The organism is Prevotella sp. P3-92 (assembly GCF_002251205.1).
Classification (GTDB): Bacteria; Bacteroidota; Bacteroidia; order Bacteroidales; family Bacteroidaceae; genus Prevotella.
Window position 1 is genome coordinate 1 of sequence record NZ_NPJE01000035.1, and the last position, 57,671, is coordinate 57,671.

Consider the following 57,671-nt stretch of genomic DNA (forward strand, 5'->3'; position numbering starts at 1 on the left):
TGTGATACGGCTGAGAGAATTATCAGGTGGCTATTGCGGTGGGGTTCCACCTCTTCCCATTCCGAACAGAGAAGTTAAGCCCACTTGCGCCGATGGTACTGCAATGCAATGCGGGAGAGTAGGAGGCCGCCATCTTTTACAAAGCACCTTGTTTCAGCAATGAAGCAAGGTGCTTTTTTTCGTTTCCTCCCTTTACGGATCCACGGAACACACAGTACACGGATCCACGGAACACACAGAGTACACGAAATAGTTGAAGATTATGTTCACGATTTCGATACACAAGCAAAGGCGGGCTTAAAGCCCAATGGTTTCCACAGCCCAGGACTACGCCCTGAGGACATTATGCAGCATACCCCAACCACGTCTTGTAAAGACAAAACTAAAATCCGTAGCATCTACAACCGTAACCTTGACCTTACATCTCAACTAAAAGCTCAGAAATCAAAATCGCATAGGAAGCTGTCAATGCAATAAATTCGTGACATTCCTTACCATCCGTGTGCGGTTTTCAAAAACCGTTATACTGTTATCTGTAACGCTTTACTGCAAATTATGGAGTAGATTAAACACTCCGTGTCAATCCGGAGTGGTATCCTAGTGCGGTTATATGTTCTGGTGCATGAGAGTTAGTAAGGCTTTAAAGAAAGACCACCACTATAATAAATATAGTGATGGTCTTTATCTTAATAATTGCTTTTACTATAGATGGAGTAATGGACGTTCTGAAATGATTAAACCTATAAACAATATTTGTTAGAATGCGTATGATAGCTCCTCATCGTCAGTCGTGTCGAATGTGTATCCATTACTGACAGAATTGGTAAAGAAGTACCCTGTTGCTTTGGTCGTACAATTTTGTTTCAGCGTTACCGCATTAAATGTACGCGTGCGAATCAGTTTGCCAGAACTATCCTTCATATTGACCTTTACATTGACAACTTGTTCTGTTGCTGTCAGAAAACATGAAATCATTGGACCGTCTATGAATGAATTGTTTGGCGTATTCTTCTTGTAGAAATTAGTTGTGTATGATTGTTTTGCAAAACTAAATCCAGTAGATGGATTGAAAGTGTATTGGTTTGGAGTACCTACATTCTGATCTGGGTCGATGATGATTTCCACTTCATCTACTTCTTCAGGGTAGGGGTCTGATATATAAAGTGAGAAAGATGCTGTGATGCGTTTGCCAAAGTTCATAGTAACCTCTTTAGGTTCACCTCTGGTAATATCAACAGACATCGTTGTTGCATAGGTACTCTTGTAGAGTATGATATCATTGATGACCGCTTTATCTGGAGATGCGATGTCTGCAGCTCCGTTACTTGGAGTTTTAGCCTTGTGTGCCACAGCTACGAAAGTGTATTTTCCAGCTGGAAGTTCGCAATTAATCTGATCGAAGTTCTCGTTTGTTCCTTTCGTTTTCCTTTCTGCATAAAACTCTTTGTTGTTTTCGTCGAAAACCTTAAATGCGATACAGGTCACTTGTGCTTCTGCAGCACTTGCACGTGACGTTGCGAAATTTTGGTCAGGAACTACTGAAAAATCAAATCCAGAAAAACTGACTTTTACTGAGACAGGTTCTGTCACTACTGTGTTGTTGTCCTCTGATGAACAAGAGAACAGATGTGCTACAAACAAAGGTAGCAATAAAAAAAAGAATTTTTGCATAGACCTTATAAATTTAATGCTGCAAAGTTAAAGTTTATTTTCATACGAAGCACGAAAAAACTCTTAAAAAAGTATAAAGCAGTATGGATATAACGAAAAATGGCTAATTCTGTCCTTTTTATAGCAGTGTCAAATGGGTGTTTATAAGAAATTATTTGCGAAAAAACGGTAAAACTTTCAGTTTTATATTGCCTCTGATGATTGATTTAGTATTAAAGTGTCTTATCATGAGTTTGCTTTTCTATTGAAGAATAATCCAAGTCGGTAGAAGAATAATCGAAGAATAGACGAATTCCTATTGAGTAAGCGATGAGACATATTGAAGATATGGCGGAATCAGACAGAATATAAAAATGTTTTGTATATCATACGTATCACCGAAATCGCCAAAGCGCACCGGCTTCACAGTCTGTGCGCTTACGCTCTTTTTCAAGAGGATGAATTATATTAATTGAGATTTTCCTTTTTCTTTGTTGTTACTACAATTACGTTTTCAGTATTCTCATCACCACTGTACTTCTTTATATTTTCTGCGTCTTTGAAGATTTGCAGGCTTGATATCTGATCTGGTTTAAGTGTGTTGATGTTGTCTATTCGTTTACCATCAACTATGTACAAAGTAGTGTTGGGTTGTTTATTCTCTTCTTTATTTGCAGCAGAATTTGGTTTGGGTGTTATAGTGCCTATGTTGAATGAGACGGGTATTACATATTTCACATCTACTGCTTTACCGTTCTGTTTACCTGGTGTCCATTTTGGCATTTCCTTTATTACTCGTAGCGCTTCCTTATCGAGGGGCTCGCAAACGCTCCTTATAATGGTTGGCTCTATAATATTACCATTTTTATCTACCACAAAGGCTACAATGACTCTGCCGCTCTTATTGGTAGCAGTTGCCTCTGCTGGATATTTCACATTACTCCCGATGTATTCATATAATGCTTTCGGTCCTCCTGGGAATGAAGGCATCTGTTCTACGATGTCATAGACTTTCTTCTTGCTTTCTTTTTTGGGCGCTTTTTTCTTCTTTACTGGTTTGTTATTTTGTTGCACAGGCAAATTGTTTTCTACTGCCACCGCTGCATTATTACTCTCAGTAACAATTTTCTCGGCCATTGATTCTACACTTTCGTTGGCAAAAGCCACAACAGCTATTGCTGTTAAAGGAAGTGCCAAAAGCAGTTTGGCACGTTTCCATCCATTCGATTTCTGCATTTTCATCATTGTGATACGTTTTTTTAGTGAATTATGATTAAAATTGTTAGCTAACGCAAATCTATCTTCTCCCACAGCCTTCATCACCAGCAACAGTTGGTAATTGCGTGCATCTACACCTTCTGCGAGTACAGCTTCGTCTGCTTCGTATTCATGAACCTCCTGTAGCTCGCGTCTTAGTAGCCACGCTGCAGGGTTGTACCATTGAAAAATCAGCATGATGTTGCACAATAATATATCTACACTATGGTGATGAGCTATGTGTGCTCTTTCGTGTGTTAGAATTTCCATAGGGTGATCTTGATAGTCTTTCCGTGCTACAACGATATAGTTGAACCAACTGAAAGGAGCGATATCGCGGTCTATTACTACCAGATGTTCCCCATGTGCATTGTCTGTTTTTGTTCCGCTGCGCAATATGAATCGCAGTTTCCATAGAGACAACAGGAAGACCACGGCAAATATTCCAACACCTATTATATATAATAAGAATAGGAGTTGTATCATGGTAATTGGTTCTTTTGTCGGGTAGTCTAACGGTTGCTGTACCGTAGCAAGCATTTCTGTAAAATCTACCGTCACCGCAGTCATTGGCGTTTCTTTATTCAGTTCCACTTGTATCAATGGTACTATTAAAGCCATAAGCATCATCAACAGGATTGACTTACGGTTGAAGGCATGGAAGGTTTCTCTGCTTAAGCCCATTTTATAGAATAGGTAGAATGCGATTAAGCATATTCCCGATTTGATAGAATAAAGAAATAACATTCCCATATTACATTGGTTTTATATTATTTGTTGAATGGTCTTTTTTCTTTGAAATCAGTCTTTCTCAATCGTATTAATTAATTGCTTGAGTTCTTCTATCGATATTTTTTCCTCTTTAACCAGAGCGGAAACGGCTTTCAGGTATGATTTACCGAAGAATCTATCCACGACATTCATCAGCGTATTACGATGATATTCCTCGCGTGTGATTTTAGCGAAATACTGGAAGCAGCGTGCTGTTAAGGCGCGATGCCCTAGAAATCCTTTCTCCTCAAGGATTCTTACTAATGTTGCTAATGTGTTCACGTGTGGTTTAGGATCTTCGTAACATGCTTGCAATTCGCGAATCTGCATATCCCCATGTGTCCAATAGTGATCCATGATTTCCTCTTCTTTGTTAGTCAATGTCTTCATCATTTTATTCTGTTTTAATGTTTATGGCTGCAAATTAACTAATTCTTTTAGTTTATTACAAGTTTTTTGAGTTAATAAAACTAAAAAGATTAGTTATTTAACTAAAAGTGTTAGTTATGTAACGTATAGTTCTTATTCTTAGGCCATATTTGTTTCTTAGATGTTATATTGAAACATCAATGCATAATAATTATAGTGATAGTTTTGTTGTTAGGTGAAATATGTGTAAATTTGGGCAGAAAAACAGTAAGTGTATCATTATGTTTGTAGTATTACTTGTAGGAATAGTGGCATATCTTATAGTCTATTGGCTTTTTAAACCCAATTGACTAAAGACAGTATAAAGTATTGGTATTGTACTTTTCATAGGTACTTGTGCTCAAAAGACTCAAATATATTTGGCTTTTTATTCGCTTATTCGTACCTTTGACTTTCGGTCTAAGGTAGGCTGCATTTCGGAAAAGAAAATAAAAGTGAACTTTTATTTTGCATTTCGCTCGATTTGCACTACCTTTGTGAACATGAAAATGGGAAAAGGTAGAATGCTGATGATTATGTTTGTGCTTTTAATGCATCATAGTATAATGGCGCAAACAACAGCGGAGCGAAATGGAATGGAGACTATGCGACGTGACTCCATTGAAGTTTCGCACAATGATTCATTGGCAGTTTACCGCACGTTACCAAAGACCATAGGTGCTGTGCGAGCAGAAACTAATGCAGTTTCCCCAGTTCAATATCCTACAGACAATGTGATGATGTTGTCAAGAGTCGTAGTAGGAGAGGGTGCTATTGCCTACGAAAATCCTATGATGCGTCCTTCGCTGACGGTCAATGAACATCTGAAGTTTGATGTAGATATGCAGTTAGCTGACTATATCGGCATGGCCTCTACGCGTTCATTATTTGCTGCAGGATATTATAATGTAGGCCCGTTGACGTTCAGCGCCAATACCAATGTCAACAGATTTCTCTTGCCTACAGGAGTGTATAATCAATATGGTGTTGGTGGAAGTGTCCACTATGTTTTTTCTGAAAACTTATCAGCCACAGTCTTTGGACAATATTACGCTACCAATCCCTATTTCTCCATGGGCGCTTATTCACTGGTTCCAACGTCGCGTTATGGTGGGTATTTTACGGTGGAAAACCACAAGGTCGGTATGCATTTGGGAGTTCAACAGATATACGATCCATTTCAGCATCGGATGTTTATGGAGCCTATTGTGACACCAATCATCAAGATGGGCAAGATCAATGTAGAGATGCCAATGGGTCCATTGATACGAAGAACCTTGGAGCGAATGACACATAGTGGGCGTCGTCACGGCCCAATCATAATGCCAAATACTAATTTCTGAACTATGAAAGGACGTTTAAACATGTTATGGGTTTGGCTCTGCCGTATGGGTTGCAGTAGAGGTTTCGGCATTCAGTCGCCGACCGACTACGCTTTTGTACGTTATGTGATCAACGAACACTGGCCTTACTATGCCTATGACGAATTGGACAATCTTGCTCATAATGCTACAGAGCGCAAGTTAGGACGTCTGTATTTCCGACTTGCCAACTGGCGTCAACCATCGGTGATGTTGCGTGACGAGTATGAGGCATGGTGGCATGCAGGTTGTCGCAAGATGCGTCTGACCGATTATCCACAAGAAGCAATGGGCAATCGTGGTACATTTCAGTTGGCGCGTATTACGATAGAGGACGATGCCGACCTACTGTTACGTCATGCCGATGAAGAGTCGGTGCTTGTTGTGGAAGGCATTCATCGCAATACTGAACGCTGGCGCCATATCAAGGAATGTGAGCAGGTCACTATAACCTACGACCTCTATTATTGTGGCATAGTGCTTTTTGACAGTCATCGCTATAAACATCATTATCGTGTGAATTTCTAATTATAATAAATATAATAACCTTTTAAGTCTATGAAGATAACAAAAGTATATACCCGTAGAGGTGATGGTGGACAGACCTCACTTGTCGGAGGTGAACGTGTAAGTAAGTCATGTGCCCGCTTAGAGTCCTATGGCACCGTCGATGAACTATCGTCCCACTTAGGACTTTTAGCAGCTTTGTTGCCTGAAGGCGATGATAAGGCCATGATACAACGTATCCAGAACAATCTGTTTAACGTATGCACTAACTTAGCCACCAATCAAGATACCACACCGCTTTATCCCTCAGCCCATTTGCCAGAGGGCGAAACCGCATTGCTTGAGCGTCAGGTTGATGAGATTATGGCGATGTTGCCCGAACGTCAAGGCTTTGTATTGCCAGGTGGAACCCGTGAAGCAGCGCAAGCGCATGTTTGTCGCACGGTATGCCGACGTGCCGAACGTCGCATCTGCGAGTTGGCGAAAGAGGCTACTGTATCAGTCGAAGTTTCTGAATATATCAACCGATTGAGCGATTATTTGTTTGTTTTTGCAAAAAAACTCAATCATATTGCCGGTCAGAGTGAAAAAATATGGCAGAATGTTTGTAAATAAGAAAAATTATGTTACTTTTGCGGGCAAAATAAAAAACCTATAAAAAAAAAAGCAATATGTATTGGACACTTGAATTAGCATCTAAACTTGAAGATGCACCATGGCCGGCAACCAAAGATGAATTAATAGATTATGCCATCCGTTCGGGCGCACCGCTCGAAGTGTTGGAGAATCTGCAAGAGATAGAAGACGAGGGTGATGTCTATGAGAGCATCGAAGACATTTGGCCCGACTATCCTACCAAAGAAGATTTCCTTTTCAACGAGGACGAGTATTAAACACTACTGGCACCCCCTGTCAGTTTAAACTGTTACATAGCGGTATGTGAATCTTGAGAAGGTTCCCATACCGCTGTTTTTTGCGCGCGCACGCACACGCGACGTCGCAAAGATTCGGCCACTCGACCACCATTGCTTATAAGCAGTTATATCACAATGCTTTATATGGGTGGTCGAATATTTCTTGCTTACGTTTTCGACCACTCTTCGACCACATTGCCACCACTGTTGCACACATGAAACAGTCCAAGTACAATCATTGCTGTCTCTTCAAGTGCAGTCATTGGCGTTTGCCAGCACATTGTCCCATGTAGGAACAATAGTTTATATCTTGCATTTTCTTGTCGTGAGGTCAATACGCCAATACGTTCCAGAGGTCGCGTATGCGTGCTTCTGGATCCCATTTCTCTTTGAAAGTCCATAGTGCAGTGACTGCATGGAAAAGTGGTTTCTCTTCCGATTCCTCCAGATTATCGTTAAGCCATCCGCTATTTCCTCCTTCGCGCGAGCAGTTATAATAGTATGTGCGTAGTCCCCAAGGACACGGATCGAGCACCTTGTCGCTGTAAGCATAGCAGATGTTGGTGTCGAGAATCTGTTTCGACAGTCTGCAGTTGAGCAGGAAAAACTGTGAATCGTGGTGGTATCTACCGAGTATGGTAGGCGATTTAGCATCGAAATACGAGTCTTTGATAACCAGTTTCTGGTCTTTCGAACCTCGTCCGTCGTGCCAGATGATGGCGCGGCTATCGCCCAAAAAGCGGCAACGGGTGGCGTAGCACCATCCTCTGGGGCATAGGAAATCCACACCGGGACATCTCAGATACAGGTCAGCGTGGTAGTACATGCCGTCAGTCTTTGCCCACAAAGCCAGTGCATCATTACCGTCCGCCCATACATTAGAGTTGATAACGATGGTTCTGGTGGCTCTTCCGAAGATAGCCATTTGGTGTGTAGTGGTGTTTTCTATTGTTGTTCCGTAGTTGTTATATACCGTCAGTCCGCTTATCACGCAGTCGTCAGCTCCCTCTTGAAGTACTATCACACCGTTGCCAGTAGGCTTTCCGTGATATTCCGGCATTTTATTGGTTTTAGCAGTTTCAGCCAAAACGATGATTGTGCTGTCGCGGTCTTCACCTACCAGTACGATGTTGGGTCGGTCGATCACCACCTTTTGGTGGTAAGTACCCTTGCGAATCAGAATCTTATAGGGTTTGGTAGGTTGCTGTGGCGCCTTCTCAATAGCCAGTTGAATGCTGTCTCCGGGATTGACAATGGCATCAAAATCTGCCATGTTCGCCTTTGGCTTTCTAAACCACTGTAGTAGTCCCGTCTCGTTTCCACCTTTGGTTTGCAGACTGATAGCCACCTTATGTTTGGGATCGTAGCGTTCTGCCCATTTGTTGTAATCTTCATAGAGTGACGAAGGACCTTCGGTGTACCAGGCATAACCATTGCGTCGTTCGCTACCAATCTGGTAGAGATGTCTTCTGGGCACACCATCTCTGTCGCAAACAAACGGTTCACCATATTCCAAATCATAGAAGCGAGCCCATATAGGACGTGCATTCTTGTCAGCCACCAGTTGTGTGTCGCGGTAGGGCGATCCCCATTTTCCGATGTGCGCCACCCTCATTCCCGTCAGTTTGTGGTCGTCAAACCATTTCATAGCGCCGTGGATAGCCGTCTTGACCTCGTCACTTGGATGATCCAGGCTCATCAGCAGACGCACCAGTCCGGCACTCTCCGAACTGCAGAACGAAGCCAACTCGAAGGCTCTTGCTTTTGCAGGCTCCAGCGTTTCCCTATCGTGTTGCTGACACCACACCGTAGGTTTACCGTCGCGTCTTATTTGTGTAGCGAGAATACAATCGATACCTTTGTCGAAAGCCACTTTCATTTTCTTGCGCATCTCCTTTGTGATGAGTTTTCCTTGATAGGGCTCCTGCTGTTCCACCATGTCTTTCAGCATCAACATGGTGTGTTCCATGGCATGGTCGTTATAGGTGATATGAATCTGATAGTCGCGCATTACAGGCCAAAACTGCGGCCATCCGCCGTTGGGATACTGCCCGCTGAGCAGATAATTCACCCCTTTGCAGAACGCATCTTTATATCGTTCATCCTTCGTTTGTTGGTAGAGTCGTGCCAAGAAAATCATTTGTGTGGTCGTGGCATCATTGTCGGTAGTAGAGTCGTTGCGTCTTGATTTCTCCGCCATCACCTGTTCGCGTTCCTTGTCTGTCATGCGTTTCACCATGTCAATGTTCTTAGGCCATCCGCCTGTCACACGTTGGTAGAGTAGGAGTTGGTCGCCTATACGTCGTGCCTCCTCAGTGCGGAAGAACTGCGGATCAGTTTCCCTCAATACCTGTTTGTAGCCTTTTTGTGCTGTTGCTGCCATGACAAAAGCAAAACATAGTAGGATCATCATCTCGATGCGCTTATTGCGCAGATTGATTTTAGTAGTAGTTGTTATTCCCATACAATTTAGTAGTTTGTTTTTCTAATATAGTAATTGTGCCTACAAAGGTAGTGCAAACCTCTGAAATACAAAAGAAAAACACTTTTTTCTTTTGTATTTCAGAGGTGCCGCCTACCTGTGTCCTCATGTTCTCTTACGATTTTCTGTATCGTTACACAATATATCGTTAGAAAAGTCGTTATATTCTATGTGAAACGTTTACCGCTGATATGGATATTCTTGTTGGCATCACTGCGAGTGTTGGCACAGCAGGATGTGTCTTTTGCACATTATTGGGCAATGGAACCATCATTCAATCCTGCCGCCGTTGGCAAGGAGTCCAAGATCAATATAACGGGAGCCTATCAGTTGAGCATGGCAGGCTATGAACAGCATCCGCGTACGATGAATCTGGCAGCCGACATGCCTTTCCGACTGCTCAATATGACCCATGGCGTGGGCATACAGTTGTTGAACGATGAGATAGGACTCTTCACCCATAAGCGCATGGCGTTGCAGTATGCGTTGCAGTGCCGCTTGTTTGGAGGTCATCTGCGCTTCGGTTTGCAGGCAGGAGTATTGAGCGAGGGTTTCAAAGGCTCCGAACTTGATGCAGAAAACAGTAGCGATCCCGCGCTACCCACCGCCGATGTCAATGGTACAGCCTTCGATTTCAGTGGCGGACTCTATTATCTTCACCGCAACTGGTATGCCGGTGTCTCTGTTTTACACGCCACAGCCCCAGCGGTAGAGATGGGTAATCGCAGCTTGTTACAGGTCGATCGCATCTATTATCTCACTGCAGGCTACACTTTCCGATTGCGCAATCCCCATCTGGCGATATTGCCCAGCGTGCTTGCCTATACCGATGGCACCTCGCAGCGAGCTGATTTCACCGCCCGTTTGCGTTATACCAACGATGAAAAGATGCTCTATGGGGGAGTGGGCTATAGTCCCACCAACTCGGTAACAGCCATGATTGGCGGAAATTTCCACGGCGTACACATTGGTTACAGCTATGAGATGTACACCACAGGAACAGGCATTGGCAATGGCAGCCACGAACTCTTCGTGGGCTATCAAACCAATATTGACATCGGACCGCGCCGCCGTAACCGCCATCAGAGTGTGCGCATCCTGTAACAGACAATAGACATATAACAACAGACCATAATAGACAAAAAACGATATGAATACACTACGACACATACCACACGTCAGACACACCATCCGCTGGTATCATCCCGCGTTGCTTCTACTCTTCGCAATGCTCGCTGCCAGTTGTCTTGGATCCAAAATCAGTTCGTCTCAAGGTGGCGAAGTGACTGGCCATAGTGGTCGCACCTTTGCCGAACCGACCCCTTACGGCATGACCCTTGTGAAGCGAGGCCATGTCAAAATGGGTATTGAGCAACAAGATTCGCTATGGGGCAGACGCACACCAGTGCGCGACATCTCGGTGGAGAGTTTCTGGATGGACGAGCGCGAGGTGACCAATTCCATGTATCGCCAGTTTGTCAGCTACGTCCGCGACTCTATTATCCGCGAGCGTTTAGCCGATCCAAACTATGGTGGCGATGAGACCTATAAGATAGAAGAAGACCGTTACGGCAATCCCGTCACTCCCCATCTCAATTGGAAAAAACCGTTGCCACGTCGTCCTAACGAGGACGAACAGCGTGCTTTCGAAAGCCTATACACCACCAATCCAGTGACGGGTGAGAAACTTATCGATTGGCGCCAACTCAATTATCGGTATGAAATATACGACTATGCCGAGGCAGCCAAGCGCAAATACCGCACCAATCCGCAAGAACGCGTGTTGAATACCGATTATCGTCCCAATCCCAATGAGCGCATCTGGATATCCAAAGATACGGCATATATCGACGATGAAGGTCGCATCGTGCGAGAAACCATCAACCGCGAATACACCGGTCCGTGGGATTTCCTCAATACCTATATTGTCAATGTCTATCCCGACACCACCTGTTGGGTCAACGATTTCCCCAATGCCGCCAATGAGAACTATATGCGGTTCTACTATTCGAGTGCCGCCTATAATGACTATCCTGTAGTTGGTGTCACTTGGGAACAGGCCAATGCCTTCTGTGCCTGGCGCACTGCCCATCTGTTGCGTGGTCTTGGCGAGGCAGCACGCTATGTGCAGCGCTATCGTCTGCCTACCGAAGCCGAGTGGGAATATGCAGCACGTGGTAAAAACCAGAATGAATTTCCATGGGACAATAAGGAAATGGCATCCGGTAACGGGTGCTATTATGCCAACTTCAAGCCCGACAACGGTAATTACACCAAAGACGGTAACCTCATTACCAGTCGGACAGGCATCTATAATGCCAATTCCAACGGACTTTACGATATGGCAGGCAACGTAGCCGAATGGACCAGCACCATCTATACCGAGGCAGGTGTTGAACAAATGAACGATATCAACCCCGACCTTCGCTACAATGCAGCACCCGAAGATCCCTACCGCATGAAGAAAAAGACCGTGAAAGGTGGATCTTGGAAAGACCCCGAATCGATGGTCCGTTCCGCCTGGCGCACCTTTGAGTATCAGAATCAGCCACGCAGTTACATCGGTTTCCGCTGTGTGCGCAGTATGGCTAATACCAATAGCGGTAAAGTGAAAAACAAAAAATAAGCATATTCACCCTCAAAAACGAAACACCATGACAGAATATAGCAAGTTGAATATCATCTATAAACTACAGAAATGGATGGACAGCGTAGCCGGTCAAACCTTTCTGAACTATGCCTACAGTTGGGGTGCAGCCATAGTCATTTTAGGCACACTCTTTAAGTTGACCCACCTTCCCTATGCCAATATCTTTCTCTATTTAGGTATGGGAACCGAGGTCTTCGTATTTTTCCTGTCGGCTTTCGACCGTCCGTTCGACAAGACAGCCGATGGCATGGAACTGAAAACTCATAGCGATATGGCGGTTAACGAACCATCTTCTGTCTCCGCAACCACTGTGCCTTCATTGTCTGGCACCGCTTCGTCTTCTCCGTCTGGCGTCGCTTCGTCTTCCCCGTCGGGCAGCGTTTCTTCGTCTGGATTTATCTCTGTTTCGGGTGATATCAACATTCCACAATGGCATGCGCCACAGATTCCAGAAGGTCTCGACGAGCAGATAGCCGGTTATACCGCCGAGTTGGAGAATCTCAACCGCACGTTGACCAGCATCAGCCGCGTCTATGAAATGCAGCTCAAGAGTGCCAGTACGCAGATCGGAACAATAGACAGTATCAACGAACAGACGCGCCACATGGCCACTCAGATAGCCGAACTCAACCGCATCTATGCCCGCATGATCGAGGCCATGTCCGTTCAAAACAAGATGCAATAGCCCATTCAAATCCCAATAATTCCGTATTATGGCAATCAAGAAACGTCCATTATCGCCCCGTCAGAAGATGATCAATCTGATGTATGTCATCCTCATGGCGATGCTGGCGCTTAATGTATCGACCGAAGTGCTTGAAGGTTTTTCGGTAGTAGAAGATAGTTTGCGCCGCACAGCGCAGACCGCTACCGATGAAAACCGCACACTTTATGCCGATTTTGAAGCACAGATGAAGCGCAATCCGCAGAAGGTTCGCCAGTGGTTTGAGTGTGCACAGCAGGTACGCCAAATGAGTGATTCGCTCTATCTGTTGGCTGATGAGTTGAAACAAGCCATTGTCTGCGAGGCCGATGGTCCCGACGGCGATGTGCTAAACATCCGCAAGAAGGAAGACCTCGACGCAGCTTCAACGGTGATGCTCACTGTGGGTAGGGGTCGTGGCGAAGCCCTTCGCCAGGCGATAGTGCGCTATCGCGAGTATATACTGACGCTTCTTCCCGACAGTGCCCAGCAGCGCATGGTGGCTCAAAGCCTATCCACCGAACCCTCTGCCGAGGCTCGTGCCGTAGGCAAAAACTGGCAGGAATATATGTTCGACCACATGCCTGTGTCTGCTGCCGTCACTATGCTGACCAAATTGCAAAACGATGTGCGCCATGCCGAAGGTGAGGTTTTACACCGTCTGATGGCCAATGTCGATATGAAAGACCTGCGTGTGAATAGCGTCAGTGCATTGGTCATTCCCGAATCACAAACTGTAGTGCGAGGCGAACGCTTTTCTGCCCGCATCGTGATGGCAGCAGTAGATACCACTCAGAATCCTCAGATTTTCATCGGCGGTCGTCCCGTTCAGTTGCCCGGTGGCCGTTATGAGGCACTCACCACCCGTGCTGGCGACTTCACCCTATCGGGTTTTATCCAGATGCCCAACGGTCGTGGCGATATGGTGCGCCGTGAGTTTAGTCAAAAATACACGGTGGTAGAACCCTCCGCCACCGTTTCCGCCTCGTTGATGAATGTACTTTATGCCGGTTACAACAATCCGTTGAGCATCTCCGTGCCGGGTGTTCCCGTCACCAAGATACAGGCATCGATGACAGGCGGCACCTTGCAGCCCGTCGGTCCGGGTCGCTATATTGCCCGGCCCACTACTCCTGGCAGTGAAGTGGCTATCACCGTCACCTCCACCAACAGTGGTCGTGCGCAACAGATGGGGCGCTTCGCCTTCCGTGTGCGTCGTTTGCCCGACCCCACACCTTATATTAATATAGCTGCCGAAGGTGGTGGCAGAAGTCGTTACCATGGTGGTGCGCTGTCGAAAGCCCAACTCGTAGGCACCGACGGTATAGGCGCAGCCATCGACGATGGTATTCTCGATGTGCCCTTCCGTGTACAGAGTTTCGAAACCGTCTTCTTCGACAATATGGGTAATGCCGTTCCTGTGGCAAGCCAAGGCGCACATTTCTCTGCTCGCCAGAAGGATGTGATACGCCGTTTGCAGCGCAACCGTCGCTTCTATGTATCGCGTGTGACCGCCGTAGGTCCCGATGGAATCGCCCGAAAATTGAATACTTCGATGGAAATCATCGTGAAATAATACATCAATAAACTACCTCCACGACTATGAAGAGAATCCTCCTGATAACCGCTCTCGCCACGGTGTTGACGATTACCGCCACCACTTCAGTGGCACAACCCAAGGCGCGTCGCCAGCAAACCACAGCCACTCCGCAGCAACAAGGCATCAGTCAACGCGCCCGTCTGATGTATCCCACATCGCTCGATATGCCTGAAGATGTGGTGTGGCGTCGTGACCTTTATCGCGAAATCCACCTCGACACCGATGCCAACTCCGGTCTGTATTACCCCGTGGAACCCATCGACCGCCAGTTGAACCTCTTTACCTATATCTTCAAATTGGCACTCAACGGTTATATTCCCATTTACGAATACCGATTAGATGGGCAGGAATCGTTCAGCGACTCCTCGCGTGTGGCTATCAAAACCGTGCTCGACGACCAGCAGATCTATTATGAAAAGAAAAACAATCGCTTGCATGTGGATAATAGCGACATTCCTTCTGCCGATGTCAAACTCTACTATCTGAAGGAAAGTGCCTACTACGACCAGACCAATGCACAGTTTCGTCGCAAGGTCATCGCCCTCTGTCCTGTCATTGTGCTCGACGACGAGTTTGGCGGAATGCCATCCAAGCGTCCTTTGTTCTGGGTGCGTTATGCCGATTTGGAACCCTTCCTCAACCGCCAGACGGTAACAGCATCGTCGGTGAACGATGCTGCCACCATGACGCTCGAAGACTATTTCACCCTCCATTGCTATCAGGGACCCATCTATAAGACTGGTCAGCGACAGGGAAAACGCATGCCGCAGTTTGGCGACACAGCCGATGCCGACCAGCAACAGCAGGCAGCTTTGCGTCAGGCGAAACAGATAGACGAGGAATTGGCAGCCTTCGAACGCCGCGTGTTTGGTCATACGCCACAGCGCGACTCTATAGAAGCAGCCAACAAGAAAGCATTGGAACAGGGTGAAACCGTAAAAAGCAAGAAGTCAAAAACCGTAAGAAGTCGCCGCGTGCGCACGGTGAAAAGCAAGGCAGCACCCCGCAGTTCCTCCTCGTCGGCAGGTTCGCGCCAACCCCGTGTGACGGTACGTCGCCAGCGTCATTGACCCACATGATGCAGCAAAAATGATGAAAAACCGACAAAAATATTGTCTTTCTCAGATATAATGCGTATCTTTGTTGCGCAATTCATAAATTAAAGTAGATATGAAAAAGTTGTTTACCTTGATTGCTCTCGCCTGCATGGCATGGGCAATGCCTGCACAGGCACAGGTTGATTTCGGTGTGAAAGCAGGTCTCAACCTTACCAATTTTTCGATTAACGACAGTAAAGTTCTTGCCGCAGAAAACAAGACTGGCTTCTTTGCCGGTGTTACTGCCAAGGTAACCCTGCCGGTTGTAGGTCTCGGTGTTGATGGATCTGTGCTCTACGACCAGCGTGAAGCTAAGTTGAAAGGAACGGGCACAACCCTGAAACAGCAGTCAATCCAGATTCCTGTCAACCTGCGTTATGGCGTTGGACTTGGTGATATTGCCAATATCTTCGCTTATGCCGGACCTCAGTTTGGTTTCAACATCGGTGGAAAGAACGATTCATTCGATGAAAGACTTGATAACGTCAACAACTGGCGCTTTAAGGACAGCAACCTCAGTGGTAATGTCGGAGTAGGTGTTACCCTGTTGAAACACCTGCAAGCCTCAGTCAACTATAACTTTGCCATCGGTAAAACCGGTGATTTTGATTCTGTAGGTGATGCTATCGACAGTATGGACAAGAAAACTGTCAAAGCCAAAGCCAATGCTTGGCAGGTATCGCTGGCATACTTCTTCTAAGCAAACTGCAACAACCAAAATAGTTCGGGCGGTCCTTCGAGACCGCCTTTTTCTGTTTCTGATCCCATCCATGAACCACTCTACGAGACAGCTTCTTGTGGCCAGCCGACATCGTGGAAGAACTGTCCGAAACAACCACTCGCTTGCTCTGCCTCCAACATTTTTCTCTTTTCTATCTATCATTTCCGGTCGGGGAGTATATGCGTTTGCGTTTTTTTCATTATCTTTGACCCAAGGTCTTAGGTAGGCTGCACCTCGGGAATGAAAAGAAAAACTCGTTTTCCTTTTGCATTTCGCTCGGTTTGCACTACCTTTGCAGAGATGATGACCTATGCCGATATCATTCTGCCCGTGCCTTTGCACGCCACATTCACCTACTCCGTGCCCGAAGGCATGTGTGTAGGCGAGGGAATGCGTGTGCTCGTTTCGTTCGGTCGCAATAAGAAATATGTGGGCATAGTCGATCGTTTACATCACGACAAGCCCGAACACTACGAGGTGAAACCGTTGCTTCAGGTGATGGATCCTATCCCCATCGTCAATCCGTCGCAGTTGAAGCTGTGGCACTGGATAGCCGATTACTATCTGTCGCCCATCGGCGATGTGTATAAGGCAGCCATGCCTGCCGGCTTGAAAGCCGAGGAAGGCTATAAACCCAAGACCGAAACCTATATTCGACTTACGCCAGCCTACCGCAACGAGGCTTCTATCCATGTGGCCATCAATATGCTGACGCGTGCACAGAAGCAGTTGGAGGCCTTCAATACCTATCTATTTCTCTCCCATTGGGATGAGGTAGCCCAGTCAACGCCTATTGCAGAGGTGACGCGCGAAGAACTTATGAACAGCAGTCATGCCACTTCAGCCATCATCAGCCAGTTGGAAAAACGAGGCATGCTTGAGACCTACGAGGTGGAAGTGGGGCGCTTAAACCATGGCGGTGACTATCATCCCGAACTCATCCCGCCGCTATCCGAAGCGCAGACCACTGCCTATAACAGTCTTTTGATGCAGATGATGGGCCATCCCGTCACGTTGCTACATGGTGTGACAGGTAGTGGCAAGACCGAAATCTATATTCACCTCATCCGCCGAGCCCTCGAACACAAGCAACAGGTGTTATATCTCTTGCCCGAAATAGCATTGACGGTGCAGATGATGCAACGCCTGCAACGCGTGTTTGGTGACCGCCTGGGCATCTACCACTCCAAATATTCGGATGCTGAGCGCGTGGAAATCTGGCAGAAGCAACTCTCATCACATCCCTACGACATCATTCTCGGTGCTCGCTCGGCAGTGCTCTTACCCTTTCAGAAACTGGGTTTGGTCATTGTCGATGAGGAACATGAAAACTCTTACAAGCAGCAAGACCCTGCTCCCCGATACCATGCTCGATCGGCAGCCATCGTCTTGGCACACATGACCAGTGCCAAAACCGTGTTGGGCACCGCCACTCCATCCATGGAAACCTACTACAATACGCAGACCGGCAAGTATGGGCTTGTTTCGCTGACTCAACGTTTTCAGGGCATGCAACTGCCGCGTATCGAAGTGGTCGATGTAGCACGGCTGCAACATCGCAAGGAGATGAAAGGGCCGTTCTCGCCACTTTTGCTCACCAGCATGCGTGAAGCGCTGCAACAAGGAGAGCAGGTCATACTCTTTCAAAATCGCCGTGGCTTCGCGCCGATGGTGGAGTGTCATCAGTGCGGATGGGTGCCGAGGTGTCAGCATTGTGATGTTTCGCTCACGTTGCATCGCCAAACCAACCAGCTGACCTGTCACTATTGTGGCTATACGTATCAGATACCTGATAGATGTCCGTGTTGTGAGTCGAAAGATCTGCGTTCGCGTGGTTTCGGAACCGAGAAGATAGAAGAGCAGATACGCGACCTTTTCCCCGAAGCACGCATTGCACGCATGGATCTTGATACCACCCGAACGCGCAATGCCTACGAGCGTATCATCAGCGATTTCGGTGCCGGGCGCACCAACATCCTTATCGGTACGCAGATGGTGACCAAGGGACTCGACTTCGACAAGGTGAGCGTGGTGGGCATATTAAATGCCGATTCCATGCTCAACTATCCCGATTTCCGTGCTTACGAACAAGCCTTTATGATGATGTCGCAAGTGGCTGGACGTGCAGGCAGAAAAGGTCATCAGGGGCTGGTCATACTACAAACGAAGAATACCGAAGTGCCTGTCATCGGACAAGTGGTGGCCCATAACTACACAGCGCTCTACCATGACCTTGTGGAAGAGCGCCAGCTCTTCCGCTATCCGCCGTTCACTCATCTGGTCTATGTATTTCTGAAGCATCGCTACGATGCCACGGTAGAGACTGCCGCTATAGAGATGGGGTCGCGGTTGCGTCAGTTGTTTGGCGCCAGAGTGCTTGGTCCCGATAAACCCGCAGTGGCAAAAGTGAAGTCGCAGAATATCCGCAAACTCGTTTTGAAACTCGAACTGGGTATTGATCTGCCTCGTGTGCGCCAATGTTTGTTGCAGGTGCAACAGCAAATGATGGGCGACAAGCGCTATTCATCGCTTGTCATCTACTACGATGTCGATCCGCAATAGGATGTAAAGATCGTTGTTGCACTTTCCAAACCATGATTTCAACCGTCAGAAACCTATGGCAATGCCGTCCTCAAATTTGGTTTATGCCACGCAAAAACCATTCATTTTGCAATGCTTTCGATGTTACAGTAATTCCCTGATAATAAGCTGTTTGAAGCCTGTGTAACTTACATAGCTCTGCAAATTCATTGAGTTTGCAGACCAAATTCATTGAGTTTGCTCAGCAATTTCATTGAATTTGCTGACCAATTTCAATTGAATTGCTGAGGAAAACAAATTGAATTGCTGAGGAAAACAAATTGAATTGCTGAGGAAAACAAATTGATTTGCTGAGGGAAGTATGTTGGGTAGGGATGTGATGTAACGAAAAAAACAAAGCCGTGGAGAAGATTCTCCGCGGCTTTGTTGCGTAAGTATGACAGTCGCGAACGACTTGCTTGTTATGAATGGTATTAGAAATCGATGTCGAGACCCAGCGCAAACACATTGTTGTTGCGGGTGAAATCGCTGCTGTAGCTGAGGCTCTTGTCAGCGGTGAGCTGCATTTTCTCCTCCACCTTCTTATGCTGATAGAAGGTGTGGAAGTAAGCCACGTTGAGATGCATCTTGTCGGTGAGGTGAACCACAGCACCGCCAGCTACTGAGTTGGAACTAACTACGAATGAACGGTCCTCCATATATTCGTCGGAAATGCCGTAGTTGGTGTTCTGCCATCCAGCACTTACGGTGAGTTTCTTGCATACATCATATTCTGCACCGGCATTCCATTCGAGTGTTCCGCGCTTCAACAGTTTCTGACGGTCGTTGTATGAAGTGGCGTGTTTATCGTCAAACCAGTGGAAACCTACGTTGATGCGGAGTGCATCGATGGGTTTGTAGCCAGCACCGATAGTCAGATAGGCAGGAATATCACCGGCAATTTTCTTGCCATCCTCATATTCTCCGATGGCTGCATCCAGTTTCTGGTCGAACTGTGATTTAAGCTGACCCATGGCAGCGGTAACGTGTTCGTTGCCAAGGATAGCGTCAGCAGCAGCTTCGGGAACACCAGCCTGGATATAAGCAGTTCTCAGATTGTCTGCCAAGTTACCGATACTTGGGGCATAGTTGACAGCCTTGTTCTTCAAGCGCATACGAGTCTTGAACTCATACTTTGCAGCGAAGTTCCACTTGCCGGTTTTGTAATCCACAGCAAGGATAGGGGTGAAGCCCAGTCCGCTCTGGTCACAGCTCAGTTCGATATTGGCTGCGTTGGGCTTTGAAGGGTCGAGCACCTGGTAGAGTGGCATTGCGCCAACCTTGATGTCGCGCACATAGCCATAATAGTTACAGGTGGCATATACGCCGCGCACACCGGCAAAGGCGCTGAAGTTGTCGCTTACACGGTATGCAGCACCTACAGAGAGACCGAAGTAATACTGGCGACCGTGCATATAGCTGTCGTAGCTGTATTTGCCATCGGTTCCGAAAGCAGCGTCAGAACTGAAAAAACGGCTGGGAATGGGCAGACCCATGGCTTGTCCTACAGCAGCACCCACCTGGTCGATACCGCCTGCCAACTGGCAAGCACCCATGGCTGTCTCGGCTACAATCTTCTCAAACGAACCCAGTCCGTTGTCGAAAGTACATTTACCGCCGCCACCAGTCAGTGCAAAGTTGGCTTGCAACGACCAACGGTTCTTGTTGTAAGCATACTGAAATGATGGGATGACTGGAGCTAAAGCCTTACCTTTGAAAGTGCGTGGGGTAATGGCATTGTTCACATTATTAGTGAAAAGCATATAATCGTTCTCAATGTGACGGGTCTGATAAGCCAACTGCCAGTTGATGGCGAGGTGGTGTCCGTCGGCCATGAATGCCACGCCGGCAGGATTGTAATATACTCCGTCGATACCGATGGATGCCTCACGGCTCATCATTCGGTTATAGGCAGCGTGCTGGTTGGTATTGGTCAGCAGACCTCCAGCATACGCACAAATAGTTGTCATCATGAAAACAACATAGGTAATAAAACTCTTTTTCATTCCTTTGAATTAAACAAAATTATCTTAAAATTGGCTGCAAAGGTAGTTGTATTGTTCTGATTTTCCGTAAATGTCACAAGGATATTAAGGTTTGTTAACTAAAATTTGTACTAAACATGCACAAAAAGACGCGTTTGTGCAGTATTTTCTTGCACAAACACGCCCTTGGGTGTGCAATATTTCGGGTGCGTTTATTCCTTTTTCGCCTCTTTCTTTTCCGTAGGATAGTTGATACGGGTATGATATACCGTCTTTAGCTTTTCGATGAGTATGGTTTTAGCATACTGTATATCTCTGAAGGTGATAGGACATTCGCGGAAGTATCCTTCGCTCATTTGCGAGTCGATAATGCGGTTCACCAAGTCGCGAATGTTTTGTTCGGTATAGTCGGAGAGCGACCGTGAAGCCGCCTCTACCGAGTCAGCCATCATCAATATGGCTTGTTCGCGAGTGAAGGGATTGGGACCGGGATAGGTGAAGAGCAGGTCGTCAACATCCTCGTTGGGGTGTTCGTTCTTGTATCTGATGTAGAAGAACTTGGCTTTTCCCTGTCCGTGGTGGGTCGATATGAAGTCGCGAATGGGTTTAGGCAGGTTGTAGCGGTCTGCCATTTTCTGTCCTTCGGTTACGTGGCTGATGATAATCTGTGCGCTCTTGATGTCGTCGATCATGTCGTGGGGATCCACACCCGTCTGGTTTTCGGTAAAATAGATAGGGTTCGACAACTTACCTATGTCATGATATAGCGCGCCCGTGCGCACGAGTGTGGCGTTGGCGCCTATCTTGTTGGCAATCTCTCCAGCAAGGTTTGCCACTTGGATAGAGTGGTTAAAGGTGCCGGGAGCTATCTCACTCATGCGGCGCAAGAGGTCGTTGTTGCTATTGGAGAGTTCGATCAGGGTGATGTCGCTGGTGAATCCGAAGAGTTTCTCTACCAGATAGAGTAGCGGATAAGCGAAGAGCAGGGTCACACCGTTTACCATCAGATAGTTGTACGAACTATAGTCTATCTGTGTCAGCGAACTGTTGCGCATCCAGTCGAATGCCAGATTGGTAATCATGGCGGCAGCGGTGGCAATGATGGCTGTCTTGAAAAGCTGGGAACGCTGTGTCATTTCGCGAAGCGAACAGATGGCAGTAAGACCGGCAACCGACTCTACCACGATAAATTCGAAGGGGTGGGCGAGCATGATGGCACAGATGAGTACCATGGTTATGTGTGCCATAAATGCCGTTCGCGAGTCGAGGAACACACGGATAAAGATGGGCACCATGGCATACGGCAACAGATAGACGTGGATGAACGTGTTGCGTACAAAGATTGCTGTGAGCAGACAGAACACCACCGTCAATACGTAGAGCATGGCTATGCTACGCGGTTTCTCCAGATAGTCGCGCCGGAAAAGAAAGATATAGACCGTAAAGGTGATCATGAAGATAGCCACATACATGATCTGTCCGAGCAGTACCAACTGGTTTTGCGTGCTGTCTTGCTGCAACCGCTCGTTTTCTTTCATATACGATTCAATGATGCGGTAGGTCTTGTCGGTCACGATTTCGCCTCGGCCAATCACCTTCTGTCCCTTCTGCACCACACCGCTTGCCAGTGCAATGCTGGAGAGAATGTCGCTCTTGCTTGCTTCGCTGCGCTCGCGGTCAAAGTAAAGATTGTTGGTGATATAGTCGTTGAGGTCGCATTTCTGTAGGATGGGGCGCTGCAGGGCAAGGGGTTCTTCGCGGAAAAGCTGCTCATAGGCGGTCTTGGTGGAATAGACGCTTGCCACAGGAATACTTCCTGCCACCTTGCCGCTTACCACGCGAATCATGGCGGCAGTATCTGCGCGCAGTTCTGAATAATCGGCTGAAGGCATGATGCCCTGCTGGTATAGCTCGTGAAGGCACTTGACTATCATGTTGACATACTCAGGACCAAGGCCTGGAATACCGTCGGCAAAATCGGTGCGGAACTTGCGTATCATGCGATTCTCCGTCTCCTTGTCGTATTTGTAGTAGGGCTCATAGTCCTTCATCAAGCTGTCTTTCTCGGCATTGATGGCGGCTTCCGACTTATAAACGGGGAAATCGAAGGGGGCGGTGAAGTCGGCATATTTCCATGGTTTGCCCTGTTCGGCAAAGAAATAGTTGCGGCTGTCGCGGGGAATGGCCCACACAATCAACAGCACGGAAACGGTGATGAGGGCTGCGCTAATCATTAAGCTGCGCCAATAGTTATTTTCTTTCACGGGCAGAATAATTTTCGTTATTGATAATGAAGCTGTCTTCCGACTTTTTGGCAAAGTTACGATAAAAAACGGAAAGTATGTGGTTTTCAAGCAAAAAAACATGAATATATGAAAAAAAATGTGTACTTTTGCAAAGTATTAATCCGTTTCTAAGATTATTTGTAAGATGACAGAAAGAAAAGTAAGGGTGCGTTTTGCTCCGAGTCCTACTGGCGCGCTTCATATCGGAGGTGTGCGAACTGCATTGTATAATTATCTTTTTGCCCGTCAGCATGGCGGACAATTGGTGTTTCGTATAGAGGATACCGATTCCAACCGCTTCGTGCCTGGTGCCGAAGAGTATATCATAGAATCGTTTAAGTGGCTGGGTATCCAGTTTGACGAGGGTGTTTCCTTCGGTGGCGATAAGGGACCTTACCGTCAGAGCGAGCGTCGCGATATCTACAAGAAATATGTGAAGCAACTGCTCGATGGAGGCTGTGCCTATATTGCCTTCGATACTCCACAGGAGTTGGAAGCCAAGCGCGCAGAGATACAAAACTTCCAGTACGATTGCCACACCCGTCAGCAGATGCGCAACTCGCTGACCATGTCTGCCGAAGAAGTGCAGGCACTGATTGCTGAAGGCAAGCAGTATGTTGTGCGTTTCAAGGTAGAACCCGGTCAGGAGATATTGGTCAACGATATGATTCGTGGCGAAGTACACGTCAAGAGCGATATCGTAGATGATAAAGTGCTCTATAAGAGTGCCGACGAACTGCCCACTTATCACCTCGCCAACATAGTGGATGACCATCTGATGGAAATCTCTCACGTGATTCGTGGTGAGGAATGGTTGCCCAGTGCACCGCTCCACGTCATGCTCTATCGCGCCTTTGGATGGGAAGATACTATGCCACGCTTTGCCCATCTGCCGTTGTTGCTCAAACCAGACGGTAAGGGTAAGCTCTCTAAGCGCGATGGCGACCGCCTCGGTTTCCCTGTGTTCCCCCTCGAATGGCACGATCCTAAGACTGGCGAAGTATCATCGGGATACCGCGAGAGTGGCTATTTTCCAGAGGCTGTTATCAATTTCTTGGCACTGTTGGGATGGAATCCCGGTACCGAACAGGAGATGTTCACACTCGACGAACTCGTCAAACTGTTTGATATCACTAAGTGTTCGAAGGCTGGCGCACGCTTCGCTTACGAGAAAGGAATATGGTTCAACCACGAATATATCCTTAAGAAGAGCAACGAGGAAATTGCCTCACTCTTCGAACCCATTTGTCGTGAACATGGAGTCAGCGATTCATCGGAGCGCATTCTGCAGGTGGTGACGATGATGAAAGACCGCGTCTCGTTTGTTAAGGAACTGTGGCCCCTCTGCTCGTTCTTCTTCGAAGCACCCACAGCCTACGATGAGAAAACAGCTAAGAAACGTTGGAAAGCCGATTCGGCACAGCAGCTTACCGAACTGATTGATGTGCTGGAGGGTATCGACGACTTCTCATTGGAGAATCAGGAAAAGATTGTACACGAGTGGATAGAGCAAAAAGAATATAAACTCGGCAATATCATGAATGCCTGGCGACTCACTCTCGTCGGCGAAGGCAAGGGTCCTGGTATGTTCGACATATCGGCATTCCTCGGCAAGGAAGAGACCATTGCCCGTATGAAAAAGGCAATTGAAGTGTTGGGCTAATCACTTGGCGCGCTATTTATGTATAATATCGTCATTTATATCTATCTCATTGGTGTGGTCATAGCCTCGCTTTTCAGTAAAAAGGTGAGGAATATGTGGCGTGGAGAACGTCGGGCCATTGGCATCATCAAGGAGAAAATGGATCCTAACGCGCAGTATGTATGGTTTCATGCTGCATCGCTGGGTGAGTTTGAACAGGGGCGTCCGCTCATGGAACAGCTGAAGCGTGAACATCCGGAATATAAGATTCTGCTGACGTTCTTCTCGCCTTCGGGCTATGAGGTGCGCAAAAACTATGAAGGCGCAGATATCATTACCTATCTGCCCCTTGACACGATCATGAATGCACGCCGTTTCCTGCGTACCATACGTCCGGTCATGGCATTCTTCATCAAGTATGAGTTTTGGTACAACTACCTGCACATCCTCAAATACAGAAAGGTGCCGGTATATAGTGTGTCGAGCATCTTCAGACCGGAACAGGTGTTCTTCAAGTGGTATGGACGTAGCTACGGACGCGTACTGCACTGCTTTACCCACTTCTTCGTGCAGAACGAGATCAGCCGACAACTGTTGGCAAAGATTGGCATCAACGAGGTGACCGTGGTTGGCGATACCCGTTTTGACCGCGTGCTGCAAATCAAAGAGGCTGCCAAGCAGTTGCCTGTGGTGGAAGCATTTACTGACGGACACCGCACATTTGTGGCTGGTTCGAGCTGGCAACCCGATGAAGATATCTTCATCCCATGGTTTAATGCACATAAAGACTGGAAACTCATCATTGCTCCACATGTCATCGGGGAGGATCATCTGCAACAGATTTTATCGAAAATAGAAGGTAAGGCGGTGCGCTACACACAGGCTTCGGCTGAAGAGGTGCGCGATGCACAGGTGCTTATCATCGACTGTTTCGGTTTGCTCAGCAGCATCTATCACTACGGTGAAGTGGCGTATGTGGGTGGAGGATTCGGTGTGGGTATCCATAACCTGCCTGAGGCTGCGGTATGGGGAGTGCCCGTGATCTTCGGACCCAACAACCAGCGATTCCAGGAAGCGCAGCAGCTCAAGGCGTGCGGCGGTGGACTGGAAATCAACGGTGCTGCCGATTTCCAGCGTATCATGGATCGCTTTGATGCCAACCCACAGCAGGTGGAGGCTGACGGAAAGAAGGCTGGCGACTATGTGAAAGGTAAGGCTGGCGCCACAGACAAGGTGCTGCACAGTGTAGGACTCTAATCATTGACTATCTTATGGCTTTAATCAAGACGATAAAAGGACTCGCACCCAAATGGGGACGCGACTGCTATTTTAGTGAAAATGCCACCATCGTGGGCGAAGTGACCATGGGCGACGAGTGTTCTATATGGTTTAATGCGGTGGTAAGGGGCGATGTGGCTCCTATTACCATCGGCGACCGCACCAATGTGCAAGATGGTTCCTGTATTCATGTGACCCACGATACGGGTCCGACAGTGATCGGCAGCGATGTAACCATCGGTCATAACGTCACCGTTCATGCCTGCACCATCCACGACGGAGCACTCATTGGTATGGGATCAACACTGCTCGACGGATGTGAAGTGGGCGAGGGAGCTATCGTGGCTGCCGGTGCATTGGTGCTCCAAAACACGAAGATAGGACCTCACGAGATATGGGGTGGAGTGCCTGCCAAATATCTTAAACCTACGCGTCCGGGACAGACTGATAATGCCAAGCACTATGTGGAATACTCCAAATGGTATAAGGAGGAAAATCCAGATTGCCATTTCGGCAAACAAACAGAATGATCATGAACATCGGAAAGACGCTGCTGACGGTATTTGCCATGATGGTTGTCATGGCGAAAGTACAAGCCCAGCCCGCTCCCTACGAATGGACTTCGCCAAGCAGCAATGCCTCGCAGTCGATGCCGTGTGGCGGAGGTGATGTGGGCATGAACGTCTGGGTGGAACAGGGTGATGTGCTCTTCTACCTCTCGCGCAGCGGCTGTTTCGATGAAAACAATAGTTTGCTGAAGCTCGGACGCTTCCGCATTCATCTCTCGCGACCATTCAATACTACTGCCTTCCGCCAGCGGTTGGTGTTGCAGGAAGGCTATTGTGAAGTGACCGACGGTAGTCAGACCGTATTGATATGGGCGGATGTGGAGAAACCCGTGGTACATGTGGAGATGACCGACAAGCAGGGCAACTGTCAGGCAGAGGTATCGTATGAGTCGTGGAGAACCCATGACAGGCTGCTTGGCAAGCGTGGTCGTTTCCAAACTTCCTATAAATTTGCTGCTCCTAAAACGCTTGTCACAAGGCGCGACAGTATTTTGAAGGCTGCGGACAAGCTGATATTCTTCCATCATAACAGTGATGTGACCATCTTCGATGCTACGGTGAAGCAGCAAAAAATGGAGACGGTGAAACAACAGATGTATAATCCTTTGGCGAAACTGACCTTCGGCGGACAACTGACAGGCGACGGCTTTGTGTTTGACAGTCATTCTACAGGGCAATATGCCAGTACCGATTATGAGCGATGGACCTATCGCTCGACCAGAAAAGCATCGCGCCAAGCGGTTATGATTGCTATGGCTACGTGTCAGGGAACCATGGCGCAATGGATGCAACAACTGGCACAAACCACGAAAACCGTCAATCAGAAACGTGACAAGAAAGTCGCTCGGCAGTGGTGGCGGCAGTTCTGGCAACGCAGTTTCGTAGAGGGCAACGTTCCCGCCGTGCGCAACTATACCTTGTTCCGCTATATGTTAGGGTGCAACAGTCGTGGCGAATGGCCTACAAAATTCAACGGCGGACTCTTTACTTTCGATCCGGAATATGTGGAAAAGGCTCCCGAATATCGCATCACACCCGACTACCGCAACTGGGGCGGTGGTGTGCATACGGCACAAAACCAACGGTTGGTGTATTGGCCGATGCTGAAAAACGGCGATTATGATGTGCTTAAACCACAACTCGACTTCTATCTTCGCATCTATCGCAATGCAGAATTGCGGTCGAAGGTGTATTGGAACCATGGCGGTGCGTGTCTCACAGAACAGGTGGAAAACTATGGTTTGCCTTGTTTGCCGGAGTATGGCACGAAGCGTCCCGATGACTTTGACCCTGGCATGGAGCACAATGCGTGGTTGGAATACGAATGGGACACCTGCTTGGAGTTTTGCATGATGGCGTTGGAGGCGCATCGCTATTCGGGTATGGATATCTCCGACTATGTGCCGATGATACGATCATGTCTCCGCTTCTTCGATGAACACTATCAGTATCTGGCACGCAAACGCAGTGCAAAGACGCTCGATGGAAATGGAAAACTGGTGCTCTATCCCGGAAGTGGATGTGAGACTATCAAGGGTGCCTATAATTCTACTTCTACTATTGCGGCTTTGCGCACCGTGACCACAGCACTCATTGACTATCTGGGTGGCGACTCGCTGCTCGCTGACTTCTATCAGCGATTGCCGGAGATTACAGTTCGCGATGGAAAAATTGCTCCTGCAGTACATTATGAAAGGGTGCAGAATGTGGAAACACCACAACTCTATTCGGTATTTCCATGGCGCATCTATGGCGTAGGACGCCCTGATATCGACGTGGCGAAACGCACCTATCAGGAAGATTCATTGGCGCTGAAGTTCCGAACGCACATCGGTTGGAAACAGGATGTGATATGGGCAGCATGTCTCGGCATGAGAGATGAGGCAAAAGGACTATTGGAAAAGAAACTTGCCGACGGTCCGCATCGCTTTCCGGCATTTTGGGGACCTGGCTATGATTGGACTCCTGACCACAACTGGGGCGGTTCGGGCATGATTGGCATGCAGGAAATGCTGTTGCAGGAAGTTGGTGATAAACTCTATATCTTCCCGGCATGGCCTGAAGAGTGGGATGTTCACTTCCGACTACATGCTGCTCACGGCACCATTGTTGAGGCTGAAATGAAAGGTGGAAAGGTGGTTTCGGTCAAAGTGACACCTGTTGAAAGACAGAAAGATGTGGTGAATGTATTGCAGTAGCCGTTGCAAGGATTCATGCAGACGCCAGTTTGTTGTCGTGTGGTCGAATGGTGGTCGATCGGTGGTCGAATGGTGGTCGTAAATCTGTACTGTATTTTTGTGATTGATTGTAGATCAATAAGATAGAAAAACAGGGTGGTCGATGGTCGAATATTTCGTGTGTCGCGTGCGCGATACATATATATAATGTGAACAAATACTTTTCTTGATTTAACCACTATGCTTCATGGTTTATGGAGCTTAGAAACTATGGTGTGTTCCGTTGATAAGCAACATTTCCTATATAACAAAGAAAAGGTCCTGACGGCATGGTCAGGACCTTTGAACAATAGTTCGTGTAAGTTATGAATTAGAGGTTGGGGTTCATTTCCTTCCATTCAGCAACAGGAGGAACGATGCCCAGTTCTACGATCTCGTCGCGCATCTTGCAAAGGTGCTCGTAAGACTTGGCGAGTGAAGCCATCTCCTCTTCTGTACCAGCAGGCTCAACAAAGTGAACACCAGTCTTGTCGATGGTAGAAGGCATAGCCATCATCACGTTCTTGAAACCACACTTGTCGCAGTTTACATAGCAACCAGCAGGCAGAGTGAACTTCTCACCACCCATAGCAGCCTCAATCATCTTCACAGCATTGTAGGCAGGGCTCTGGAATGAGCTACGACCACGGAGCTTGATGATGTTAGAACCACCCTGTACGGTGTGGTGCTTGATCTCTTCCCAACGCTCAGCTGAGAGACCCATCTCTGAGAGAGGTTTGCCGTCAACCTTAACCTGAGAAGCGAATACTGCCATCTGCTCACCGTGACCACCATAGGTGTGAGCACCGGTAACCTTATCCTGCTGAACACCGAACTCCAGTGCGAGAGCCTGCTGCAGACGGGTTGAGTCAAGAGCAGCAAGTGAAGTCAGCTGGTTGGGCTTCAGACCTGAGTGGATAAGAGCAGTAAGAGCTGTTACGTCAGCGGGGTTGAAGATAACAACAACGTGCTCCACTTCGGGGCAGTACTTCTTGATGTTGTCACCAAACTCAGCAGCGATCTGGCAGTTACCTTTCAGCAGATCCTCGCGAGTCATACCGTCTTTACGGGGAGCACCACCTGAAGAGATGATGTATTTAGCACCTGTGAAAGCCTCTTCGGGATTAACAGTGTAAGTAACGTTAGCACCTGCGAAAGCGCACTGCTGAATTTCGTCGAATACACCATGAACACCTGGCTCATAGATATCGTACAGGCAGATGTTAGGAGTCAGACCGAGCATCAAAGCGCTCTGTACCATGTTTGAACCAATCATACCGCCGGCACCGACGATCAAAAGCTTGTCATTTGATAAATATTCCATAGTTGTTTTTTATTAATGATGTTTGTTCTTCTTTCGATGCAAAGTTAGCAAAAAAACTTATTATATGAAACACTTTAATTGCAATTTAATGTTATAAAAATTAAAATATCATACGTTTGTAAACTCCATGTGGCATAATGAGCTTGTTATTTTGTATCTTTGCCTATGAATAACAGAAATACTAATGATGAACCCTAAAACGCTCATATATATAATAGGTGTATTAATATTATATTCTTGCCACGGAAAGCAGATGCGTAGCGAACTGCAACGGATAGATTCGCTTAATCAAACTGGTGCAAAACTGGATACTGTGACATCGTTACAGAATATGGTTATGTGGTTTGATAAATGGGGGACTTCTAATGAAAAAATGGCAGCACATTATTTAATGGGTCGTTCGGCTTATGATAAAGGCGATATGCCTAAAGCGCTTGTCTGTTTCCGACAAGCGATGGAGTATGCTGACACCATGTCTGCTGAATGTGATTTTAAAAGGTTGAGTCGGGTCTATGGACAGATAGCGGAGGTGTATCATCAACAACGTGTACCTCAGATGGAACTTGATGCAGAGAAAAAAGCAGTTGATTATGCTTGGCGCGCTAAAGATTCATTGTCTGCATGGATGTTTTATTCTTATCTTGCTCCAGTGTTTAATATGCTGAACCAACCTGACTCTGCATTGTACTATAGTAGAAGAGCATCTGCCATGTTGCGAGCTATGGGGCATGAATCAATTGCTGCGGCAATGGAAATTGATGTGGCTGCTTTTGAATTGCAACGGAGGAATTATCCAGAGGTCATACGCATACTGAATGAATATGAAAAGCATTCTGGTTTCTTTGATCAGAAAGGGAATGTCGAAAGAGGAAAAGAACTCTATTATGTATATCGAGGAAAGTATTACCAATATACAGGCCATTCGGATAGTGCGGTCTTGTATTATCGTAAAGCATTACGTCCATGGGCATCATTCAGTGCCAAAGTAAATGCGTATAAAGGGCTAATGGACTATTTTCAACAACAAAAGCAAGAGGATTCTATTGTAAAATATGCAAAGTTGTATTGTCAAACTAATGATACTGCTAATCTCATTCATTCTGGCGATGAGATTGTAAGGGCTACTGCTATTTATAACTATGAAGATAGTCAGCATAAGGCAATGAAAGCAACGAAAAAGACTAAGCACTATCGATTTGTTACGGGTATAGTAGTTGTTGCGTTTGTGTGTTTGACAGGGCTTCTGTGTGTGTTCGTCCGACGCCGTAAAAGAATTGTGCAACAACATAGAAATACTATTCGTGAGAGATATATGCAGTTGACTACTGAATATAATAAAGTAGTGGAGGAACTGAATCAATCGCGATTGGGATTGGAGGAATTCCAAAAGAATAAAAAACAGGAGTTAGAAAAACTTCGTCAGGAATTGGTGCGCTATGTAGATTCAGAGATGAAACAGACAGAATGGAATGATGAAATGGCGTTGTTGCATAGTCCGATAGTATGTCAGTTTCATAAAAATGCATCGCGTGCATTTGTGCCTTCGCAGATGGAATGGATAGAACTCGAAAAGGTGATTAAACAGGATCTTCCGCAATTCACAGAGGTTTTATACGACAAAAGATATATGTTGTCTGAAAAGGAACAGATGACTTGTGTGTTGACTCGTCTTCATTTTACTCCTGCAGAAATGTCTGTTCTGATGGGTGTCACTAAACAACGAGTGGCTAATCTTCGCAGTGATGCGAATCGAAAGTTGTTTGGAGAAAAAAGTGCAAAGACACTAAAAAAGAACATTATGCGACTTGGATAAGTAAAAGATGTAATAAATGTATTTTATCTGATAACGCTTTGATAATTAAACAGTAAAGCCTCTGTTACTGGTTGACGCATGTAAAAGATGTACTTCTTTTTCTTGCTAAAAAAATAAAAACACACTACCTTTACCGACGAAAACTAAAACTGTAATGTCAATCTGTGGGCGTCAGGTACGCACAGATTCCAATCATAGATGAAGCAAAATGTAGCTGATTTTGTTGCATAATGGAGGCGAGGGTATCCCAATCTCGGATAGAAACCGGTTAATTGTCGACTGTGAACTGGACGGGAAGTTTGAAAACTTAAACAGATAAAAACAAAAATTGAAAAAGAAACTAATTTCGTTGCTGTTGCTACTTGGTATAGGTATAGCCTTCCCTGTTGTGGCATCAGCACAAACAGAGGTTGTCGTAACTAAACAACGTGTTACAGGCTGTACAATTATAGAGATATATGAAGACGGAGAATTGAAGAGCGAAGCAATTTATAATTCCGATGGTGAACGTATTTTATAAAGAAATCGCTATGTTATAATTTTTATCTTTCCAGGCTTTTATGGGCCTGGAAAGAATAATAATGCAACTATGATTAGATTTGGAATCGTTATAATAATGTGTTTGATGTGTTGTTCATCGAAAGCAATAGAAGTGTTGGACACTTCTTATTTGCACGTGAATTATGAAGCAAAACTGAAAATGAATAAGGAGAAGAAACATATAAATAGAAATGTTGTACTCGAAATAGGTAAAGACGTTTCTGTTTGTTATGATTCTAAATTCAGGCAATTTATCGCATTGGATGATTCGCTTAAAATGGTTCGTGCATCTGTTGGAGAATGGATTCGTACAATGGAAAACAACGGAACACTTGGAAGAACAGTTTCTTTTGCCGTGTATAAACATCTGCCTGCGATGAATGAATTGACATATACAGACGAGATATTCCGATATCTTTATTACTATGAACAGGAGCTCCCTGCCATTGACTGGCAGATGCAGAATGCAGATTCTGTAGTGTGTGGCTATTCTTGCAGCAAAGCTGTGGGGGAGTGGCGAGGCCGTAGATGGACAGTATGGTACTCAATGGATATTCCAATAGATGATGGCCCATGGAAACTTCAAGGTTTGCCAGGTTTGATACTCCATGCCGAAGATGCTCAGGGCGACTTCTTTTTTACTTGTGTGGGCATTGAAGAAAAGCGCTCTCCAATAATCTTATGGGGTGACCATATGCGTAAGTGTACTCCCGAATGGTTTCAACGTGAGATTACGGAGTTTTGGAAGGATCAAAGTGGTTATGTGAGTTTCCGTAACGGAATGCCTAAGCCAGACTATAGTAATACAGATTTTCGTCCTCAATCATTTACACCCTGCTTGATGGAAAACTATGAGTAAGAGTTGGACAAGGTGTGTTTGGTTGACAATCGTGTTACTCTTATTACCTTTTATGGCATGGTCGCAGAGGTATGAGGGACGAGTGACCGATGATCAGGGACAACCTATCAAATCAGTATCCGTATTGCTCTTGGGCGAGAGCAATAGACCGGTGTGCTTTACCAAAACACAGGCAGACGGATTGTTTCGGGTTTCTGTGCCACAAGGAAAGCCTGCAAAAAACATCATGTTCTCTTGTTTGAACTATGCCAAAGATACCCTGTCGCTCTCAATGTTCCAACAAGGGCAGACCGTCATACTGAAAGAACAAACAACGGAAATAAAAAACGTGGTGGTGAAATCGTCGAGGATACGCCAAACAGGAGATACACTCGATTATATGGTGAATAGTTTTCGACAGAAACAAGACCGAACCATTGCTGACGTACTTCGTAAGATGCCAGGTATTGATGTAGATAAAAACGGAGCAATATCCTATCAAGGAACGAGAATAAACAAATTCTATATCGAGGGAATGGATTTGCTGGGTGCTAAATACGTACAAGCATCAGAGAACCTGCCTGCTGATTATGTGAAGAAAGTACAGGTGATGGAACATCATCAACCTGTAAAGATGTTGCGTGATGTGGTCTTTTCTGAACAAGCAGCATTAAACCTTGTACTGACAGATAGTGCAAAGAATGTATGGCAGGGCATGGCTGATGTGGCAGCAGGAACGACTGCAAACTCCGGAAACGAATGGCTTGGTGATGTGAAACTGACGGAGATGCTCTTTGCTCGTATGAAGCAGAGTGTCTCGATGTATAAGTATAACAATACTGGAAAAGATATTGGAAAAGAAATCAATGCCATTGCAATACTTGATGATGGAGCACCGACAGAACGTGAAGTGGTACAAGGAGTGGAAGTCAATACCCCGCCACTTGACGACCATCGCACATTATTCAACGAAACTCATGTATTTGCAACCAACTGGCTTTTTAAGCCATCGGCGGATGCGGACTTCCGTATCCAAATAGATGGTAAAACGGATCATACGAAATGGGGACAACATACCGAAACATTCTATGTAGATGTAGATGATGGTAAAATGGTGGTTGAAGAGATGGCTGCTTATCGCAACAGGAGTCAACTGTCTGCTGACGCCACCTATCAATTGAACGGTGACCATATTTATCTGACCAATACCATGAAGGGCTTTCTCCATGTGGAAAACAGCAGAGGTAATACCCAGTGGAATAATCAACCGGTTACGGTTCGCACCAAACCACGCCGCTATTATCTTAACGACCGTCTGCACTTGATCCGTCGGTTGCAGGGCAATGGCTCGGTTTCGGCATCGGCTTATGTGTCGGCGAATCATCTGCCCAGTAGGATGGTGGTGGCAGACGGAACGCTTCAATATCTTGATGCGGACAGTTGGTTCTGGGGAGCATCAGCCGACAGAAAGTATCGTTTGTGGGGACTGCAACTGGGTCATGCCATCGACTATCAGGCTAAACAACAGCGAGGAACATCAACCTTCCAAGCGTTGACATCCGACTTCTGCTTTGAAACGCATCAAGTGAAAGTTGTCAATATGGTCAGTTACAACCGCAAATCATGGAAGTTGAATGCGAATGTGGGAGTGGTGTGGCTTGGTCAGCGCCTTGATAGTGTTCGGTCGAATCAATCCAATTTGGATATTAACTTGCAGGCAATCTGGCAGCCTACATCGCGTTGGCAGTTTTCGTCAACCTATCGGCAGACAGTTTTGCCTATTGATGGATGGAATACTACGGGCATGTCTTACTACACCACCTATTATTTGCGCCATCAAGGACCAAATGGTATAGTGGTTCCAGTGACTCGCAATATATCGTTTGCCATCAAGTATAAAGATGTGATGAAAGGATATTTTGCTTCTGTCCATGTGCAATGGAATCATAAGAACCATCAGCGCCTCTATCGTCATAGCATCGACGAAGCAGGTTACCATAGTATGGCAACCTCTATGGAAACGGATATGGACGGATGGAACATCCTTTCGCGACTGTCAAAGACCTTGCGGTGGTCGCGCATGTTCATGTCTTTATCATGTCATTGGAACTGTAATACGGGGCGCATACTATTAAATGAAGAATGTGTAGGCAATAGGAATGCCATGTTGACAACCAACTTTCATCTGGCGCTTCAACCCAGTGGTTGGTTATCGTTGACTGCTGATTCCTATTGGTTGCAGTCTGTGCAACATCAGGATGTGAATGACGGTGTGAGTTCAACGCATAATTCTTTTGCTCATCTGTTGAAGATTTATGTAATGCCTGGACGTTGGCGTTTGGAATGGAACAACGAATTCTATCATAGTAACGATGGATCGGTATCGGCTAATTATTTTGCTGATGTGCGCTGCTTCTACAAAAGTATGATGTGGGAAGCAGGTGTGGAATTGAATAATGTGTTTGACCGTTCTAACTACCAATGGTTCAGATTGTCAGCAAACCGACGTGTTACCGTCATAAACCCTTTGCGTTCGAGAGAACTCATGTTTAGACTGAAATTCAGTTTCTAATATTTCAGATGGTGACGAAACACCATTATTCCCTTATATGAAAATGCAATTCGCAGAACCTGCGTATCTTTGCAGCAATAAATCGAAGACAGAAATGAAAAGAATTGCATTTACTGTATGGTTGACAGTAGTAAGTATGATGGCCATGGCAACCCATTTGCCTGATGTGGAAGGAACCGTGGTCGATGAACAAGGACAACCCCTTGAGTTCGTGAATGTGGTATTGCTTTCAGAAGGTGATTCCGCCTTTGTGCAAGGTGCAACAACTGATGCAACAGGACATTTCCTTATCAAAACACCAGAAAACCATGGTGTGCTAAAAGTGACCAGCGTGGGCTATAAGACGACATTTGCCAATACCCATACCTTTGGAGGACGTGTCGTGCTAAAGGATGATGCGAAGATGTTGCAGGAAGTGACCGTGAAAGGAAGTCTGCCCAAAACCAAACTCACGGGAAACTCGATGGTGACTGCCATACAGGGAACGGTATTGGAGAAATCGGGTTCGGCAAAAGAAATGTTGTCGAAAGTACCGGGTATGACATTGAAGGGCGATGCTTTGGAAGTGTTGGGGAAAGGCACACCTATTTATTATATTAACGGTAGAAAGATGCAAAATGCCGATGAACTGACCAGATTGCGTAGCGAGGAAATCAAGGAAGTGGAGGTGATTACCAATCCGGGTGCACAGTATGATGCTACTGTGACGGCTGTGGTGCGCATCAAGACAATACGCAGACAGGGCAATGGATTCGGCTTTGATCTGACTGCCAATTCACAGAACGACCTGCGATATGGGTATTGGGATGGATCGAGTACGCTGAATATGCGGTATCGCTATAAAGCCTTTGAACTCTTTGGCATGATGAACGGATGGAAACATGATCAGATGAATGATAGTGCGCCCCACCAGTGGAGCTATTATCGTAGTGGCGACCAACTGACTGGCATCAATCAAAACACCCGACTGCTCAACCACTGGACGGGAAAAGGTTTGGACTGGAACGTGGGATTCAACTTGCAACTGGCAGAAAACCATACCGTGGGTATGCGCATCGAACAACATAAGAACTATGATTCGGGCTATGATGCATGGCAGAAAACCTATATGACGAAGATGATTGTGGGCAAGCCCGATAGCAAGGAAGAGACGAACAACGTGACAGAAGAACAACTCCATGAACACTATCCATACAACTGGGAAGGCAATGCCTTCTATAACGGTAAGGTGGGGAAACTCAATATCGACCTCAATATCGACTTCCTGACCAATAAGAAAGAGGAAAATGGTGATATTCAAGAAAGCGTCAATCTGGAGAATAACACGATGACGTCGGATAGTAAAACCACCAATCAGATGTTTGCCGACAAACTGGTGTTGGGTTATCCTGTATGGAAAGGTATGTTGCAGGTAGGGTCGGAGATGAGTCGGGTGACGCGACGGTCGTTCTATCAGATTACCATGGATGGCGTGCCTACCACAGATTCGAAGGTAAAGGAGAATAGTATTGCCGCATTTGTGGAGTATGCCTGTCAGATTCCTAAAGTGGGAAGTGTGAGTGCAGGACTGCGCTATGAGCATGTGGGATTTGACTATAAGGATAGGATAAACAATGACAACTCGTTGGAACGATACACCAACGATCTGTTTCCTTCCTTCTCTTGGGCAAACCAGTGGGGAGCGGTACAGACTTCGCTCAGCTATAGTATGAAGACACAACGTCCTAATTACTGGATGCTCAATGAGGCTGTTATCTATATCAATCCCTATTCGTTGCAAACGGGCGACCCTAAGCTGAAGAATGCCAAGACTCACAGTATTGGTGCAAATGCGCGATGGAAATGGCTCAATCTGATGGCTAACTATGAACGGACTGACGATGCGCTGACTCAATGGTCGTATATCTATAATGATCAAGGTGTGATGCTCATCAAAAACCGTAACCTCGATGTGCCGGTGAGAAGTGTATCGGTATTCCTGACAGCATCGCCGACGTGGGGGTGCTACTCGCCGAGTTGGACTGTGGGTATGCAGAAATTCGACATGAAACAGACCTTGGCGGATCCTCGCGAAGCCAGTGGCGTGAGAACAGTACACTACAACCGGCCATTGTTTGTGGCAAATCTGAATAATGTGTTTCGACTGCCTCATAAATGGCAACTGGAGTCTTATCTTTATTTCCAGCGTAAGGGCGACTGCATGAACTTCCGATTGACGAACAATATATGTAATCTTGGATTTGTGGTGCAGAAGTGTTGGCTGAAAAACGATGCCCTGTGCTTGCGAGTAACCGTTGATGATGTGTTGCAGCGTACCCGACAGAAAGTCAATATGGATTGTGGCTATTATACCCTCAACCAAAATTCTGCACAGAGCAACCATCGGTTGAACATCTCGTTGCGCTATTCATTCAATGCCAGCGGAAGCAAATATAAAGGAACTGGTGCTGGAAAGGAGGCTGCAGGACGAATGGCGCAATAACTATCAGCGTTGCTTGGAACGCAGGAAAGATGCTGACTTTGGAGATAAAATGATGGTTCAGAATAAGGAAATAACAGATTATTTCGTAACTTTGCAGGCGCAAACTGCATGGCTATGAAAAGAAATAGATTTTTCCTTGAAAACATCATGGTGGTATTATCGATGCTTGTCGCATTGATGGTGCTCGCTTCATGTAGTACAGATATCGTGGCAGACCAGAATGTCGGGACGCAAGATTTTAAGCTGTTGGGCTATCCTGTGGCAGGATGGGTCAGACATCTGAAAGAATTGCTTGCCACGATTCTGATACTTTCCTGTAGTGTGCTGTATCTTGCTGTTTATATATTCAGATGGTATTATGTGTCGAATAGGAAACGCAATGTGGAACTGGAACGACAGAACATCAGATTCTTGCAACTTCGAAATGTCTATGACAAAGCGCGGACTGAATATGATGAACTTCAGAACGACTATGAGGCTTATGTGAAGAAAAAAGGCGAGGAACTTGAGGCGTTGCGCACGCAAATGACCGAATATGTGGGGCATGAGCAGAATGTAGATATCTGGGATGAGGCGCGGACGATGTTCAACGATGAGGCTGTGACCCGTTTGCATGAAATGCTCGAAAGGGGAAAAATGCCTGGTAATAAAGAACTGAAAGAGTGTGTGAAACTTGTGGAGACTCGCTTGCCAACGTTTTGGAGTGTTGTCAGCGATCCTACCAAAAAGTTGACGCTACAGGAAATACAGGTTTGTGCGTTGTTGCGTGCCTGCTTCATACCTTCTGAAATTGCCACAATCATGAATGTTAGTTTGCAACGAACTACCAATATGAAAACAAAAATCAATCAGAAATTGTTTGGCGTGAAAGGCGCAAAAGGTCTTGAAGACAGATTGATGACCCTTAAATAACTAATAGATAGAAATAAGTATGAAATCGGATAAATGGCCACGGATATTCGGCTTTTTGTATTTTGGTTATATTTTTATAACCATGGTATTTGAACCTATCATTCGATTATCTGATGTGGCATTTATTGTAGATGTGTTCATAGGATTCCCCCTTCTTATCATAGGCGGAATATATATGTTTGTGGCGCAAAGACGAGATAAAACTTTCTTTTCGAAGATGTTTGATGAAAAGAAAAATATCTATGACCACGGGAGACTGATACTTGTATTGTTAGGAATGGGCATTTGCTTAATCTATGCTCCTGCCGACTGGAAATTTTGGGCTTTCTTGATGGTTCTTGAATTAATAGATTTGATGACGCCGAAGAAATGGCGTAAGAAATGGCGTCAGAAAATACGGCAGTTGTAGTAGCGCAGTTGCTTGATAGATAGTTTGTTACAACTGTTTTGTTATACACTCAAAATACACCGATGCTATTTGGTGTATTTTGGGTGTATAATTTATTAGGGCTTTCACCAAGATACTGATTACCTTTGCAGCGAAATCAGAAACGTCTGCGAGATGATTTGAAATGCTTCTGGCGTTTGGTGAAAGTTAACAACATTACTAACAAATTTAATAATTACCCTCAAATCCGCAACTACGCGCCTAATATGATACAGAAGCGAAAAGAATCTGCATCGTTAGTAAAAAGGGGGCACAGTGCATCGAATGTCACCATAAAGACATATAAATGCCCCTTACCCCACCATGCGACTTGAGGCAATACGCAAAATCACGACCATAAGTTGTCGGTGTTATCCAAAGTCATTCTGGAACACATTGGCATAAGCATTGTTGCATGAATAGATATTCAGCACATACTTCCTTGATGTCCTGACCCATTTGGCTGGCACAGAGATGAACTTAAAGACAAACGTCTTGATGCGGCTTGTTGCTTTGAGTCCGAACCTCTTCACGTCAAGCCTCGCCATGATGAATTTATAGAAGTTGCGTATGAGTGCCATAAGCAGAAGAAACACCGTGTTTTCTCCCATAAAGGATTTTGGAAGCCTGTTCCAGCCGAATCCGTTATTCATATCATCGAAGATGCGTTCCTTCCCTCCACGGAGGTTATAGAATTCGACAATCTCTTTCTCGGAAGACTCGTAGTCATTTGTAAGGATGCAGCGGTAGGTGTATTCTCCTTCCCACAGGTCGAGTTCGCCGTCTATCCGCTTCTGTCTTTGAATCACAAGACGGTATGCCTTCCCTTTCCATTTCTCGATGAGAATGGAGGCCAGCTCAAACTCAATGCCGCCCAATTCCACTTTCTTCCAACCTCTGAGGGCAAAGATGTCATTGTAGAGCGAACTGCATCGGTTAGCACGGATATAGAAGGTCTTGCAGTGTTTAGCAATCTCTTCCACTATCTCTTCAGAACACGAGCCGCAATCAGCTCTGAAACGGTTGATAATAAGCTTGTTTTGTTCAAACCTTTCAAAGAACCTCTTCAGCGTGTCCTTCTGGTGGAAACGGATATTTGTGTTGCCGTCGCTGTTCTCAATGCCGACAATCAAGTTGCCAATAACCGCCACGCCAGGGCGATAACCAAGGAACTTCTTGTATGTAGGCTTCGCATCAAACTTCTCAGCCTCTATGAACTGGTGGTCGAAGTCAACGTCATACCCCTCGCCCTCTTTCAGCTGCCCTGTGGACAATAGGCAATTGAGGAGCAGTGTATTCAGCTTGTCTGCCGTGTTGAAGTCGTAGGTCTTGCCAGTGTCGGATGTGTAGGAAATGTTATCCTGGGTCAGTTCCTTTATGGCTCTAAGAATCGTGTCGGCACTGCATGTGCGAAGTGTCGGATGAAGCGAAAGGTGGTACATCAGATGAGTGGTGACATCCTCGATGCATGAGCCGCCACAAAAATAAACGCTCATAAGCGAACGGATGATTTCGCTGTATTGATAACCATACAGCCTGCATCTCATACCGAGGGTTGAGTCGATTACAGATGAGAGTCTGGAGTCAAATTGCTCCATTATTGAAAATATTCCTCCAAAAGGAGTGAGTTTCTCGGATTTAATTGCTACCTTTGCCATGTCTGTCTGGTTTGATACATATTTTGATTTGCAACACTAAGATAGGTGAAAAATCTGACATGGCAAATTCCTGAGCAACTTTTTGTTGCTCAGGTACTTAAAAAGTTATATTTGTAATAGTGTTGCGGAATTAAGGATTACGAAAATGAAAACTATCTTGAAATGCAAATGGGCAGTAAGCCTGTGTTTGGCAACCTTGTTGATGGCTGCATGTTCAACCGAAGAAACAAATGTGCCTCCTTTGGCAGAGAATGAAAGTTCAAAACTGATTAGTGCGCTCGAAATCGTCAATCAAGAGCTGATGACCGATACTGCTAATGTCCAGATGAAAAGTTGGGACCAAGGAGATGGTAATGATTCCAATGTGGATAAAATCTTGGAATTGTTTGAAGATGTATTGAAGCAATATCCTGAAGAATCTAAAGATGTGGCTTTTGTAATTGACAAATATATTGAGATTATAGATCAATCGGATGAACTTACAAAAGATGAGAAAATGGTGCTGAAGCCTGCTTTTGCTGCAGTACTTTACAGCACAAAATTCTGGGATGATAATATATAGTAAGTCATAAACTATAAAAAGAAATCTTTTTTCCAAATTCACAATCGTGGTAGTGCCGGTGCGTGGTACTATACGCATCGGCGCTATTTTGAAGTGAATAGCTTGTTTCTTGATAAGCGCATGCGACATTGTGCGTGGCTTTCTCCTCAATCGGTCATTAGGAAGATGTGTTGAAAACACTATGGTATGTGCGAATGGCTGGTTTGAATTCAAACTGCATGATAGTTTAGTGGGTGGTGCTTCCCTTTCTTGACTGTAGTGTCTCCCATCTGTTTCCTATATCGTTCGTAAATTGATTCGGACTTACTTGGGATTTACTTGGGACTTGTTCGGGACTTGTTCGGGACTTGCTCGGGAAATGATGCGCACAGGCATGGAAGGTGAATATGGGGCGAAAATTATGTCGAATGGTTTTGACGTGTAAATAAATAATGTCAAAATACGGAGTTTTTTGCCGTTACAGTATTACAGTATTACAGTTTTTGAAAACGGTTTTTAGTGATCGAAATATGGATTTTTAGGGTTTTGGCAGGAAAATATGCTGCAAATCCATCGTTTTAGCTTTTTGAAAACTGTAATACTGTAATACTGTAACGCGTATGATATATTATACGAGTAAATAAATTTTCTACGATTGACGGTTTTGGCGTGTGGGCTAATCAAAAGAAAAATGAGTTTTTCTTTGTATTTCTCTCGGTTTGCACTACCTTTGTTGGAAAAATGAGAGATGATGAACAAAGAACTTATAGCTAAAAGACTGGAAATACTACGCGAGGAAATGCGCCGAGAACATCTGAGCGCATTCGTGTTTACTACGGGAGACCCTCATCATAGCGAATATACTGCGGAACATTGGAAAGGACGCGAATGGATTAGTGGATTCAATGGTTCTGCGGGTACTGCGGTGGTCACACTGAAAAGTGCGGCACTATGGACCGACTCACGCTATTTCATTGCTGCCGAAGAACAACTGAAAGGAACAGAATACCAGTTGATGAAACTGAAAATGCCCGAAACACCAACAGTCGCACAATGGATAGGTAGCGAACTTGCCGACATGGACGATAAAGCCGTGGGAATAGATGGAATGACCAACGGAGTGGCTGAGGTGGAAAACTTGAAATCTCAACTCAAACAACTTGGGGGCATTACGCTGCATACAGCATGGGATCCCTTGCAGCGTATCTGGAAAGATAGACCGACCGTGCCTCTCTGTCCCGTAGAAATACAACCGATGGAATATGCGGGCGAAGAGGCTGCCTCAAAACTGAAACGAATAAGAAAAGCACTTCGGGAAAAACATGCAGACGGTATGTTGGTGGCTTCGCTGGATGATATTGCCTGGACGCTAAACCTCAGAGGCAACGACATCCATTGCTGTCCGCTATTCGTTTCGTTCCTGTTGATTGACACTCAAAGCGCCACCTTATTTATATATAAGGAGAAAGTAGGGGACGAGGTGAAGGCTTATCTCGCAAAACTCGGTGTGCGCATGGCAGACTATAATCAGGTGAAACAAGGACTGAAAGACTATCCGGAATATAACATTCTGATGGATCCTGATGAGGTTTGTTACACGCTCCGACAAGCGGTGACGCGTCCTGTCGTTGAGGCTGCATCGCCCATTCCCGCTATGAAAGCTGTGAAAAACGAGGCTGAACAGAAAGGATTCCGATTGGCAATGCAACGAGACGGAGCTGCTTTGGTCAAGTTTCTGAAATGGATGGAAGAACAGACCATAGATGGAACAATGACAGAACTGACCGTTTCTGATCGACTGGAACAGCTACGGTCCGAACAGCCACTCTATCGCGGACTCTCTTTTGATACAATATCAGCATACGGTCCACATGGAGCTATTGTGCACTATGAACCGACTCAAGAAACTGATGTGCCCTTGCAAAGGAAAAGTCTTCTGCTCATAGATAGTGGCGCACAATATCAGAACGGCACAACAGATATCACCAGAACATTGGCACTCGGAGAACTCACAGAAGAAGAACGGAAAGTTTATACGCTGGTGCTCAAAGGACACATACAGTTGCAGATGCTCATATTCCCCAAAGGAGCAAGCGGAACACAACTCGACGCTGTGGCACGTCGCGACCTCTGGCAACACGGATACAACTACCTGCATGGCACAGGACACGGAGTGGGAAGCTTCCTCAATGTCCATGAAGGACCGCATCAGATTCGGATGGAATATGTGGCGCAACCGCTCTGCGAAGGAATGACCGTGACCGACGAACCGGGCATTTATCTCAAAGACCGTTTCGGCGTCAGAATCGAAAACACACTCCTTGTGGTTCCTGCTTTCCAAACCGAATGTGGCACCTTCCTGAAGTTTGAAACCCTCACACTCTGTCCCATCGACAGACGCCCCATTATTCGCGAAATGATGTCGGAAGAAGAAATAGATTGGCTCAACCAATATCACCAAATGGTATATGACCGATTAGCACCAATACTTTCAGAAGATGAAAAAACATGGCTGAAAACAGCCACGAAACCGTTGTAAATGAGTGAAAATCACAAAAAAGCGAAAAAAAACTTGCGCAATTCGTAAATATGTTGTAATTTTGCACCCGCTTAATGGCAGAATAAAAAGTTTAACTAAAATAATAAAAACAAAAAGAACATGATTATTGTACCGGTAAAGGAAGGCGAGAACATCGAAAAGGCCCTCAAAAAGTTTAAGAGAAAGTTCGAAAAGACTGGCGTTGTGAAAGAACTCCGTCGTCGTCAACAGTTCGATAAGCCGTCTGTACTGAAGCGCCTCAAGATGGAACACGCTATTTACGTACAGAAGCTCCGCGCTACTGAAGAATAAAAAAGTAGAGCGAAAATTTGGTGGTTTGATATTTTTTGCGTAAATTCGTTGCCGAAATAGAAACTGTAATGCAACGAGTCTATGATCAAGAAATTCTTAAGCTACCTGCGCTATGAGAGGAATCGCTCCGAACTCACAGTGCGAAACTACGACAAGAGCCTTAGGGAATTCGAGTCGTATTTTAAACTTAGGGATAGTCAGCTCTCATGGGAGACAATAGACTCCGATGTCATCCGAGACTGGATGGAGAGCTTGATGGATAAAGGCGCCATGGCATCAACAGTGAATAACTGTTTGAGTGCCGTGCGTTCTTTTTATAGGTATGCACTTGCATACGGAATCGTTGCAGTAGATCCTTCGCACTACGTCAAAGGACCGAAGCTCAAAAAAACCCTACCCAAATTCATACGCGAAAAAGATATGGATCGCCTCATGGATCAAGACAACATGTGGGGCGATTCGGTTAAAGACATGCGCGCGCGTACTATTATATTAACGCTATACTCTACAGGAATACGATTGGCAGAACTTATCGGACTTGATGTGAATGACGTTGATTTCGTCAATATGCAACTCAAAGTGACCGGTAAACGAGACAAACAGCGGGTCGTACCTTTCGGAAAAGAACTCTGCGAGACCTTGCAGCAGTATCTTCAAGTACGCGAAACGCTACCGCTGCGTGATACAGAAGCACTCTTTGTGAACGACAAAGGGCTGCGAGTGAGTAGGGGACAGGTGGAAAATATAGTGAGAAACAATCTCTCGAAAGTCACAACACAGCAGAAAAGATCACCACACGTGCTGCGACACTCCTTTGCTACCGCCATGCTGAATAATGGCGCAGAACTGGAAAGCGTGCGCAAACTGCTCGGACACGAGAGCATCGCAACAACGGAAATCTATACACACGCAACATTCGAACAATTGAAAAGCGTGTATGAAAAAGCCCATCCAAGGGCCTGATAAGTGAAATATAAATAGTATTAACCCTAAAAAATGGAGGTAACTATGGAAATTAAGATTCAAGCAATCCACTTTGATGCAACTGACAAACTGCAGGCATTCATCGAAAAGAAAACAGCAAAACTGGAAAAAACCTACGAAGATGTCCAAACCGTAGAAGTGGTATGCAAAGTTGTGAAGCCAGCAACAGCACAAAATAAAGAGGTGAGCATTACTGTTAATGTTCCGGGGAATAGAGTTTTCGTAGAGAAAGTAAGCGATACTTTTGAGGAAGCAACAGACCTTTGCGTCGATTCTTTGAAGGTTCAATTGCAGAAAATCAAAGAAAAAATGCGTAATCGATAAAAAAAATCGCGAAAAGTTTTGGTAATTAAAAAATAATGCCTACCTTTGCATCCGCTTTCCGACAGTTAGCAACTCCTTCGGGAGGTGGATGCTTAGAGAAGCCTCTTTAGCTCAGTTGGCCAGAGCACGTGATTTGTAATCTCGGGGTCGTTGGTTCGAATCCGACAAGAGGCTCAGAAAAAGAACAAGGTCACAAGCAATTTGATGGCAAGTTAAGGAGTAACGGAATTTTTTTTAATGGGTGGTTTCCAGAGCGGCCAAATGGGGCAGACTGTAAATCTGTTGTCTTTCGACTTCGGTGGTTCGAATCCATCACCACCCACTTCCGAATAGGAAGTCTATTGCGGAAATAGCTCAGTTGATAGAGCACTAGCCTTCCAAGCTGGGGGTCGCGGGTTTGAGCCCCGTTTTCCGCTCTAAGCCTGCTGTTATAACTCAGTGGTAGAGCACTTCCTTGGTAAGGAAGAGGTCCCGAGTTCAAGTCTCGGTAACAGCTCTTGAGAAAACAAGATTTAAATCGAACATTCATTAATTATAATAACAAAGAAAAGCTATGGCTAAAGAGAATTTTGTGCGCACCAAACCGCACGTAAACATCGGTACTATCGGTCACGTTGACCATGGTAAGACCACTCTGACTGCTGCCATCTCTAAGGTTCTCCACGAGAAGGGTTTCGGTACAGAGGATGTTAAGTCTTTCGATCAGATTGACAATGCTCCTGAGGAAAAAGAGCGTGGTATCACCATTAACTCTGCCCACATCGAGTATGAGACCGCTAACCGTCACTACGCACACGTTGACTGCCCAGGACACGCTGACTATGTAAAGAACATGGTTACTGGTGCTGCTCAGATGGACGGTGCTATCCTTGTTGTTGCTGCAACTGATGGTCCTATGCCTCAGACACGTGAGCACGTTCTGCTCGCTCGTCAGGTGAACGTTCCACGTCTGGTTGTATTCCTGAACAAATGCGATATGGTTGAGGATGAGGAAATGCTCGAACTCGTTGAAATGGAAGTTCAAGAGATCCTCGCTCAGTACGATTTCGAAGAAGATACTCCTATCATCCGCGGTTCTGCACTTGGTGCATTGAACGGTGTTGAAAAATGGGTTGACAAAGTTATGGAGCTGATGGATACCTGTGATACTTGGATTCAGGAGCCTCCACGTGATACTGACAAACCTTTCTTGATGCCTATCGAGGACGTATTCTCAATCACAGGTCGTGGTACTGTTGCTACCGGTCGTATTGAAACTGGTGTTATCCACGTTGGTGACGAAGTTGAACTGCTCGGTCTTGGTGAAGACAAGAAGTCAGTTGTAACTGGTGTAGAAATGTTCCGTAAGATCCTTGATGAGGGTCGTGCTGGTGATAACGTAGGTCTGCTTCTCCGTGGTATCGATAAGAACGAGATCAAACGTGGTATGGTACTCTGCCATCCTGGACAGATCAAGCCTTTCAAGAAGTTCAAGGCTTCTATCTACGTTCTGAAGAAAGAAGAGGGTGGTCGTCACACTCCATTCGGAAACAAATATCGTCCTCAGTTCTATCTGCGTACCATGGACTGCACCGGTGAAATCACTCTTCCCGAGGGAGTTGAAATGGTAATGCCTGGTGACAACGTTGAGATCACTGTTGAGCTCATCTACGCTGTTGCTCTGAACCAGGGTCTGCGCTTCGCTATCCGCGAAGGTGGCCGCACCGTTGGTTCTGGTCAGATTACTGAAGTTTTCGAAGACTAATTCTAAGCAGTTTTTCTCTTACGAGACAAACTTTAGGAATTGACTATAAAGCCCCTGCTCTTCAGGGCAGGGGCTACTTACGGGAATAGCTCAGTTGGTAGAGCATCGGTCTCCAAAACCGAGGGTCGTGGGTTCGAGTCCTCCTTCCCGTGCTAAAACAAGAAGATATGTTTAAATCAATAGCAAATTACTGCAAGTCATGTTATGACGAACTCGTACATAAGGTGACATGGCCGACGCGTAAGGAATTGACACAAAGTGCTGTGTTGGTACTTACAGCTTCTTTGATTATTGCAATTATAGTATGGCTGATGGATATCGCATTCAAAGCCATCATGAGTTTAGTTTATCCCAACTAATTGTTAGATAATACATAAAGATGTCTGAGTCAGGAATGAATTGGTACGTCCTGCGTGCTGTAAGTGGAAAAGAAGGCAAAGTAAAAGAGTTCATCGAAGCTGCTAAGAAGCATAACGATGTGCTCAATGCTTCCGTTGGGGAAATCCTTCTGCCTACAGAGAAATATGCAATGATGCGCAATGGTAAGCGTGTTATTAAAGAAAAACTTTTCCTTCCGGGGTATGTCCTTATTCAGGCCCGCCTGCAAGGTGAAGTGGCACACATGCTTCGTTTCATTCCCAATGTACTTGGTTTTCTTGGTGGTTTGGATCACCCTGAAGTGGTGAGACAGGCCGATATCAACAGAATACTTGGTACAGCAGAGGAATCTTCCATTGAAAATACTGATGTTGCCATCCCATACAATGTGGATGATACTGTAAAGGTCATCGATGGTCCTTTCAGCGGATTCAGTGGTGTCATTGAAGAAGTTAACGCAGACAAACGCAAGTTGAAGGTAATGGTGAAGATCTTTGGAAGAAAAACACCACTCGAACTTGCATTCACACAAGTAGAGAAAGAATAGGACATAAGTTACGGTATGTCCACTTCGTATATACGGTTGTTAGAGGCTTCCACTCTGATGGCTTATATAACAAAATTAAAATAATTACAAACAGAAATGGCTAAAGAAGTTGCTGGATTAATCAAATTACAGATTAAAGGTGGCGCTGCGAATCCTTCTCCCCCCGTAGGTCCTGCTTTGGGTTCTAAGGGTATTAATATCATGGGATTCTGCAAAGAGTTCAACGCCAGAACCCAGGATAAGGCTGGTAAGGTTTTGCCAGTTGTTATCACTTACTATGCAGACAAGTCATTTAGCTTCGTGATCAAGACTCCTCCCGCTGCTATCCAGCTCTTGGAGGCTGCCAAGATCAAGGGAGGTTCTGCTCAGCCTAACCGTAAGAAGGTTGCTGCTGTTACTTGGGAACAGGTACGCGCAATCGCTGAGGACAAGATGAGCGACTTGAACTGTTTTACCATTGAGTCAGCTATGAAGCTGATCGCTGGTACAGCAAGAAGTATGGGTATCACTGTAAAAGGGGACTTCCCTGGTAAATAACAAATAACTTCAATTTGAACAATGAGTAAACTGACAAAAAATCAAAAGTTGGTAGCTGGTAAGGTTGAAGCAGGGAAGGCATACTCTTTGAAAGAGGCCGCAGAGCTGGTGAAGGAAATTACCACCACTAAGTTCGAGGCATCTCTCGATATCGACGTACGCTTGGGCGTAGATCCTCGTAAAGCCAATCAGATGGTTCGTGGCGTTGTTTCGCTGCCGAACGGTACTGGTAAGGTGACACGAGTTCTGGCTCTCTGTACTCCCGATCAGGAAGCTGCCGCTAAGGAAGCTGGAGCTGACTACGTTGGTCTTGATGAGTATATCAACAAGATCAAAGCTGGTTGGACTGATGTTGATGTTATCATCACAATGCCTTCTTGCATGGGTAAACTTGGTCCTCTCGGCCGTATCCTCGGCCCACGTGGATTGATGCCTAACCCAAAGAGTGGTACTGTGACTATGGACGTTGCTAAGGCAGTTAAGGAAGTTAAGCAGGGTAAGATCGACTTTAAGGTTGACAAGGCAGGTATCGTGCACACGTCAATCGGTAAGGTTACATTCACTGCTGATCAAATTTTCGAGAACGCAAAAGAGTTCATTCAGACTATCATTAAGTTGAAGCCTGCTGCTGCCAAGGGTACATACATTAAGAGTATCTTTATCTCAAGCACTATGAGTGCAGGTATTAAGGTAGATCCTAAATCAGTTGAATAACTCGTAAAAGTTTAGTAAAATGAAAAAGGAAGTAAAAGATACTATTATTGTAGAACTCGGAGAATACCTCAAAAAGTATCCTCATTTCTATCTCGTTGACGTAACTGGACTGAACGCTGAAAAAACAAGCGATCTTCGTCGCAAGTGCTTTAAGAGCGAGATTAAAATGGTGGTTGTGAAGAATAAGTTGCTTCACAAGGCTTTCGAGGCTTCTGAGATTGATTTCGAGCCATTGTATGGTTGCTTGAAAGGAAATACTGCGCTCCTCTTCTGTGAGACTGCTAATGTTCCTGCAAAGTTGCTGAAAGAGTACAAGAAGGAAGGTATTCCTGCTTTCAAGGCTGCATACGCTGAAGAAGGTTTCTTCGTAGGTGCAGACAAACTCGAAGAACTGGTTTCTATCAAGAGCAAGAACGAACTTATCGCCGATGTTATGGCTTTGCTGCAGTCACCTATCAAGACTGTTGTATCTGGTCTCAACGCTGGTGGTAAAATCCATGGCCTGCTAGACGCTATCGCTGAGCGTAATAAATAAGCGAAACGTATAACAAATAACATTTAAAAACATTAAAAAATTAGAATAAAATGGCAGATATTAAAGCTATTGCTGAAGAGTTGGTAAACCTCTCAGTTAAAGAAGTACAAGAGTTGGCAACTGTCCTGAAGGACGAGTATGGAATTGAGCCCGCCGCTGCAGCTGTTGCAGTTGCTGCTGGTCCCGCCGCTGCAGGTGGTGCTGAGGCTGCTGAAGAGAAGACTTCTTTCGACGTAGTTCTGAAAGAAGTAGGCGCTAACAAGCTCCAGGTTGTTAAGGCTGTTAAGGAAGCTTGTGGTCTCGGTCTGAAGGAAGCTAAGGATCTCGTTGACGGTGCTCCTGCTACTCTGAAAGAGGGCATGGCAAAGGACGAGGCTGAGAACCTGAAGAAGACTATCGAAGGTGCAGGTGCCGTAGTTGAGCTGAAATAATTTAGCACAACAATAAAGAATTGGTTAAGGACTTCCCAGTCGGAGGTTCTTAACCTTTTTGTGTCTTACAAGTAAAGTTCTAGAAATTTCTAGAACACTCTATATTTCTAGAACATCACACATTATAATATATGGCTTCAAAAGTAGTAAACAACAGAGTAAACTTTGGCAGCGTCAAGAATCCGTTACCATATCCGGATTTCCTCGATGTGCAATTAAAGTCATTCAAAGATTTCCTGCAGCTGGATACTCCACCTGAGGAACGCAAGAATGACGGTTTGTATAAGGTGTTTTCAGAGAACTTCCCTATCACCGACACACGTAATAATTTCGTTCTTGAGTTCCTGGATTACTATATTGATCCCCCGCGTTATACCATCGACGAATGTCTGGAACGTGGATTGACATATAGCGTACCCTTGAAAGCTAAACTGAAACTTTATTGTACAGACCCCGATCATGAGGATTTCAGTACTGTGATTCAGGACGTATTCCTTGGTCCTATTCCCTATATGACCGATAATGGTACGTTTGTTATCAATGGCGCTGAGCGCGTAGTAGTTTCGCAGTTGCATCGTTCTCCTGGTGTGTTCTTCGGACAGAGCGTTCATGCCAATGGTACTTTGCTTTATAGTGCCCGTATCATTCCGTTCAAGGGTTCTTGGATTGAGTTTGCTACTGATATTAATAGTGTGATGTATGCTTACATCGACCGTAAGAAGAAATTGCCTGTTACTACCTTGCTGCGTGCAATCGGTTTCGAGAATGATAAGGACATCCTTGAGATTTTCGACCTGGCTGAAGAGGTGAAGGTTAACAAAACTTCTCTGAAGAAGGTTATCGGTCGTAAGCTTGCAGCTCGTGTGTTGAAGAGCTGGAACGAGGACTTTGTTGATGAAGATACAGGTGAAGTAGTATCTATCGAGCGTAACGAAGTGATGATGGAGCGTGAGACCGAAATCACAGAAGATAACGTTGCTGAGATTCTTGAGTGTGGTGCACAGACCATTCTCGTTCATAAAAATGAGAATCAGGCTCAGGATTTCTCTATCATCTTCAATACTTTGCAGAAGGACCCCAGTAACTCAGAAAAAGAAGCTATTCTGTATATTTATCGCCAGTTGCGTAATGCAGATCCTCAGGATGATGCATCTGCACGTGAGGTGATTCAGAACTTGTTCTTCTCAGACAAACGTTATGACTTGGGTGATGTGGGTCGTTACCGTATCAACAAGAAACTTGGTCTTGATACTGACATGTCTGTACGTGTACTGACTAAGGAGGATATTATCGAGATTATAAAGTATCTGATTCAGTTGATCAACTCAAAGGCTACTGTCGATGATATTGACCACCTCTCAAACCGTCGTGTTCGCACTGTTGGTGAGCAGTTGGGCAATCAGTTCTCTGTAGGTCTTGCTCGTATGAGTCGTACTATTCGTGAGCGTATGAATGTTCGTGACAATGAGGTGTTCACTCCTATAGATTTGATCAATGCCAAGACTATTTCGAGTGTCATCAACTCGTTCTTTGGTACTAACCCATTGTCGCAGTTTATGGACCAGACTAACCCATTGGCAGAGGTAACCCACAAACGTCGTCTTTCTGCCCTTGGTCCTGGTGGTCTGTCTCGTGAGCGTGCTGGATTCGAGGTACGTGACGTACACTATACTCACTATGGTCGTCTATGTCCTATCGAAAGTCCTGAAGGACCTAACATCGGACTTATTTCTTCATTGTGTGTATATGCTAAGATTAATGAGCTTGGCTTCATCGAAACTCCATATCGTAAGGTAGAAAATGGTGTGGCCAACCTCAAAAATGATGAAATACTATATCTGACTGCTGAGGAAGAAGAAAACCACGTAATCGGTCAAGGTAATGCACCGCTGAACGACGACGGAACATTCATTCGTGAAGTAGTGAAATGTCGTCAAGATGCGGACTTCCCTGTTGTTCCACCAACAGAAGTTGACTTGATTGACGTTTCTCCACAGCAGATTGCATCTATTGCGGCTTCGCTTATTCCTTTCTTGGAGCATGACGATGCTCACCGTGCACTGATGGGATCGAACATGATGCGTCAGGCCGTACCTTTGCTTCATAACGAGGCTCCTATCGTTGGTACTGGTATTGAGAAGCAGGTATGTGAGGACAGCCGCACCATGGTTACTGCAGAAGGCGAGGGTGTAATTGATTATGTTGATGCAACTACTATTCGTGTGCTCTATGATCGCACAGAGGATGAGGAGTTCGTTAGTTTCGAACCAGCCCTTAAGGAATACCGTATTCCGAAGTTCCGTCGTACCAACCAGAACATGACTATTGACCTTCGTCCTATTTGTGACAAGGGACAGCGTGTGAAGAAGGGCGACATCCTTACGGAAGGATATGCTACCGAGAACGGTGAACTGGCTCTTGGCCGCAACCTGCTCGTTGCCTATATGCCTTGGAAGGGTTACAACTATGAGGATGCTATCGTATTGAACGAGCGTATTGTTCGTGAGGACGTACTGACCTCTGTACACGTTGATGAATACTCTCTTGATGTACGCGAAACTAAGCGTGGTGCTGAAGAGTTCACTTCTGATATTCCCAATGTTAGTGAAGAAGCTACTAAGGATCTCGATGAGAATGGTATCATCCGTGTTGGTGCCCGTGTAGAACCAGGTGACATCTTGATTGGTAAGATTTCACCAAAGGGTGAGAGCGATCCTTCACCTGAAGAAAAATTGCTGCGTGCCATCTTCGGTGACAAGGCTGGTGATGTGAAAGACTCTTCACTGAAGGCTAATCCTTCATTGACAGGTGTTGTTATCGACAAGAAACTCTTTACCCGTGCTACTAAGACTCGTCAGGACAAACAGCAGGACAAGGTTAAGCTTGCAAAAATTGATGAAGAGCACAATGCCAAGATAGAAGATCTGAAGGATATTCTTGTAGAGAAACTTCTGGTATTGACAGATGGTAAAGTTTCACAAGGTGTGAAAGACTATACTGGTGCCGAAATCATTTCTAAGGGTAGTAAGTTTACTATGACCAACCTGAAGAACCTGGAGTATGGTGATGTACAGGTGAGCAACTGGACCGAGGATGATCACAACAACAAGATGATCGCTCAGTTGATCACCAACTTTATGAAGAAGTACAAACTCCTTGATGCAGAGATGAAGCGTAAGAAGTTTGCCATTACCATCGGTGATGAACTGCCTTCAGGAATCCTGCAGATGGGTAAGGTGTATGTTGCCAAGAAACGTAAGATAGGTGTCGGTGATAAACTCGCCGGACGTCACGGTAATAAGGGTATTGTGTCTAAGGTAGTTCGCCAGGAAGATATGCCGTTCTTGGAGGATGGTCGTCCAGTTGACTTGGTACTTAACCCACTGGGTGTGCCTTCTCGTATGAACCTTGGACAGATTTTTGAGGCTATCCTTGGTGCAGCAGGTAAACGTCTCGGTGTGAAGTTTGCTACTCCAATCTTCGATGGTGCAAAACTTGACGACCTCGCAGAATGGACCGACAAAGCAGGTCTGCCACGCCTCTGCTCAACACATCTGTATGATGGTGAGACTGGTGAGCGATTTGACCAGCCTGCTACTATCGGTATCACATACTTCCTCAAACTCGGCCACATGGTAGAAGACAAGATGCACGCCCGTTCTATCGGTCCGTACAGTCTCATCACTCAGCAACCTCTTGGAGGTAAGGCACAGTTCGGTGGTCAGCGTTTTGGAGAAATGGAGGTCTGGGCATTGGAAGCCTTCGGAGCCAGTCATGTGCTTCAGGAGATCCTTACCATCAAGTCAGACGACGTGGTTGGACGCAGCAAGGCCTACGAGGCTATTGTCAAGGGCGATCCCATGCCAACTCCCGACATCCCCGAATCGCTCAATGTATTGTTGCATGAGTTGAAGGGTCTTGGTCTAAGTATCAAGATGGATTAATCTGTGAGTTAACGAACAAAGAACAAAGTATATTAAGTATTGAAATATGGCTTTCAAGAAAGAATCAAAGATAAAGAGTAATTTTACCAAGATTACCATCGGTCTGGCTTCACCAGAGGAGATCCTTGAGAACTCCTGCGGTGAGGTGACCAAGCCTGAGACCATCAACTATCGCACCTATAAGCCTGAGCGCGACGGTCTGTTCTGCGAGCGCATCTTCGGTCCTACAAAGGACTATGAGTGTGCCTGCGGTAAGTATAAGCGCATTCGCTATAAGGGTATTGTTTGTGACCGATGCGGAGTAGAGGTGACTGAGAAGAAGGTTCGCCGTGAACGTGCTGGTCATATCGAGTTGGTAGTTCCGGTTGCCCATATTTGGTATTTCCGCAGCTTGCCTAATAAGATTGGTTATCTGTTGGGGCTGCCTACAAAGAAACTCGACTCTATCATCTACTACGAGCGATATGTTGTCATCCAGCCTGGTGTTATGGCTGGCCGTCAGGATGCAGAAGGAAATGCAGCAGTAGGTTCGAATATGTACGACCTGCTCACAGAAGATGAGTATAACGATATCATCGAGAACCAGATTTCTATCGAGAACAACTATCTCGATGATAGCGATCCCAATAAGTTTATTGCCAAGATGGGTGCAGAGGCTATCTATGACCTTCTCGTCCGTCTTGACCTCGACTCTCTGTCGTATGAACTGCGTGACCGTGCCAACAGCGACTCGTCTATGCAGCGCAAGAATGAGGCTTTGAAGCGTCTGCAGGTTGTTGAAGCTTTCCGCAATAGTGTAGAGAAGGGCATCAACCGTCCTGAGTGGATGATAATGAAAATTATCCCTGTAACTCCTCCTGAGTTGCGTCCACTCGTTCCACTGGATGGTGGTCGTTTCGCTACTTCCGACCTCAACGACCTATATCGTCGTGTCATCATTCGTAACAATCGTTTGAAGCGACTGATGGAAATTAAGGCTCCTGAGGTTATTCTGCGCAATGAGAAGCGTATGTTGCAGGAGGCTGTTGACTCTCTCTTCGACAACAGTCGTAAGTCTTCAGCTGTGAAGAGTGAGAGCAATCGTCCGCTCAAGTCTCTTAGCGATTCGCTGAAAGGTAAGCAAGGACGTTTCCGTCAGAACTTGCTCGGTAAACGTGTTGACTATTCTGCGCGTTCTGTAATCGTAGTAGGTCCTGAATTGAAGATGGGTGAGTGTGGTCTTCCTAAGTTGATGGCTGCCGAGCTCTATAAGCCATTCATCATCCGCAAGCTCATTGAGCGTGGAATTGTAAAGACTGTGAAGTCTGCCAAGAAGATTGTTGACCGTCGTGAACCGGTAATTTGGGATATCCTTGAGAATGTAATGAAAGGACATCCTGTGTTGCTCAACCGTGCGCCAACACTTCACCGTCTCGGTATTCAGGCCTTCCAACCCAAACTGATTGAGGGTAAGGCTATTCAGCTTCACCCATTGGCATGTACTGCATTTAACGCCGACTTTGATGGTGACCAGATGGCTGTCCATCTCCCATTGAGCAATGAGGCCGTGCTTGAAGCACAGATTCTGATGCTTCAGAGCCACAATATCCTGAACCCTGCCAATGGAGCTCCTATCACCGTACCTTCACAGGATATGGTGCTCGGTCTTTATTATATTTCTAAGATCCGTCCAGGTGCCAAGGGTGAAGGCTTGACTTTCTATGGTCCAGAAGAGGCTATCATTGCATACAACGAAGGTCGTTGTGACCTCCACGCTCAAGTGAAGGTTATGGTTGATGACCGTATTGATGGCAAACCTGTCCGCCATTTGGTGGAGACTTCTGTTGGTCGTGTTATCGTAAACGGTATCATTCCTGAAGAGGTTGGCTTTGTCAACAAGATCGTGTCTAAGAAGTCACTTCGCGATATCATTGCTGATGTGATTAAGAATGTAGGTTTTGCTGAAGCCTGTGAGTTCCTTGATGGTATCAAGAACCTTGGTTATCGTATGGCTTATGAGGCAGGACTTTCGTTCAACCTTGACGATATCATTATTCCGGAATCTAAGAAGGACCTTGTAGCTAAGGGTAATGAGGAAATCCGTCAAATTACCGAGAACTATAACATGGGTTTCATTACCGACAACGAACGTTATAATCAGGTAATTGATACCTGGACACATATCAATAACGACCTTGGTAATGTGCTGATGAAGGAAATGACAGAGGCCGACCAGGGTTTCAATGCCGTATTCATGATGCTCGACTCTGGAGCCCGTGGTAGTAAAGACCAGATTCGTCAGCTTTCAGGTATGCGTGGTCTGATGGCCAAACCGCAGAAAGCTGGTGCTGAGGGTGCACAGATTATTGAGAACCCAATTCTGTCGAACTTTAAGGAAGGTATGTCAGTGCTGGAGTACTTCATCTCTACCCATGGTGCACGTAAGGGTCTTGCCGATACCGCTATGAAAACAGCCGACGCCGGTTATCTGACACGTCGTCTGGTTGACGTTTCCCATGATGTGATCATCAATGAGGAAGACTGTGGTACACTGCGCGGACTCGTTTGCACTGCATTGAAGAATGGTGATGAAGTCATTTCAACTCTCTATGAGCGTATTATCGGTCGTGTATCTGTTCATGATATTATTCATCCTTCAACCGGAGAACTTATCGTTGCTGCCGGTGAGGAAATAACTGAGCCAATTGCACAGGCTATTGAAGATTCGCCCATTGAGAGTGTTGAAATCCGTTCTGTGCTTACTTGTGAGTCGAAGCATGGTGTCTGCATGAAGTGTTACGGACGCAACCTTGCCACACGTCGTATGGTACAGAAGGGTGAGGCTGTCGGTGTGATTGCTGCTCAGGCTATTGGTGAACCAGGTACACAGCTTACTCTTCGTACGTTCCACGCCGGCGGT

Annotated in this window: 44 protein-coding genes, 5 tRNA genes and 1 rRNA gene (1 of these 50 running past the window's edge); 42 read left to right on the forward strand and 8 right to left on the reverse strand. The window is 45.7% G+C overall.

The genetic code is table 11. The annotated features are described in order from the left end of the window. The first annotated feature begins 22 nt into the window (after positions 1-22). Positions 23-135 (forward strand): 5S ribosomal RNA (rrf, locus tag CIK93_RS05055). A gap of 621 nt (positions 136-756) precedes the next feature. On the opposite strand, the gene CIK93_RS05065 is transcribed toward rrf, so the two are convergent. The 3 genes from CIK93_RS05065 to CIK93_RS05075 all read right to left on the reverse strand — a co-directional run bounded on the left by CIK93_RS05065 (position 757) and on the right by CIK93_RS05075 (position 4,071). Continuing rightward, positions 757-1,671 carry a FimB/Mfa2 family fimbrial subunit gene (locus tag CIK93_RS05065; protein WP_094446773.1) on the reverse strand — a complete coding sequence of 305 codons (915 nt, stop codon included), beginning with the start codon at positions 1,669-1,671 and terminating at the stop codon, positions 757-759. Between the two features lie 447 nt (positions 1,672-2,118). Beyond that, positions 2,119-3,660, reverse strand: coding sequence for a M56 family metallopeptidase (locus CIK93_RS05070; RefSeq protein ID WP_094446774.1), 1,542 nt, complete (start codon positions 3,658-3,660; stop codon positions 2,119-2,121). A gap of 48 nt (positions 3,661-3,708) precedes the next feature. Further along, a complete protein-coding gene (locus CIK93_RS05075; protein WP_371327190.1) occupies positions 3,709-4,071 on the reverse strand; it encodes a BlaI/MecI/CopY family transcriptional regulator in 363 nt (120 codons plus the stop codon). A gap of 611 nt (positions 4,072-4,682) precedes the next feature. On the opposite strand from CIK93_RS05075, the gene CIK93_RS05080 reads away from it, so the two are divergent. The 4 genes from CIK93_RS05080 to CIK93_RS05095 are packed head-to-tail and all read left to right on the forward strand — an operon-like array spanning position 4,683 to position 6,847. Next, positions 4,683-5,429 carry a hypothetical protein gene (locus CIK93_RS05080; protein WP_144007574.1) on the forward strand — a complete coding sequence of 249 codons (747 nt, stop codon included), beginning with the start codon at positions 4,683-4,685 and terminating at the stop codon, positions 5,427-5,429. A gap of 3 nt (positions 5,430-5,432) precedes the next feature. Beyond that, entirely contained in the window at positions 5,433-5,975 is a 543-nt protein-coding gene (locus tag CIK93_RS05085) for a hypothetical protein (protein ID WP_144007187.1), read from the forward strand. 30 nt (positions 5,976-6,005) lie between these two features. Beyond that, complete coding sequence (locus CIK93_RS05090; RefSeq protein ID WP_094391626.1) at positions 6,006-6,569, forward strand: cob(I)yrinic acid a,c-diamide adenosyltransferase; 564 nt, start codon at positions 6,006-6,008, stop codon at positions 6,567-6,569. 56 nt (positions 6,570-6,625) lie between these two features. Continuing rightward, positions 6,626-6,847: a DUF2795 domain-containing protein gene (locus CIK93_RS05095; protein WP_021852076.1), complete on the forward strand. Its 222-nt coding sequence runs from the start codon at positions 6,626-6,628 to the stop codon at positions 6,845-6,847. Positions 6,848-7,199: 352 nt separating this feature from the next. Here CIK93_RS05095 and pelA read toward each other — a convergent pair whose 3' ends face one another. Next, positions 7,200-9,302, reverse strand: a complete 2,103-nt coding sequence (gene pelA, locus CIK93_RS05100) for a pectate lyase (RefSeq protein ID WP_094446811.1) — start codon at positions 9,300-9,302, stop codon at positions 7,200-7,202. Between the two features lie 219 nt (positions 9,303-9,521). Between pelA and CIK93_RS05105 the strand changes: the two genes are divergently transcribed. The 7 genes from CIK93_RS05105 (at position 9,522) to priA (ending at position 18,683) form a co-directional block, all read left to right on the forward strand. Beyond that, complete coding sequence (locus tag CIK93_RS05105) at positions 9,522-10,454, forward strand: type IX secretion system membrane protein PorP/SprF (RefSeq protein WP_254046743.1); 933 nt, start codon at positions 9,522-9,524, stop codon at positions 10,452-10,454. Positions 10,455-10,578: 124 nt separating this feature from the next. Next, positions 10,579-11,976, forward strand: coding sequence for an SUMF1/EgtB/PvdO family nonheme iron enzyme (locus CIK93_RS05110; RefSeq protein WP_173815120.1), 1,398 nt, complete (start codon positions 10,579-10,581; stop codon positions 11,974-11,976). Positions 11,977-12,004: 28 nt separating this feature from the next. Continuing rightward, positions 12,005-12,685: a gliding motility protein GldL gene (gene gldL, locus CIK93_RS05115; RefSeq protein WP_094446776.1), complete on the forward strand. Its 681-nt coding sequence runs from the start codon at positions 12,005-12,007 to the stop codon at positions 12,683-12,685. Between the two features lie 28 nt (positions 12,686-12,713). Further along, on the forward strand, positions 12,714-14,279 hold the full coding sequence (gldM, locus tag CIK93_RS05120; RefSeq protein WP_094391112.1) for a gliding motility protein GldM: 1,566 nt from the start codon (positions 12,714-12,716) through the stop codon (positions 14,277-14,279). A gap of 26 nt (positions 14,280-14,305) precedes the next feature. Further along, positions 14,306-15,373, forward strand: a complete 1,068-nt coding sequence (gene gldN / locus CIK93_RS05125) for a gliding motility protein GldN (protein WP_094391113.1) — start codon at positions 14,306-14,308, stop codon at positions 15,371-15,373. A 100-nt stretch (positions 15,374-15,473) separates the two neighbouring features. Continuing rightward, the gene (locus CIK93_RS05130; protein WP_094446777.1) at positions 15,474-16,100 is read left to right on the forward strand and encodes a porin family protein; all 627 of its coding nucleotides are present in this window, start codon (positions 15,474-15,476) and stop codon (positions 16,098-16,100) included. A gap of 324 nt (positions 16,101-16,424) precedes the next feature. Then, positions 16,425-18,683, forward strand: coding sequence for a primosomal protein N' (priA, locus tag CIK93_RS05135; RefSeq protein ID WP_094446813.1), 2,259 nt, complete (start codon positions 16,425-16,427; stop codon positions 18,681-18,683). A gap of 452 nt (positions 18,684-19,135) precedes the next feature. Here the strand turns inward: priA and CIK93_RS05140 are convergent, their stop codons facing one another. Further along, the gene (locus CIK93_RS05140) at positions 19,136-20,707 is read right to left on the reverse strand and encodes an OmpP1/FadL family transporter (protein WP_094446778.1); all 1,572 of its coding nucleotides are present in this window, start codon (positions 20,705-20,707) and stop codon (positions 19,136-19,138) included. Positions 20,708-20,898: 191 nt separating this feature from the next. Next, a complete protein-coding gene (locus CIK93_RS05145; RefSeq protein ID WP_371327178.1) occupies positions 20,899-22,950 on the reverse strand; it encodes an HD family phosphohydrolase in 2,052 nt (683 codons plus the stop codon). Between the two features lie 166 nt (positions 22,951-23,116). On the opposite strand from CIK93_RS05145, the gene gltX reads away from it, so the two are divergent. The 4 genes from gltX to CIK93_RS05165 are packed head-to-tail and all read left to right on the forward strand — an operon-like array spanning position 23,117 to position 28,658. Continuing rightward, on the forward strand, positions 23,117-24,634 hold the full coding sequence (gene gltX / locus CIK93_RS05150; protein WP_094446780.1) for a glutamate--tRNA ligase: 1,518 nt from the start codon (positions 23,117-23,119) through the stop codon (positions 24,632-24,634). 18 nt (positions 24,635-24,652) lie between these two features. Then, positions 24,653-25,870 (forward strand): 3-deoxy-D-manno-octulosonic acid transferase, encoded by a 1,218-nt coding sequence (locus CIK93_RS05155; RefSeq protein WP_094434368.1) that lies wholly within the window; start codon positions 24,653-24,655, stop codon positions 25,868-25,870. 14 nt (positions 25,871-25,884) lie between these two features. Next, positions 25,885-26,421 carry a gamma carbonic anhydrase family protein gene (locus tag CIK93_RS05160; protein ID WP_094391119.1) on the forward strand — a complete coding sequence of 179 codons (537 nt, stop codon included), beginning with the start codon at positions 25,885-25,887 and terminating at the stop codon, positions 26,419-26,421. Beyond that, positions 26,418-28,658 (forward strand): DUF5703 domain-containing protein, encoded by a 2,241-nt coding sequence (locus CIK93_RS05165; RefSeq protein WP_371327177.1) that lies wholly within the window; start codon positions 26,418-26,420, stop codon positions 28,656-28,658. Before CIK93_RS05160 ends, CIK93_RS05165 begins: the two co-directional genes overlap by 4 nt. Before the next feature lie 349 nt (positions 28,659-29,007). Here the strand turns inward: CIK93_RS05165 and CIK93_RS05170 are convergent, their stop codons facing one another. Then, entirely contained in the window at positions 29,008-30,000 is a 993-nt protein-coding gene (locus CIK93_RS05170; RefSeq protein WP_094391120.1) for a malate dehydrogenase, read from the reverse strand. 184 nt (positions 30,001-30,184) lie between these two features. On the opposite strand from CIK93_RS05170, the gene CIK93_RS05175 reads away from it, so the two are divergent. From CIK93_RS05175 to CIK93_RS05205, 7 genes are all read left to right on the forward strand, one after another. After that, entirely contained in the window at positions 30,185-31,813 is a 1,629-nt protein-coding gene (locus tag CIK93_RS05175) for a hypothetical protein (RefSeq protein WP_094446781.1), read from the forward strand. Between the two features lie 328 nt (positions 31,814-32,141). Beyond that, positions 32,142-32,333, forward strand: a complete 192-nt coding sequence (locus CIK93_RS05180) for a hypothetical protein (protein WP_094391122.1) — start codon at positions 32,142-32,144, stop codon at positions 32,331-32,333. Between the two features lie 69 nt (positions 32,334-32,402). Beyond that, positions 32,403-33,212 carry a GLPGLI family protein gene (locus CIK93_RS05185; RefSeq protein WP_094391123.1) on the forward strand — a complete coding sequence of 270 codons (810 nt, stop codon included), beginning with the start codon at positions 32,403-32,405 and terminating at the stop codon, positions 33,210-33,212. Continuing rightward, positions 33,205-35,763 (forward strand): carboxypeptidase-like regulatory domain-containing protein, encoded by a 2,559-nt coding sequence (locus CIK93_RS05190; RefSeq protein ID WP_144007563.1) that lies wholly within the window; start codon positions 33,205-33,207, stop codon positions 35,761-35,763. The genes CIK93_RS05185 and CIK93_RS05190 overlap by 8 nt, the downstream gene beginning before the upstream one ends. 94 nt (positions 35,764-35,857) lie before the next feature. Beyond that, the gene (locus CIK93_RS05195) at positions 35,858-38,245 is read left to right on the forward strand and encodes an outer membrane beta-barrel family protein (protein ID WP_158215475.1); all 2,388 of its coding nucleotides are present in this window, start codon (positions 35,858-35,860) and stop codon (positions 38,243-38,245) included. Between the two features lie 114 nt (positions 38,246-38,359). Next, the gene (locus CIK93_RS05200) at positions 38,360-39,157 is read left to right on the forward strand and encodes a hypothetical protein (protein ID WP_144007564.1); all 798 of its coding nucleotides are present in this window, start codon (positions 38,360-38,362) and stop codon (positions 39,155-39,157) included. 19 nt (positions 39,158-39,176) lie between these two features. Further along, positions 39,177-39,566: a hypothetical protein gene (locus CIK93_RS05205; RefSeq protein ID WP_144007565.1), complete on the forward strand. Its 390-nt coding sequence runs from the start codon at positions 39,177-39,179 to the stop codon at positions 39,564-39,566. A 389-nt stretch (positions 39,567-39,955) separates the two neighbouring features. Here CIK93_RS05205 and CIK93_RS05210 read toward each other — a convergent pair whose 3' ends face one another. Continuing rightward, the gene (locus tag CIK93_RS05210) at positions 39,956-41,242 is read right to left on the reverse strand and encodes an IS1380 family transposase (protein ID WP_094446786.1); all 1,287 of its coding nucleotides are present in this window, start codon (positions 41,240-41,242) and stop codon (positions 39,956-39,958) included. Positions 41,243-41,387: 145 nt separating this feature from the next. On the opposite strand from CIK93_RS05210, the gene CIK93_RS05215 reads away from it, so the two are divergent. The 19 genes from CIK93_RS05215 to rpoC all read left to right on the forward strand — a co-directional run. Beyond that, positions 41,388-41,804: a hypothetical protein gene (locus tag CIK93_RS05215; protein ID WP_094446787.1), complete on the forward strand. Its 417-nt coding sequence runs from the start codon at positions 41,388-41,390 to the stop codon at positions 41,802-41,804. 727 nt (positions 41,805-42,531) lie between these two features. Then, the gene (locus tag CIK93_RS05220; protein WP_371327165.1) at positions 42,532-44,322 is read left to right on the forward strand and encodes an aminopeptidase P family protein; all 1,791 of its coding nucleotides are present in this window, start codon (positions 42,532-42,534) and stop codon (positions 44,320-44,322) included. Between the two features lie 120 nt (positions 44,323-44,442). Beyond that, positions 44,443-44,634, forward strand: coding sequence for a 30S ribosomal protein S21 (rpsU, locus tag CIK93_RS05225; protein ID WP_094391127.1), 192 nt, complete (start codon positions 44,443-44,445; stop codon positions 44,632-44,634). 81 nt (positions 44,635-44,715) lie between these two features. Beyond that, positions 44,716-45,597, forward strand: coding sequence for a site-specific tyrosine recombinase/integron integrase (gene xerA / locus CIK93_RS05230; protein WP_094440477.1), 882 nt, complete (start codon positions 44,716-44,718; stop codon positions 45,595-45,597). Between the two features lie 45 nt (positions 45,598-45,642). Next, on the forward strand, positions 45,643-45,942 hold the full coding sequence (gene hpf, locus CIK93_RS05235) for a ribosome hibernation-promoting factor, HPF/YfiA family (RefSeq protein WP_094446816.1): 300 nt from the start codon (positions 45,643-45,645) through the stop codon (positions 45,940-45,942). Between the two features lie 100 nt (positions 45,943-46,042). Continuing rightward, positions 46,043-46,116, forward strand: a tRNA-Thr gene (locus CIK93_RS05240). 65 nt (positions 46,117-46,181) lie between these two features. After that, positions 46,182-46,264: transfer RNA gene (locus CIK93_RS05245), tRNA-Tyr, on the forward strand. A gap of 21 nt (positions 46,265-46,285) precedes the next feature. Next, positions 46,286-46,358 (forward strand) — tRNA-Gly (locus tag CIK93_RS05250). Positions 46,359-46,366: 8 nt separating this feature from the next. Then, positions 46,367-46,438, forward strand: a tRNA-Thr gene (locus CIK93_RS05255). A 57-nt stretch (positions 46,439-46,495) separates the two neighbouring features. After that, complete coding sequence (gene tuf, locus CIK93_RS05260) at positions 46,496-47,686, forward strand: elongation factor Tu (RefSeq protein ID WP_094391129.1); 1,191 nt, start codon at positions 46,496-46,498, stop codon at positions 47,684-47,686. A 79-nt stretch (positions 47,687-47,765) separates the two neighbouring features. Next, positions 47,766-47,838, forward strand: a tRNA-Trp gene (locus CIK93_RS05265). Between the two features lie 15 nt (positions 47,839-47,853). Next, positions 47,854-48,045: a preprotein translocase subunit SecE gene (gene secE / locus CIK93_RS05270; RefSeq protein WP_094391130.1), complete on the forward strand. Its 192-nt coding sequence runs from the start codon at positions 47,854-47,856 to the stop codon at positions 48,043-48,045. Between the two features lie 20 nt (positions 48,046-48,065). Beyond that, on the forward strand, positions 48,066-48,611 hold the full coding sequence (gene nusG, locus CIK93_RS05275; RefSeq protein WP_094434376.1) for a transcription termination/antitermination protein NusG: 546 nt from the start codon (positions 48,066-48,068) through the stop codon (positions 48,609-48,611). A 96-nt stretch (positions 48,612-48,707) separates the two neighbouring features. After that, a complete protein-coding gene (gene rplK, locus CIK93_RS05280; protein WP_094391132.1) occupies positions 48,708-49,148 on the forward strand; it encodes a 50S ribosomal protein L11 in 441 nt (146 codons plus the stop codon). Positions 49,149-49,169: 21 nt separating this feature from the next. Beyond that, positions 49,170-49,862 carry a 50S ribosomal protein L1 gene (gene rplA / locus CIK93_RS05285; RefSeq protein ID WP_094391133.1) on the forward strand — a complete coding sequence of 231 codons (693 nt, stop codon included), beginning with the start codon at positions 49,170-49,172 and terminating at the stop codon, positions 49,860-49,862. 19 nt (positions 49,863-49,881) lie between these two features. Then, positions 49,882-50,397 (forward strand): 50S ribosomal protein L10, encoded by a 516-nt coding sequence (gene rplJ, locus CIK93_RS05290; RefSeq protein ID WP_094434378.1) that lies wholly within the window; start codon positions 49,882-49,884, stop codon positions 50,395-50,397. Positions 50,398-50,447: 50 nt separating this feature from the next. After that, positions 50,448-50,828: a 50S ribosomal protein L7/L12 gene (gene rplL / locus CIK93_RS05295; protein ID WP_094391135.1), complete on the forward strand. Its 381-nt coding sequence runs from the start codon at positions 50,448-50,450 to the stop codon at positions 50,826-50,828. Between the two features lie 131 nt (positions 50,829-50,959). Beyond that, positions 50,960-54,772: a DNA-directed RNA polymerase subunit beta gene (gene rpoB, locus CIK93_RS05300; RefSeq protein WP_094434380.1), complete on the forward strand. Its 3,813-nt coding sequence runs from the start codon at positions 50,960-50,962 to the stop codon at positions 54,770-54,772. A gap of 46 nt (positions 54,773-54,818) precedes the next feature. Then, positions 54,819-57,671, forward strand: partial view of a DNA-directed RNA polymerase subunit beta' gene (gene rpoC / locus CIK93_RS05305; RefSeq protein ID WP_094446788.1) — the 5' portion only. It continues 1,476 nt past the right edge of the window; only the first 2,853 of its 4,329 coding nucleotides appear in the window; its start codon is at positions 54,819-54,821; the stop codon falls past the right edge of the window.

Bases quoted from the DNA above. Each gene is read 5' to 3' on its own strand.
- CIK93_RS05065 (WP_094446773.1), bottom strand. From the start codon at position 1,671: ATGCAAAAATTCTTTTTTTTATTGCTACCTTTGTTTGTAGCACATCTG.
- CIK93_RS05070 (WP_094446774.1), bottom strand. From the start codon at position 3,660: ATGGGAATGTTATTTCTTTATTCTATCAAATCGGGAATATGCTTAATC.
- CIK93_RS05075 (WP_371327190.1), bottom strand. From the start codon at position 4,071: ATGATGAAGACATTGACTAACAAAGAAGAGGAAATCATGGATCACTAT.
- CIK93_RS05080 (WP_144007574.1), top strand. From the start codon at position 4,683: ATGGAGACTATGCGACGTGACTCCATTGAAGTTTCGCACAATGATTCA.
- CIK93_RS05085 (WP_144007187.1), top strand. From the start codon at position 5,433: ATGAAAGGACGTTTAAACATGTTATGGGTTTGGCTCTGCCGTATGGGT.
- CIK93_RS05090 (WP_094391626.1), top strand. From the start codon at position 6,006: ATGAAGATAACAAAAGTATATACCCGTAGAGGTGATGGTGGACAGACC.
- CIK93_RS05095 (WP_021852076.1), top strand. From the start codon at position 6,626: ATGTATTGGACACTTGAATTAGCATCTAAACTTGAAGATGCACCATGG.
- CIK93_RS05110 (WP_173815120.1), top strand. From the start codon at position 10,579: ATGCTCGCTGCCAGTTGTCTTGGATCCAAAATCAGTTCGTCTCAAGGT.
- gldL (WP_094446776.1), top strand. From the start codon at position 12,005: ATGACAGAATATAGCAAGTTGAATATCATCTATAAACTACAGAAATGG.
- gldM (WP_094391112.1), top strand. From the start codon at position 12,714: ATGGCAATCAAGAAACGTCCATTATCGCCCCGTCAGAAGATGATCAAT.
- gldN (WP_094391113.1), top strand. From the start codon at position 14,306: ATGAAGAGAATCCTCCTGATAACCGCTCTCGCCACGGTGTTGACGATT.
- CIK93_RS05130 (WP_094446777.1), top strand. From the start codon at position 15,474: ATGAAAAAGTTGTTTACCTTGATTGCTCTCGCCTGCATGGCATGGGCA.
- priA (WP_094446813.1), top strand. From the start codon at position 16,425: ATGACCTATGCCGATATCATTCTGCCCGTGCCTTTGCACGCCACATTC.
- CIK93_RS05140 (WP_094446778.1), bottom strand. From the start codon at position 20,707: ATGAAAAAGAGTTTTATTACCTATGTTGTTTTCATGATGACAACTATT.
- gltX (WP_094446780.1), top strand. From the start codon at position 23,117: ATGACAGAAAGAAAAGTAAGGGTGCGTTTTGCTCCGAGTCCTACTGGC.
- CIK93_RS05155 (WP_094434368.1), top strand. From the start codon at position 24,653: ATGTATAATATCGTCATTTATATCTATCTCATTGGTGTGGTCATAGCC.
- CIK93_RS05160 (WP_094391119.1), top strand. From the start codon at position 25,885: ATGGCTTTAATCAAGACGATAAAAGGACTCGCACCCAAATGGGGACGC.
- CIK93_RS05165 (WP_371327177.1), top strand. From the start codon at position 26,418: ATGATCATGAACATCGGAAAGACGCTGCTGACGGTATTTGCCATGATG.
- CIK93_RS05170 (WP_094391120.1), bottom strand. From the start codon at position 30,000: ATGGAATATTTATCAAATGACAAGCTTTTGATCGTCGGTGCCGGCGGT.
- CIK93_RS05175 (WP_094446781.1), top strand. From the start codon at position 30,185: ATGATGAACCCTAAAACGCTCATATATATAATAGGTGTATTAATATTA.
- CIK93_RS05185 (WP_094391123.1), top strand. From the start codon at position 32,403: ATGATTAGATTTGGAATCGTTATAATAATGTGTTTGATGTGTTGTTCA.
- CIK93_RS05190 (WP_144007563.1), top strand. From the start codon at position 33,205: ATGAGTAAGAGTTGGACAAGGTGTGTTTGGTTGACAATCGTGTTACTC.
- CIK93_RS05195 (WP_158215475.1), top strand. From the start codon at position 35,858: ATGAAAAGAATTGCATTTACTGTATGGTTGACAGTAGTAAGTATGATG.
- CIK93_RS05200 (WP_144007564.1), top strand. From the start codon at position 38,360: ATGAAAAGAAATAGATTTTTCCTTGAAAACATCATGGTGGTATTATCG.
- CIK93_RS05205 (WP_144007565.1), top strand. From the start codon at position 39,177: ATGAAATCGGATAAATGGCCACGGATATTCGGCTTTTTGTATTTTGGT.
- CIK93_RS05210 (WP_094446786.1), bottom strand. From the start codon at position 41,242: ATGGCAAAGGTAGCAATTAAATCCGAGAAACTCACTCCTTTTGGAGGA.
- CIK93_RS05215 (WP_094446787.1), top strand. From the start codon at position 41,388: ATGAAAACTATCTTGAAATGCAAATGGGCAGTAAGCCTGTGTTTGGCA.
- CIK93_RS05220 (WP_371327165.1), top strand. From the start codon at position 42,532: ATGATGAACAAAGAACTTATAGCTAAAAGACTGGAAATACTACGCGAG.
- rpsU (WP_094391127.1), top strand. From the start codon at position 44,443: ATGATTATTGTACCGGTAAAGGAAGGCGAGAACATCGAAAAGGCCCTC.
- xerA (WP_094440477.1), top strand. From the start codon at position 44,716: ATGATCAAGAAATTCTTAAGCTACCTGCGCTATGAGAGGAATCGCTCC.
- hpf (WP_094446816.1), top strand. From the start codon at position 45,643: ATGGAAATTAAGATTCAAGCAATCCACTTTGATGCAACTGACAAACTG.
- tuf (WP_094391129.1), top strand. From the start codon at position 46,496: ATGGCTAAAGAGAATTTTGTGCGCACCAAACCGCACGTAAACATCGGT.
- secE (WP_094391130.1), top strand. From the start codon at position 47,854: ATGTTTAAATCAATAGCAAATTACTGCAAGTCATGTTATGACGAACTC.
- nusG (WP_094434376.1), top strand. From the start codon at position 48,066: ATGTCTGAGTCAGGAATGAATTGGTACGTCCTGCGTGCTGTAAGTGGA.
- rplK (WP_094391132.1), top strand. From the start codon at position 48,708: ATGGCTAAAGAAGTTGCTGGATTAATCAAATTACAGATTAAAGGTGGC.
- rplA (WP_094391133.1), top strand. From the start codon at position 49,170: ATGAGTAAACTGACAAAAAATCAAAAGTTGGTAGCTGGTAAGGTTGAA.
- rplJ (WP_094434378.1), top strand. From the start codon at position 49,882: ATGAAAAAGGAAGTAAAAGATACTATTATTGTAGAACTCGGAGAATAC.
- rplL (WP_094391135.1), top strand. From the start codon at position 50,448: ATGGCAGATATTAAAGCTATTGCTGAAGAGTTGGTAAACCTCTCAGTT.
- rpoB (WP_094434380.1), top strand. From the start codon at position 50,960: ATGGCTTCAAAAGTAGTAAACAACAGAGTAAACTTTGGCAGCGTCAAG.